Origin of the sequence: Aerococcus urinaeequi (assembly GCF_001543205.1) — a bacterium.
Classification (GTDB): Bacteria; Bacillota; Bacilli; order Lactobacillales; family Aerococcaceae; genus Aerococcus; species Aerococcus urinaeequi.
On the sequence record NZ_CP014162.1, the window covers coordinates 1,903,152 to 1,960,822 of the forward strand.

Annotated in this window: 54 protein-coding genes (2 of these 54 cut by a window edge); 47 read left to right on the forward strand and 7 right to left on the reverse strand. The window is 39.5% G+C overall.

Features of this window, described 5'->3' with window-relative positions; translation table 11 throughout:
* The 8 genes from hisS to AWM74_RS08845 form a co-directional block, all read left to right on the forward strand.
* Positions 1 to 621 carry the final stretch of a histidine--tRNA ligase gene (gene hisS, locus AWM74_RS08810; protein ID WP_034258176.1) on the forward strand. Its footprint begins 672 nt before the window's first position, so the window shows 621 of its 1,293 coding nt (coding positions 673-1,293); its start codon lies off the left edge, out of view; it ends in the stop codon at positions 619 to 621.
* 59 nt (positions 622 to 680) lie between these two features.
* Complete coding sequence (gene aspS, locus AWM74_RS08815) at positions 681 to 2,453, forward strand: aspartate--tRNA ligase (RefSeq protein WP_026466002.1); 1,773 nt, start codon at positions 681 to 683, stop codon at positions 2,451 to 2,453.
* Between the two features lie 150 nt (positions 2,454 to 2,603).
* The gene (gene sppA / locus AWM74_RS08820) at positions 2,604 to 3,629 is read left to right on the forward strand and encodes a signal peptide peptidase SppA (RefSeq protein WP_026466003.1); all 1,026 of its coding nucleotides are present in this window, start codon (positions 2,604 to 2,606) and stop codon (positions 3,627 to 3,629) included.
* 1 nt (position 3,630) lies between these two features.
* Entirely contained in the window at positions 3,631 to 4,284 is a 654-nt protein-coding gene (locus AWM74_RS08825) for an RDD family protein (protein ID WP_034258180.1), read from the forward strand.
* Positions 4,285 to 4,562: 278 nt separating this feature from the next.
* Entirely contained in the window at positions 4,563 to 5,069 is a 507-nt protein-coding gene (gene pyrR / locus AWM74_RS08830; RefSeq protein WP_003142739.1) for a bifunctional pyr operon transcriptional regulator/uracil phosphoribosyltransferase PyrR, read from the forward strand.
* A gap of 147 nt (positions 5,070 to 5,216) precedes the next feature.
* Positions 5,217 to 6,128: an aspartate carbamoyltransferase catalytic subunit gene (locus tag AWM74_RS08835; RefSeq protein WP_026466005.1), complete on the forward strand. Its 912-nt coding sequence runs from the start codon at positions 5,217 to 5,219 to the stop codon at positions 6,126 to 6,128.
* A complete protein-coding gene (locus tag AWM74_RS08840; RefSeq protein ID WP_026466006.1) occupies positions 6,103 to 7,377 on the forward strand; it encodes a dihydroorotase in 1,275 nt (424 codons plus the stop codon). Before AWM74_RS08835 ends, AWM74_RS08840 begins: the two co-directional genes overlap by 26 nt.
* 31 nt (positions 7,378 to 7,408) lie before the next feature.
* Positions 7,409 to 8,332, forward strand: a complete 924-nt coding sequence (locus AWM74_RS08845) for a dihydroorotate dehydrogenase (protein WP_026466007.1) — start codon at positions 7,409 to 7,411, stop codon at positions 8,330 to 8,332.
* 321 nt (positions 8,333 to 8,653) lie between these two features.
* On the opposite strand, the gene AWM74_RS08850 is transcribed toward AWM74_RS08845, so the two are convergent.
* Positions 8,654 to 9,484, reverse strand: a complete 831-nt coding sequence (locus AWM74_RS08850; protein ID WP_026466008.1) for a pyruvate, water dikinase regulatory protein — start codon at positions 9,482 to 9,484, stop codon at positions 8,654 to 8,656.
* 168 nt (positions 9,485 to 9,652) lie between these two features.
* Here AWM74_RS08850 and AWM74_RS08855 point away from each other — a divergent pair, with 168 nt between their 5' ends.
* The 6 genes from AWM74_RS08855 to AWM74_RS08880 all read left to right on the forward strand — a co-directional run bounded on the left by AWM74_RS08855 (position 9,653) and on the right by AWM74_RS08880 (position 14,034).
* The gene (locus AWM74_RS08855; RefSeq protein ID WP_081665651.1) at positions 9,653 to 10,630 is read left to right on the forward strand and encodes a ring-cleaving dioxygenase; all 978 of its coding nucleotides are present in this window, start codon (positions 9,653 to 9,655) and stop codon (positions 10,628 to 10,630) included.
* Positions 10,631 to 10,670: 40 nt separating this feature from the next.
* Positions 10,671 to 11,090, forward strand: coding sequence for a Fur family transcriptional regulator (locus tag AWM74_RS08860; RefSeq protein WP_026466010.1), 420 nt, complete (start codon positions 10,671 to 10,673; stop codon positions 11,088 to 11,090).
* Positions 11,091 to 11,358: 268 nt separating this feature from the next.
* Positions 11,359 to 11,532: a 30S ribosomal protein S21 gene (gene rpsU, locus AWM74_RS08865; protein WP_003142732.1), complete on the forward strand. Its 174-nt coding sequence runs from the start codon at positions 11,359 to 11,361 to the stop codon at positions 11,530 to 11,532.
* A 30-nt stretch (positions 11,533 to 11,562) separates the two neighbouring features.
* On the forward strand, positions 11,563 to 12,006 hold the full coding sequence (locus AWM74_RS08870; protein ID WP_016897393.1) for a GatB/YqeY domain-containing protein: 444 nt from the start codon (positions 11,563 to 11,565) through the stop codon (positions 12,004 to 12,006).
* Positions 12,007 to 12,460: 454 nt separating this feature from the next.
* Complete coding sequence (locus AWM74_RS08875; RefSeq protein ID WP_026466011.1) at positions 12,461 to 13,249, forward strand: SDR family NAD(P)-dependent oxidoreductase; 789 nt, start codon at positions 12,461 to 12,463, stop codon at positions 13,247 to 13,249.
* A gap of 20 nt (positions 13,250 to 13,269) precedes the next feature.
* Positions 13,270 to 14,034, forward strand: coding sequence for a 2-keto-4-pentenoate hydratase (locus AWM74_RS08880; RefSeq protein ID WP_026466012.1), 765 nt, complete (start codon positions 13,270 to 13,272; stop codon positions 14,032 to 14,034).
* Between the two features lie 84 nt (positions 14,035 to 14,118).
* On the opposite strand, the gene AWM74_RS08885 is transcribed toward AWM74_RS08880, so the two are convergent.
* Positions 14,119 to 15,069, reverse strand: a complete 951-nt coding sequence (locus AWM74_RS08885; protein ID WP_026466013.1) for a phosphoglycerate dehydrogenase — start codon at positions 15,067 to 15,069, stop codon at positions 14,119 to 14,121.
* A 175-nt stretch (positions 15,070 to 15,244) separates the two neighbouring features.
* On the opposite strand from AWM74_RS08885, the gene AWM74_RS08890 reads away from it, so the two are divergent.
* From AWM74_RS08890 to AWM74_RS08945, 12 genes are all read left to right on the forward strand, one after another.
* Complete coding sequence (locus AWM74_RS08890; protein WP_016897388.1) at positions 15,245 to 16,213, forward strand: PhoH family protein; 969 nt, start codon at positions 15,245 to 15,247, stop codon at positions 16,211 to 16,213.
* The gene (gene ybeY, locus AWM74_RS08895) at positions 16,194 to 16,724 is read left to right on the forward strand and encodes an rRNA maturation RNase YbeY (RefSeq protein WP_048728125.1); all 531 of its coding nucleotides are present in this window, start codon (positions 16,194 to 16,196) and stop codon (positions 16,722 to 16,724) included. The genes AWM74_RS08890 and ybeY overlap by 20 nt, the downstream gene beginning before the upstream one ends.
* On the forward strand, positions 16,699 to 17,124 hold the full coding sequence (locus AWM74_RS08900; protein ID WP_016897386.1) for a diacylglycerol kinase family protein: 426 nt from the start codon (positions 16,699 to 16,701) through the stop codon (positions 17,122 to 17,124). The genes ybeY and AWM74_RS08900 overlap by 26 nt, the downstream gene beginning before the upstream one ends.
* Before the next feature lie 18 nt (positions 17,125 to 17,142).
* Positions 17,143 to 18,141 carry a GTPase Era gene (gene era, locus AWM74_RS08905; RefSeq protein ID WP_016897385.1) on the forward strand — a complete coding sequence of 333 codons (999 nt, stop codon included), beginning with the start codon at positions 17,143 to 17,145 and terminating at the stop codon, positions 18,139 to 18,141.
* Between the two features lie 60 nt (positions 18,142 to 18,201).
* Positions 18,202 to 19,002, forward strand: coding sequence for a DNA repair protein RecO (recO, locus tag AWM74_RS08910; protein WP_026466015.1), 801 nt, complete (start codon positions 18,202 to 18,204; stop codon positions 19,000 to 19,002).
* Positions 19,003 to 19,263: 261 nt separating this feature from the next.
* On the forward strand, positions 19,264 to 20,190 hold the full coding sequence (gene glyQ / locus AWM74_RS08915; RefSeq protein WP_026466016.1) for a glycine--tRNA ligase subunit alpha: 927 nt from the start codon (positions 19,264 to 19,266) through the stop codon (positions 20,188 to 20,190).
* Positions 20,190 to 22,268 carry a glycine--tRNA ligase subunit beta gene (glyS, locus tag AWM74_RS08920; RefSeq protein WP_026466017.1) on the forward strand — a complete coding sequence of 693 codons (2,079 nt, stop codon included), beginning with the start codon at positions 20,190 to 20,192 and terminating at the stop codon, positions 22,266 to 22,268. Before glyQ ends, glyS begins: the two co-directional genes overlap by 1 nt.
* Positions 22,269 to 22,305: 37 nt before the next feature.
* Positions 22,306 to 23,631: a GTPase ObgE gene (gene obgE, locus AWM74_RS08925; RefSeq protein WP_026466018.1), complete on the forward strand. Its 1,326-nt coding sequence runs from the start codon at positions 22,306 to 22,308 to the stop codon at positions 23,629 to 23,631.
* Between the two features lie 257 nt (positions 23,632 to 23,888).
* Positions 23,889 to 24,809 carry a ribonuclease Z gene (rnz, locus tag AWM74_RS08930; protein ID WP_026466019.1) on the forward strand — a complete coding sequence of 307 codons (921 nt, stop codon included), beginning with the start codon at positions 23,889 to 23,891 and terminating at the stop codon, positions 24,807 to 24,809.
* A gap of 27 nt (positions 24,810 to 24,836) precedes the next feature.
* On the forward strand, positions 24,837 to 25,634 hold the full coding sequence (locus tag AWM74_RS08935) for an SDR family NAD(P)-dependent oxidoreductase (RefSeq protein ID WP_026466020.1): 798 nt from the start codon (positions 24,837 to 24,839) through the stop codon (positions 25,632 to 25,634).
* Between the two features lie 32 nt (positions 25,635 to 25,666).
* Complete coding sequence (gene recJ, locus AWM74_RS08940) at positions 25,667 to 28,012, forward strand: single-stranded-DNA-specific exonuclease RecJ (protein ID WP_051218239.1); 2,346 nt, start codon at positions 25,667 to 25,669, stop codon at positions 28,010 to 28,012.
* Entirely contained in the window at positions 28,012 to 28,524 is a 513-nt protein-coding gene (locus AWM74_RS08945; protein ID WP_003142704.1) for an adenine phosphoribosyltransferase, read from the forward strand. Before recJ ends, AWM74_RS08945 begins: the two co-directional genes overlap by 1 nt.
* 750 nt (positions 28,525 to 29,274) lie before the next feature.
* Here AWM74_RS08945 and lexA read toward each other — a convergent pair.
* On the reverse strand, positions 29,275 to 29,886 hold the full coding sequence (gene lexA / locus AWM74_RS08950) for a transcriptional repressor LexA (protein ID WP_016897164.1): 612 nt from the start codon (positions 29,884 to 29,886) through the stop codon (positions 29,275 to 29,277).
* Positions 29,887 to 30,085: 199 nt separating this feature from the next.
* On the opposite strand from lexA, the gene AWM74_RS08955 reads away from it, so the two are divergent.
* The gene (locus AWM74_RS08955; protein ID WP_026466021.1) at positions 30,086 to 31,009 is read left to right on the forward strand and encodes a diacylglycerol/lipid kinase family protein; all 924 of its coding nucleotides are present in this window, start codon (positions 30,086 to 30,088) and stop codon (positions 31,007 to 31,009) included.
* Positions 31,010 to 31,130: 121 nt separating this feature from the next.
* Here the strand turns inward: AWM74_RS08955 and AWM74_RS08960 are convergent, their stop codons facing one another.
* Entirely contained in the window at positions 31,131 to 32,795 is a 1,665-nt protein-coding gene (locus AWM74_RS08960; protein WP_026466022.1) for an NFACT RNA binding domain-containing protein, read from the reverse strand.
* 430 nt (positions 32,796 to 33,225) lie between these two features.
* Here AWM74_RS08960 and trpX point away from each other — a divergent pair, with 430 nt between their 5' ends.
* From trpX to AWM74_RS08975, 3 genes are read left to right on the forward strand one after another with little or no spacing between them, the layout of a single operon-like run.
* Positions 33,226 to 34,293: a tryptophan ABC transporter substrate-binding protein gene (trpX, locus tag AWM74_RS08965; RefSeq protein WP_026466023.1), complete on the forward strand. Its 1,068-nt coding sequence runs from the start codon at positions 33,226 to 33,228 to the stop codon at positions 34,291 to 34,293.
* Between the two features lie 12 nt (positions 34,294 to 34,305).
* Positions 34,306 to 35,196, forward strand: coding sequence for an ABC transporter permease (locus AWM74_RS08970; protein WP_026466024.1), 891 nt, complete (start codon positions 34,306 to 34,308; stop codon positions 35,194 to 35,196).
* Positions 35,196 to 35,996 (forward strand): ABC transporter ATP-binding protein, encoded by an 801-nt coding sequence (locus tag AWM74_RS08975; RefSeq protein ID WP_026466025.1) that lies wholly within the window; start codon positions 35,196 to 35,198, stop codon positions 35,994 to 35,996. Before AWM74_RS08970 ends, AWM74_RS08975 begins: the two co-directional genes overlap by 1 nt.
* 114 nt (positions 35,997 to 36,110) lie before the next feature.
* Here AWM74_RS08975 and nrdH read toward each other — a convergent pair whose 3' ends face one another.
* Entirely contained in the window at positions 36,111 to 36,332 is a 222-nt protein-coding gene (gene nrdH / locus AWM74_RS08980) for a glutaredoxin-like protein NrdH (protein ID WP_016897158.1), read from the reverse strand.
* Positions 36,333 to 36,666: 334 nt separating this feature from the next.
* Here nrdH and AWM74_RS08985 point away from each other — a divergent pair, with 334 nt between their 5' ends.
* From AWM74_RS08985 to AWM74_RS09025, 9 genes are all read left to right on the forward strand, one after another.
* The gene (locus AWM74_RS08985; protein WP_026466027.1) at positions 36,667 to 38,277 is read left to right on the forward strand and encodes a peptide ABC transporter substrate-binding protein; all 1,611 of its coding nucleotides are present in this window, start codon (positions 36,667 to 36,669) and stop codon (positions 38,275 to 38,277) included.
* 163 nt (positions 38,278 to 38,440) lie between these two features.
* Complete coding sequence (gene gdhA, locus AWM74_RS08990) at positions 38,441 to 39,784, forward strand: NADP-specific glutamate dehydrogenase (RefSeq protein ID WP_016897156.1); 1,344 nt, start codon at positions 38,441 to 38,443, stop codon at positions 39,782 to 39,784.
* Positions 39,785 to 39,906: 122 nt separating this feature from the next.
* Positions 39,907 to 40,797: an NAD(P)H-hydrate dehydratase gene (locus AWM74_RS08995; protein ID WP_051218241.1), complete on the forward strand. Its 891-nt coding sequence runs from the start codon at positions 39,907 to 39,909 to the stop codon at positions 40,795 to 40,797.
* Between the two features lie 25 nt (positions 40,798 to 40,822).
* Positions 40,823 to 41,293: an NUDIX hydrolase gene (locus AWM74_RS09000; RefSeq protein WP_026466029.1), complete on the forward strand. Its 471-nt coding sequence runs from the start codon at positions 40,823 to 40,825 to the stop codon at positions 41,291 to 41,293.
* A 176-nt stretch (positions 41,294 to 41,469) separates the two neighbouring features.
* Positions 41,470 to 42,240: a DeoR/GlpR family DNA-binding transcription regulator gene (locus tag AWM74_RS09005; protein WP_026466030.1), complete on the forward strand. Its 771-nt coding sequence runs from the start codon at positions 41,470 to 41,472 to the stop codon at positions 42,238 to 42,240.
* A complete protein-coding gene (pfkB, locus tag AWM74_RS09010) occupies positions 42,237 to 43,154 on the forward strand; it encodes a 1-phosphofructokinase (RefSeq protein WP_026466031.1) in 918 nt (305 codons plus the stop codon). Before AWM74_RS09005 ends, pfkB begins: the two co-directional genes overlap by 4 nt.
* 30 nt (positions 43,155 to 43,184) lie before the next feature.
* Complete coding sequence (locus tag AWM74_RS09015) at positions 43,185 to 45,098, forward strand: PTS fructose transporter subunit IIABC (protein ID WP_026466032.1); 1,914 nt, start codon at positions 43,185 to 43,187, stop codon at positions 45,096 to 45,098.
* Between the two features lie 288 nt (positions 45,099 to 45,386).
* On the forward strand, positions 45,387 to 47,096 hold the full coding sequence (locus AWM74_RS09020; RefSeq protein WP_026466033.1) for an ABC transporter ATP-binding protein: 1,710 nt from the start codon (positions 45,387 to 45,389) through the stop codon (positions 47,094 to 47,096).
* 3 nt (positions 47,097 to 47,099) lie between these two features.
* The gene (locus tag AWM74_RS09025; RefSeq protein ID WP_026466034.1) at positions 47,100 to 48,839 is read left to right on the forward strand and encodes an ABC transporter ATP-binding protein; all 1,740 of its coding nucleotides are present in this window, start codon (positions 47,100 to 47,102) and stop codon (positions 48,837 to 48,839) included.
* Between the two features lie 71 nt (positions 48,840 to 48,910).
* Here the strand turns inward: AWM74_RS09025 and AWM74_RS09030 are convergent, their stop codons facing one another.
* On the reverse strand, positions 48,911 to 49,672 hold the full coding sequence (locus tag AWM74_RS09030; RefSeq protein WP_026466035.1) for a CBS domain-containing protein: 762 nt from the start codon (positions 49,670 to 49,672) through the stop codon (positions 48,911 to 48,913).
* A 204-nt stretch (positions 49,673 to 49,876) separates the two neighbouring features.
* Here AWM74_RS09030 and AWM74_RS09035 point away from each other — a divergent pair, with 204 nt between their 5' ends.
* The 8 genes from AWM74_RS09035 (at position 49,877) to AWM74_RS09070 (ending at position 57,297) form a co-directional block, all read left to right on the forward strand.
* On the forward strand, positions 49,877 to 50,662 hold the full coding sequence (locus tag AWM74_RS09035) for a transporter substrate-binding domain-containing protein (protein WP_034258186.1): 786 nt from the start codon (positions 49,877 to 49,879) through the stop codon (positions 50,660 to 50,662).
* Positions 50,663 to 50,997: 335 nt separating this feature from the next.
* Positions 50,998 to 51,783 carry a transporter substrate-binding domain-containing protein gene (locus tag AWM74_RS09040; RefSeq protein ID WP_026466037.1) on the forward strand — a complete coding sequence of 262 codons (786 nt, stop codon included), beginning with the start codon at positions 50,998 to 51,000 and terminating at the stop codon, positions 51,781 to 51,783.
* 27 nt (positions 51,784 to 51,810) lie between these two features.
* A complete protein-coding gene (locus AWM74_RS09045) occupies positions 51,811 to 53,172 on the forward strand; it encodes an MmgE/PrpD family protein (protein WP_051218245.1) in 1,362 nt (453 codons plus the stop codon).
* A complete protein-coding gene (gene purB, locus AWM74_RS09050) occupies positions 53,154 to 54,527 on the forward strand; it encodes an adenylosuccinate lyase (protein ID WP_026466038.1) in 1,374 nt (457 codons plus the stop codon). Before AWM74_RS09045 ends, purB begins: the two co-directional genes overlap by 19 nt.
* Positions 54,517 to 55,017: a GNAT family N-acetyltransferase gene (locus tag AWM74_RS09055; protein WP_034258188.1), complete on the forward strand. Its 501-nt coding sequence runs from the start codon at positions 54,517 to 54,519 to the stop codon at positions 55,015 to 55,017. Before purB ends, AWM74_RS09055 begins: the two co-directional genes overlap by 11 nt.
* Before the next feature lie 81 nt (positions 55,018 to 55,098).
* Positions 55,099 to 55,767, forward strand: coding sequence for an amino acid ABC transporter permease (locus AWM74_RS09060; protein ID WP_201784319.1), 669 nt, complete (start codon positions 55,099 to 55,101; stop codon positions 55,765 to 55,767).
* Between the two features lie 15 nt (positions 55,768 to 55,782).
* Positions 55,783 to 56,535, forward strand: coding sequence for an amino acid ABC transporter ATP-binding protein (locus AWM74_RS09065; protein WP_026466041.1), 753 nt, complete (start codon positions 55,783 to 55,785; stop codon positions 56,533 to 56,535).
* 165 nt (positions 56,536 to 56,700) lie between these two features.
* Positions 56,701 to 57,297, forward strand: coding sequence for a nitroreductase family protein (locus AWM74_RS09070; protein WP_026466042.1), 597 nt, complete (start codon positions 56,701 to 56,703; stop codon positions 57,295 to 57,297).
* Positions 57,298 to 57,362: 65 nt separating this feature from the next.
* Here AWM74_RS09070 and AWM74_RS09075 read toward each other — a convergent pair whose 3' ends face one another.
* Positions 57,363 to 57,671, reverse strand: partial view of an AraC family transcriptional regulator gene (locus tag AWM74_RS09075; protein ID WP_026466043.1) — the final stretch only. It continues 519 nt past the right edge of the window; only the last 309 of its 828 coding nucleotides appear in the window; the start codon falls outside the window, past its right edge; its stop codon occupies positions 57,363 to 57,365.

Genomic DNA, 57,671 nt, shown 5'->3' on the forward strand with positions numbered 1-57,671 from the left:
ATCTTGGATTACCTTTCTGAAGAATCAACTAAACGCTTTAATGATGTGCAATCTTTATTGACAGCCTTAGGTATTGATTTTGAAATCGATCCAAATATGGTACGTGGTTTAGACTATTACCAAGATACTATTTTTGAAATCATGTCTGAAGACAAAGTCTTTGGGGCCCAAACTACTATTTGTGGTGGTGGTAACTATGATGGCTTAGTTCAAGAAATTTCAGATGGTAAAGAGTCTGTACCTGGATTTGGTTTTGGGTTAGGTATTGAGCGTTTGATCTTATTGATGAAAGCTCAAGCAGTGGCGGTACCTGAAATGCATGCATTAGATGTCTATGTTGTGAATATCGGTGAAGGAACAGATGAAGCGGCTATGAAGATCATGCAACATATTCGTCACGCAGGTTTCTCAGCAGACCGGAATTTCTCTGGTGCTAAACCTAAAAAACAATTTAAAGATGCTAATAAATTAGGAGCAGATTTAGTTGTTACTATTGGGGAATCCGAATTGGAAAATAACCAAATCACGGTTAAACATATGACCTCTGGTAAAGAAGCTGCCTACCCGCTAGAAAAATTTGCGGATGATTTTGCAAGCATTTACCAAGAATTAAACCAGTAATAGTTATTTTTAAAATAGAGATACGAAACAAAAGAGATTTAAAATAAAAGGAGCTGCATATAATGCAACGTAGTGTGTATTGTGGAAATGTGTCTAACGAATTCGTTGGACAAACTGTAACATTAAAAGGATGGGTACAAAAACGTCGTGACCTAGGTGGGGTAATCTTTGTTGATTTACGCGACCGCGAAGGTATCGTTCAAGCTGTATTCAACGTGGAAAACTTAGGCAACCAATTTGCTGAAGCTGAACGTTTACGTTCTGAATACGTGATTGAGGTAACTGGTGAAGTTGTGTTGCGTGGTGAAGGATTGGCGAACCCGAAAATTAAAACTGGTGACATTGAGGTGATGGTTTCTGATTTAACAATCTTAAACATTTCAAAAACACCACCATTCCCAGTTGAAGATGACATTGATGTAAACGACGAAATTCGTATGAAATACCGTTACGTTGACTTACGTCGTCCAAAAATGGCGAACAATATGAAATTGCGTCATCAAGTAGTATCAACAATCCACCGGTACTTAGATGATCAAGAATTTATCGAAGTAGAAACACCTTACTTAACAAAATCTACGCCAGAGGGTGCGCGTGATTACTTAGTACCATCTCGTGTACATCCAGGTGAATTCTATGCATTACCGCAATCACCACAATTATTCAAACAATTGTTGATGTCTGCAGGTATGGACCGTTACTACCAAGTTGTTCGTTGTTTCCGTGATGAAGATTTACGTGGAGACCGTCAACCAGAATTTACGCAAATCGACTTAGAAACAACTTTCTTAACACAAGAAGAAATTCGTGATTTAGTAGAAGGTATGTTGAAAACAGTTGTGAAACGTACTAAAAACATTGATATCACTGAAAACTTCCCAATCATTACTTATGACGATGCAATGGCACGGTACGGTAACGACAAGCCAGATACTCGTTTTGGTTTAGAATTAGTGGAAATTTCTGATATCGTTGACCAATACGAATTCAAAGTATTCAACCAAGCAATTGAAAAAGGTGGCATCGTTAAAGCTATCAATATCAAAGGTGCTGGTGACAACTACTCGCGTAAAGACTTGGACAACTTAACACCATTTGCATCTACATACGGGGCTAAAGGTGTGGCTTGGATCAAAGTCACTGACGAAGGTTTATCTGGTCCAATTGGTAAATTCTTTAAAGACAATCCTGCACCATTAATGGACCGTTTACAGGCTGAAACTGGTGACGTCTTAGTGTTCGTTGCAGATAAAGAATCAGTTGTAAACCAATCATTATCTGAAATCCGTTTGAAATTCGGTCGCGAATTAGACTTAATGGACAAAAACCAATTCAACTTCCTGTGGGTAACAAACTGGCCATTGCTTGAGTATGATGAAGATACAAAACGCTTCAACGCAATGCACCACCCATTCACTATGCCTAACGAGGAAGACGTGGATAAATTAGCTGAAAACCCAGAAGATGTATACGCACAAGCTTACGATATCGTTTTAAATGGTTATGAAATCGGTGGTGGATCATTACGTATCTACCAAAAAGAAATGCAAATGCAAATGTTCAAAGCTTTAGGCTTTACAGAAGAATCTGCAACTTCTCAATTTGGTTTCCTATTAAATGCTTTAGACTACGGTTTCCCACCACACGGCGGATTAGCTTTAGGTCTAGACCGTTTAGTAATGTTATTAGCTGGTGAAGAAAACATCCGTGAAGTGATTGCCTTCCCTAAAAATGGTCGTGCATTTGACCCACTAACAGAAGCACCAAGCCAAGTATCAGAACAACAATTAGAAGAATTATCATTATCAGTCACTACAATTGATTTTGATTAAGTATAAAAAAATGGCCTCAAGGCCATTTTTTTAATAATCATCGTAAACTTGAAGTGTCATATCTAACAATTTTGAAGAGTAAATATATGTCGTATGGTAGAATATACTTAGATATATATTTACTTTTTTATTTGGAGGAGGATTAAGTTAATGAGTAAAAAATCATGGATATTAGCAATTGTTGCTGTTATTATCCTCGCACTGGGTGCATTTGGTAGCCAATTGACCAGCCAAACCAATGTCAATAATCTGCTTTCTGAGGGATCAAATGTGTTTTCAAGCGCGCAAAATATTATTGAAGTAGGGGACACAAACCGTCAGGTGGCGGTGTTAGAAGTCGATGGAACGATTGCAGACAACTCTGGGTCAGGTTCTTTTTCTGAAGGGATGGATTACCAAGGTATCCTAGATTCTATTGAAGAAATTAAAGAAAATGATGATGTCCAAGCACTATTATTAACCGTCAATTCACCAGGTGGTGGGGTATATGAGAGTACAGAATTATATAATGCCTTACTTGACTTAAAAGAAAGTCGTGAAATCCCAATTTATGTTTCAATGGGGCAAATGGCTGCTTCTGGTGGTTATATGATTTCAATGGTCGGTGATCAAATTTATACAGATAGTGAAACCACTACTGGTTCAATTGGTGTCATCATGCAAGTGCCGAACTTCTCAGGCTTTATGGAAGAGCATGGTTTAGCTATGGATACCTACAAATCAGGGGCATTGAAAGATATGGGTTCATCATTTAGAGGTGCTTCTGATGAAGAAAAAGACGTCTTAAATTCTTTCATTCAAGAGAAATACAACCGTTTTGTTGAAATTGTAGCGAATGGCCGCGGGATGTCAACTGATGACGTGAAAAAATTAGCTGATGGCCGCATTTATTCAGGAAGTCAAGCCGTTGAAAATGGCTTAGCTGACCAAATTGGTTACGAAGAAGATGCTTTAGCAGCCTTAAGAGCTGATAACAACCTGGAAACAGCTACCGTTGTAGACTACTCACCTACATCTGCTACTTCATGGCTGACTGATTTTATGTCATTATTAGCTGAGAAAAACTTATTTACTAGTCAATCAGAAACCAATACAGCGGATGAAATGACACAAATTTTAGAGGTTTTAGAAGATACCTCAACACCTCAATTCTATTACATGTACGGAGGTGAATAAGATGTTTAAACGCCGTAAAAAAGCTAAGGATAATCAAGATAGTGTTGAATTGCCGAAGCTAAATGAACGTCTTTATGAAGGGTCAGTAGAAATAGATTTTAAAGAAAAACGTCGTGAACGCAAAATTAAATCTTTGCAGGCTTCACCGCAAGAAATCTTTTCAAATTATCGCCGTAACCTAGAAGCAGATATTGCTTCAGGCTATGCTCGTAATCTGTATGGCGGTTTCTGGATTCGTTTGGTTGCCTTCTTAATTGATTTACTGATGGTATACGCCTTACGTTTACTAGTCACGGGTGTCTTAAATGCAGTAACACAAGGCGCTTATAGCACCTTACCTGCTGCAGTAACTTTCCTAGTCGATCAATTCGTCTTAATTGCCTACTTTACCTTGTCCACATACTTTACCAATGGCCAAACGATTGGTAAAGGGTTACTAGGCCTTCAAGTTGTAACCAACAAGCAATATAAATTATCCTTTATGACATGTTTACTTCGTGAAGGTTTAGGGAAAGTGATTTTAACGACAATTCCGTTTTTAGGTTTGATGGTTGTTTTCTCAAACAAGCGTCAAAATTTCATGGATTACTTTACAGATACAAATGTCATTTCATTAGGACAATTTGCTATGTTGTTTGAAGAAAATGCGATTTAATAATTTACAAAAGGTGTAGCTGAAACGCTACACCTTTTGTGGTACTTTGGCTTATGAAAACTGTGCCGCTTCTTGCACCCATTGAATAACTCTTGATTTTTTTTTTAGGTGCGTTATAATAATGAGAAATAAATGAAAACCTTTAACTTGCGTCCAGAGAGACGAAGAAGGCATGACACGTCTAGTTTTAACCGAATGGGGAAAGACTACTTCTTTTTGCGCACGCAAGTAGGGAAGTAGTCTTTTTTCTTACTTAAGCAAATAATGGAGGTCATACCATGGTAAAAGTGATTATGAATGAAAAAGAAATTGGCCGCGCTTTAACACGTTTATCTCATGAAATTATCGAACGTTATAAGGGTATTGATAATTTGGTACTTGTTGGGATTGAAACGAGAGGTGTTCCTTTAGCTGAACGTCTAGCTGCTAAAATTGAAGAAATTGAAGGAGTTGTTCCTGTCGAAAAGATCAATATCGATGGTTACCGTGATGACGCAGAAGAAGCTATTCAAGTGGCAAAAAAAGGGACAGATTTAACGGGTAAAAAGGTCATCTTGGTAGATGATGTTTTATATACTGGCCGGACAACACGCGCTGCTTTAGATGCTTGTGTTGACCTAGGTCGTCCAGCTGAGATTGCCTTAGCAGTTTTAGTTGATCGTGGACATAGAGAATTCCCAATCCGTGCAGATTTTGTCGGAAAAAATATCCCAACTGCTCGTGAAGAAGATGTGGTTGTGGCTTTAAATGAAGTAGATGATAAAGACGAGGTTTTAATTAAATAGACGTAGTGTATTACTTTAAGTGGGTCCGAGAGGCTACAAGTGATTTTTCTATGTGAACTGGTTTATGTAGAACCAGTGTATTCACCTAGCGAAGTGCTTGTAGACATGGATCTACAAGCACTTTTTTCGATGAAAGTAGGTATATGAATGCGACATTTCTTATCCGTAGAACAATTTACCAATGAAGAATTTATGATGTTAGTGAGGAGAGCGTCTGACTTTAAACATGGACGAGACAGTTTTAAGAGCGACCGAACGATCGTGAATATGTTCTTTGAAAATTCAACGCGAACCAAAATGAGTTTTGAGATGGCTGAACACAAAATTGGCATGCATCGGATGAACTTTGACCTGACAACGTCATCCGTTAATAAAGGGGAGTCTCTATACGACTCAGTCCTGACCATGCAAGCAATCGGTGCCGACGTTGTGGTTATCCGCCATCCTGACGCTAACTATCCTGACCAACTGGTTAACCTTGATGTGCAGGTGGTAAACGCGGGTTCAGGAGCAGGTCAGCATCCCTCCCAATCTTTACTTGATATTATGACCATTTACGAAGAATTCGGTGACTTTAGAGACTTAGATATCGCCATTATTGGTGATATCATGTATTCAAGGGTAGCCGTTTCCAATATGATGATGCTAAATCAATTAGGGGCGAATGTCATTTTTGCTGGGCCAAACCAATACTTTGATAAGCGCTATGAAAAATATGGTGAGTGGATGTCAGTTGACGACGCTGTGAAAACGGCCGATGTCGTGATGATGCTGAGAGTTCAATTGGAACGCCATCCAAACGGGGACAAGCCTTTTGAAAAGGCAGACTACCATGAAAAATTCGGTTTAACGCGAGAACGATTCCAAACCATGAAAGACCACGCCATTATCATGCACCCAGCACCAGTTAACCGGGACGTTGAGATTGCGGATGAATTGATCGAGTGCGAGAAGAGTCGGATTGTGTCACAAATGTCCAACGGGGTTTATGCACGTATTGCAATTTTGGAATGGGTATTGAAAGGAAGATATGATGAGCTTAATAATCACAAATGGTAAACAGGTTACAAAAGATAATCAACTAGTAGATATTCATTTAAAAATTGACGGCAAAAAGATTGTCGCAGTTAGCGAGCAATTAGATTTCGACGTTGCGGATAATGACCAAGTTATTGATGTGGCTGGGAAGTTAGTCACACCAGGATTGACAGATGTCCATGTCCACTTCCGCCAACCCGGTTTTGAAGATAAAGAAACCATTTTAACTGGTAGTCAAGCAGCAGCTCGGGGTGGTTTTACTCGCGTTGCGGCCATGCCTAACTTGAATCCAGCACCTGATACACCAGAAAAATTAACAGCTATCCAAGAATTGATTGATCAAGATGCAGTTATTGAAGTCTTACAATATGCACCAATTACAGGTAACCTTAAATCAGATGACTTAGTCGACATGGAAAATATGCCAGAAGCCTTTGCCTTTACCAATGACGGGTTTGGGGTTCAAACTGCAGGCACTATGTATCTGGCTATGAAAGAAGCAGCCCGCCTAGGTAAACCAATCGTTGCCCATACGGAAGACGAAAGTCTATTATTTGGCGGTGTAATGCATGAGGGTGTTAAAAATAAGGAACTTGGTTTACCTGGTATCTTAAATGCAACAGAATCTAGTCAAATTGCACGTGATATTCATTTAGCGGAAGAAACAGGTGTCCATTACCACGTTTGTCACGTATCCACTAAGGCATCTGTCGCAGCTATTCGTGACGGTAAAGCGCGTGGTGTGCATGTGACAGCAGAAGTTGCACCACATCATTTAATTCTAAATGAACTAGATATCCCAGCTGACGATGCTACTTACAAGATGAACCCACCTTTACGTGGTGAAGAAGATCAAGCGGCTTTATTAGAAGGTTTGTTAGATGGTACTTTAGACATGGTCGCAACTGACCATGCACCGCACACTTTGGCTGAGAAGGCTAACGGTTTTATGGGTTCACCATTTGGAATTGTTGGTATTGAAACTGCGTTTGCTGTGATGTACACCCATTTTGTAAAGACAGGTATCATGTCTCTAGCCTTTTTACTTGAAAAAATGGTTACAGCACCAACAGATGTATTCGACTTAGCACCTGCTACACTATCAGTTGGTAGTTCAGCAGATATTGCAGTTTTTGATCTATCGCAAGCCTATACAATTGATCCAGCAGACTATTTATCAAAATCACAAGTGACACCATTTAACGGGGAAGAAGTATTTGGTATGTGTGCTTTGACTATTTATCAAGGAAATATCGTTTATCAACAATAATGTGTACCAAGAGTCATTTAAGGAGGCTATTATGTCACGTTTAAGTGTTAAATTACCAGGTTTAGAATTAAAGAATCCAGTAATGCCAGCGTCTGGCTGTTTTGGTTATGGAGAAGGTTTTGCAGACAAATATGACTTAAGCATTTTAGGTGCTTTAGTAGATAAATCAACAACTGTAGAAGTTAGAAAAGGGAATCCAGATCCACGTTACTACCACTCCGGAGAACGTATTTTAAATTCAGTTGGTCTTAAAAATCCAGGCGTTGAAGGGGTTTTAGCAGAAAAATTACCTTATCTAGCACAATTTGATGTACCCATTATTCAAAGTGTTGCCGGGTCAACAGTTGAAGACTATGTTGAGGCAACGAAAGCTTTATCTAAAGCTCAGAATGTAAAGGCTATCGAATTAAATATCTCTTGTCCAAATGTTAAACTAGGTGGTCTACAATTTGGTACCGATCCAGAAGTAGCAGCAGATTTAACTAGACAGGTAAAAGCCGTAACGTCTTTACCTGTTTATGTAAAATTAACGCCTAATGTAACAGATATTACGGTTATTGCAAAGGCGGTAGAGGCTGCAGGTGCCGATGCTATTGTAATGATCAATACAATTACAGGTCAAACATTCGACCTACAAACAAGACAACCCGTTTTAGGTGGGATAACTGGTGGCTTGTCTGGTTCTTCCTTGAAATATGTTGCCTTAAGAATGGTACGTCAGGTTGCACAAGTAGTAGATATTCCTATCATTGGAGTAGGTGGTATCGAAAGCATTGATGATGTATTAGAAATGATCATTGCTGGTGCAACAGCTGTTCAAATAGGTTCTGCCAACTACGCCAACCCAATGGTTTGTAAGGAAATCATCGAAGGCTTGCCAGCACGTATGGATGAACTGAATATTGAATCTATTGAAAAATTAGTCCAAGAAATGAAAATGATGATCAAACAATAAATACATTGAAAAACAGCGCTCATGACAATCATGGCGCTGTTTTTTTTATTTTATAGTGTTATTTTAAGCTGAGCGGTTTCGCTCTCACCCTGGGTAGTCGGGTTTGAGCTTCAAGACAGGACTGCATTTCAGTTTAAGTTGTAGCTGACTTTGGCCATCTACTGCCTTAAACTTCCAATGTTCCTGTCTGAACGTCGGCTCTCTCACCCTGGGTAGTCGGGTTTGAGCCTCAAGACAGGACTGCATTTCAGTTTAAGTTGTAGCTGACTTCGCCATCTACTGCCTTAAACTTCCAATGTTCCTGTCTGAACGTCGGCTCTCTCACCCTGAGGTTTTGGTTGAGTTGAAGAACATGATGATCAACGTGGCTGTTTCTTCAATTGACCGGTCAGCCACGTTGATGACTGGACAATTCAACTCTTCGTATAGTTTGTTGGCGTAGGCCAATTCTTTTTCAATTCGGGCATCATTTGTATATAGACTGGCATCTTCAATCCCATATGAGCGCATCCGTTCACGACGGAACTTATTTAAAACATTGACGTCATTGGTCAAGCCAATGATTTTTGACCGATCAATTTTATAAATAATATCTGGGATTCTAGATTCTGGGACCAACGGCAGGTTGGCCACTTTATAACCCATATTCGCAAGATACATACTTAATGGGGTTTTAGACGTTCTAGAAATCCCTAATAAGACGATATCCGCATCGATAAAGCGTTTGGGTTGTTGACCGTCATCGTTATTGACCGCAAACTCTAAGGCCTCAATTCGTTTATAGTATTCATCGTCAAGTTGGTGGCGAATACCCGGTTTTCCGGACGGTTTCACATTTGTTTGGCTCACAATCTGATCCATTAATTTGTCAAGGACATTCAAGTAGAAAATCCCCGCCATTTCACAATAATCTTCCGCAATTTTATTAAGGTCTTTATTGATGAAAGAAGCAACGATGGATGCTTTTTCAATTTTTGCCTGTTTTAAAATAGGTAGTAGCATGTCATCGTGTTGTATGAAAGGGTAATTAGTGATATCAAATTCAACGGATGGAAATTGAACGGACACGCTTTGGAAAATATCATTCACTAGCGATCCAACTGCATCAGAAATCAGGAAATACTTTGGCTTTTGTGGTGTGACTTGGCTCATCTTTTTGCCTCCAATAATCTATATATTAAGCTTATTCTACCATATATAATATGACAGAAAAATCGAAGATAAAACAATTTGAATTCGAAACAAAAGTATGATATATTATTAATACGAATTCGAAATATAAAAACTTAAAAGATATTTCATTAAAAGGGAGCAATAATTATGTCAACAGATTTATTAGGTATTCACCACGTAACGGCTATTACTTCAAGCGCGGAAAAGAACTATCAATTTTATGCAGGTGTTTTGGGCATGCGTTTGGTTAAGAAAACAGTTAATCAAGATGATATTCATACTTACCATACCTTCTTCTCAGATGATGAAGGGAACGCGGGTACAGATTTAACATTCTTTGACTTTCCGGACGTGCCAAGTGGTTACTATGGTACAAACTCAATTTCTCGTATCGGTTTACGTGTGCCAAATGATGCATCCTTAGCTTACTACGAAGAACGGTTGAAATCATTTGATGTGAAGACTGAAGAAATTAAAGAAGTTTACGGAAAGAAAGTTTTACGTTTTGAAGATTTTGACGGTCAACGCCTACAAATCTTCTCAGATGAAAAAAACGAGGGTGTTGCACCTGGTAAACCTTGGAAAAATGGTCCAGTCCCAGAAGACAAAGCGATTTACGGATTAGGACCAATCGAAATTTCAGTATCTTACTATGAAGACTTTGGAAAAATTCTCGAACAAATCTATGGCATGAAACAATTGTCAGACGATGGTCAAGAAGCCCTATATGAAGTAGGCGAGGGTGGTAACGGTGGTCAAGTTATCTTACGTAAAGACTTAGTGACACCACCTGGATTACAAGGATACGGTGAAGTTCACCATGTATCATTTCGTGTCGCTGACCACGATGCCATCCAACATTGGGTCAACAAGTATCAACAAATCGGTCTACCAAGTTCAGGTTTAGTCGATCGTTTCTTCTTTGAAGCCCTATACGCACGTATCGGTGACATCTTGATTGAAATCTCAACTGATGGACCAGGTTTTATGGGTGATGAACCATATGAAACGTTAGGTGAATCATTATCATTACCGCCATTCTTGGAAGAAAACCGTGCGCATATTGAGTCGCAAATCCGTCAATTTGATACAACACAGCCCAATGATTATGGCTTCAAATCGTAATCAATCCGTGTTAGAATAAGTAGGAACTGGAGTGATAACTATGAATTTTGTAGATGAGTCCATGCAAGTCCTACACGAAGCTGGTTTTAAATATACCAAGAAACGTGCTGACATGTTAAACGTCTTTGATGAAGAAGGGGCCTATTTCCTGAGCGCCAAAGAAGTGCAGCAACGATTAGAAAACTTATATCCAGGTATCTCATTCGATACCATTTACCGGAACCTAAAATTATTCGAAGACCACCACTTCCTTGAAACCTCTGAAGTCAACGGGGAGATGGTCTTTAGAAAGCATTGTGATCCACATTTAGGACACCACCATCATTTTATCTGTACAAATTGTGGCAAGTCGATTCCAATCAATTCTTGCCACATGACATTCTTTGCTGATCAATTACCAGGTTGTGAAATTGTCAGCCATACCATTGAATTACAAGGGCTTTGTAGTGAATGCCAGTAAGATAAATATTTCGGAAAAGGAGCTAGAGACCATTTCTAGCTCTTTTTTCGTAGGTAAAATCGCAGCTAATTGGGCTAGCATTTTCCTGGTAAAGACTTGGGACATTTTCCCTTAGAAATACTTAAGACATAATCACTTGTGAATAACACAATTCTCAACAAATTTACCTTAGGATAATTGACTTTATAAATATAATGGCGTATAATTCACTAGAACGTTTTTTCAAGTATGAAAGAACGATTTGTAGTAACGAGGGGAGGGAAATGTCATGTCAAAAACTGTAGTTCGTAAAAACGAATCACTTGACGACGCTCTTCGTCGCTTCAAACGTTCAGTTTCAAAATCTGGCACAATACAAGAAGCACGTAAACGTGAATTCTACGAAAAACCTTCAGTAAAACGTAAGAAAAAATCTGAAGCGGCTCGTAAACGTAAATTCTAATCGTTTACCTTGCGATAAAGGAGGCGGATCATGGCGTTATTAGACCAACTAAATACCGATATGAAGGTAGCCATGAAAGCTAAAGATAAATTTAAGTTATCTGTTATCCGTATGTTAAAAGCAGCAGTTCAAAATGCTGAAATTAACAAGGGAAGTGCATTGTCTGAAGATGAAGAAATTGAACTTTTGGCTCGCGAGTTGAAGCAACGAAAAGAGTCGGAAGCAGAGTTCCGTCAAGCAGACCATGTAGAATTAGCAGATAACGCAGTTGCTGAAATTGCGATTATCGAAGAATACTTGCCTGCACAATTATCAGAAGCTGAATTAGACGAGGGTGTCAAACAAGTTATTGACGAAGTTGGCGCTACATCTATGAAGGATTTTGGTAAAGTCATGCAAACTGCTGTGGCCAAATTTAAAGGTCAAGCGGATGGTAATGCAATCCAAACAGTAGCAAAAAAATATTTAGGTTAATGAATCTAGATCTAAGAGGGAAGTCTTCGGACTTCCTTTTTTGTTGGGCAAAAAATCGGTTCTCACACTTTAAATGAGAAAATAATTAAAAATAAATTAAAAACAACTTGCAATCACATCTTGTTTTTGATAAATTGTAGTTAGCAATTTGAAAGGAGTGACAACAATGCGCCAATTTAGAATATCTTCCAAATATATCATGCATGCTGGCGTATTTGTTGCGTCTCCATTTAATTCAAAACAAGATTTATTATTATTAGCTAAGTAGGATTCTTCTCTAGGAGAGTCCTTTTCCACGTGAAACGGGCTCTAGCTAATGAAACGGCGGCCTGTTGACGGTCGTCGTTTTTTTATTAGCTGAGGGCAAAGTCGTGAAGAATAGTAAAAGTCTGGAAGTTAAGTGGAGCCTTTTTTCAAATCAAATAAGATCTTAAAAGATAAAGGAGCGATTTTGATGGATTTAGGATTAAAAGGTAAAGTAGCAGTCATTACAGGGGCAAGTAGAGGTATTGGATTTGAAACAGCGAAAACACTTGCTGAGGAGGGTGCACAAGTTGTGATTACAGCCCGCCACGAAGACCGATTAATTGAGGCACAAACAGCTATTAAAGAAGCGACAGGGGTTGAAGTGGATTACGCAGTAGCTGATGTCACAGATTTACCCGCTGTCCAAAAGGCGATCGCGGATACGGCATCCAAATACGGGACTATCGATATCTTAGTCAATAATGCGGGTGGCCACAGAGCGGGCTCATTTGAAGAAGTAGATAATGACACATGGCGATTCGACCTGGAAATTAAAATTATTGGTGTGGCCAATTTTACCCGTGAAGTATTGCCTTATATGCGTAAACAAGCTTCAGGTTCAATTATTAGCGTGGTTTCAAATTCTGGTAAGACGCCAGGTCCAAAGTCTGTACCGACTTCACCAGCTCGTTCAGCTGGTTTAGCTGTCATCAAAGAATTGAGTAAGGAGTACGGTGAATACAATATTCGTGCAAATGCGGTATGTATTGGTTATATCCGCAGTGAACAGGTTGAAAAGATGTGGCAAAATGACCCAGAAAATCCAACTTGGGAAGAGTTTTCAAAACAAAAAGCCAAAGATACGCATACGCCAATGGGCCGTGTTGGTGAAACAACAGAAGCTGCTAAAGTGATTAGCTTCCTTGCTTCAGATGCCGCCTCATATGTGAGTGGTGCAGCTGTCAATATTGATGGTGGCGCATCAGACGCTATGTAATTCTAAGGAGAAAAAAGCTTATGATGGATCAAGAAATTATTCACGCTAGTAAGACACTATATCAGGCAGATAATGAAAAAGTGCCGGTACAATACGGGAAATTTGGAATTGTCAATGAAGAAGACGGCTACCGAGTGCAACAAGCTGTTTTAGATTTAAGAAAAGAGGCTGGTGAAAAAGTTGCAGGTTATAAAATTTCCTTGTCAGCAAAAATTCAGCAGTCATTTTTTAAGACCACAACGCCTTTATACGGCGTCATGACGGACAAAGGCGTTTGGGGTTCGGATATGGACCTGAGCAAATTTATGGGTCCTTTGTTAGAATTTGAAATCATATTCAAGGCTGAAGAAAGGATTTCGTCTGACGATTCAGTGGAAACCATTATGTCTAAATGCAAGGTGGCGACAGGATATGAAATCCCTGATTGCCGGTATGACGATTGGTACGGGAACATTTCAAAATTTGAATTGATTGCCGATGGGGCAGCCAATGCAGGTGTAGTAGCTGGTGAATACGTCAAACGGACTTATCAAGAAATTGATGACGTGATGGGGACAGTAACAGTAGATGGTCAACCATACACCCAAGGTTCTTCAAAAGAGGTGATGGGTCACCCAGCTTATTCAGTCCAATGGTTGGCACAGAAATTGGCTGAAACAGGCAAAGCTATTGAGCCGGGCATGTTTGTGGCTTCAGGTGCCGTTAATATGCCGAAAGTTATTAAACCAGGCGTTTATGTTGGCCAATTTGAAGGTCTACCTCCAGTTACGCTAAACGCTAAATAAAGGCAAAATAAAATCAAAAAAGCATTTGCTATTCCGAGATTTAGGAAAGCAAATGCTTTTATTGTCTATTTGACTTATTGTGATTTAATAGCCTTTTTCTTTTGAAACGACATTGACTGATAAATCGCCATCTTTTGTGTAAGCTGCTAAGTTAGCTTGGAATATCTTGTAAGTTTCAATTGCAAAGTGTTCTACTTGACCAGTCATATGTGGCGTCACATCAATCTTGTCATGGGCCCAGAAAGGATGGTCTGCTGGCAAAGGTTCTTCTCTAAAGACATCAAGGGATGCATAGGCAATGACACCTTGATCAATAGCTTCAATTAAGTCCTGGTCTACAATGGCTGATCCACGTCCCACATTAATAAATAAGGGTTGTTTTTCTTGACGACCGAAATATGTAGCATCAAAGACGTTTTGTGTGGCGTCTGTTTCTGGTAGGACGTTGACGATGATATTGGCATCAGTCACTTGTTCAAAGCCGTCCGCTGTTTTCACTGTTTGATCAAAGTAGTGTACATCGCGGCCTGAAGTATTCACACCAACAGTTTTTAAACCGAATGCTTGGCCGATACGGGCGATTTCTTTCCCTACATTACCAGCACCAAACACGACCATTTTCTTTTCAGGCAAAGACATGTGTTGGGCATATTCCCAATGTTGTTTTTCTTCACGCGCCTTATAAATATGTAAACTCCGGTAGTAGTTCAAGATGTAACCAAAAACGGTCTCTGCGATTGGTGTCGCATGAATCCCACTCATGTTTGTGATTTGAATCTTTTCATCAGCGACGACTTCTTTAGGTAATTGATTGATGCCAGCGAATTGGACTTGGATCCAGCGAAGGCTATCATAACCATTTGCTGCATATTTTTCAGCTAAATCAGCATCCCAGCCATATTGAATTTCAATATTGGGGAAGTCTGTGTCGGTCAACTCGTCCGCCATTTTCACCTGATAATTACTTGCTAAGTCTTTGATATCATCGATTTGCCAATCCTTTACAAGGTTTGCGATGGCTAATATTTTTTGCATAGTGTGTGCCTCCCTAAAGCGTTTTCTCTATTGTATCATTGATTGGTTGACTTGCGAAAACAAACACTTTTTTTCGGTAAAAGGGCTAAGCATTCGAAAATTAACGACCTGTTATTCGTATTTATGCCAGATTTTTGCTATAATTTATTTAATACGAAAAGGGGGAAGTTTTCATTTGACAGAATCTGCAATCAGTAAAAGTGTAGCCTTGATGAATCCAGCATTAGCCGTACAACTATTTGGTACTGAGGACCGTAATCTTTCTTTGATTGAACAAGCTTTTGAGGTGCAAATATTTGCCAGAGATGAGCAAATTGAAGTAACCGGACAAGAAGCGGATGTTGCCCAAGCGATTGATTTACTGACAGAATTACAAGTTATTCTACAATCAGGTATCACAATTGGTGACCGTGATGTGGTTACTGCGATTAAAATGGCAAAGAATGGGACTATCAACCACTTTGTAAGTTTATATGAAGAGGAAATTGGCCGGACCTTTGAAGGGAAAGCTATTCGAACAAAAACTGTAGGTCAACGTCAATATTTACACGCTGTCAATAAACATGCCATTACTTTTGGGATTGGACCAGCTGGTACCGGGAAAACTTTCTTAGCAGTGATGATGGCCGTTCAGGCTTTAAAACAAGGACGGGTAAAACGGATTGTCCTAACGCGTCCAGCAGTTGAAGCAGGGGAAAGCTTAGGTTTCCTACCTGGTGACTTGAAAGAGAAGGTTGATCCGTACTTACGACCAATATATGATGCCCTATATACTATTTATGGCCGGGAGCATACTGAACGCTTACTGGAACGTGGCGTGATTGAAGTGGCACCACTTGCTTATATGCGTGGTCGGACTTTGGAAGATGCTTTCGTCATTCTTGATGAAGCACAAAATACAACGGTTGCCCAAATGAAGATGTTCTTAACACGTCTTGGTTTCGGGTCTAAGATGATTGTCAATGGAGACAAGACACAAATTGATTTACCTAGAGGTGCTAAATCCGGGTTAATCGATGCGGAAAGACACTTGCAGGGGATTAAAGATATCGACTTTGTGCACTTTACAGCGACTGATGTTGTTCGTCACCCAGTGGTTTCAGCAATCATCAATGCCTATGCCAATGAAGATAAGGGTAATTAACGATAGACAAGGCAAAAAGAAAAAAGGTGAAAAAGTGTTAGATTTAATTTTTGAAGATAAGACGAATGGGCTTTCTAGTAAAGATAAAGAGATGTTGCATGAATTATTGGATTTTGCAGCAGATTATTTGAAACTTACTGGAGAAATTGACTTATCTTTGACCATCGTGAACGATGCAGAAATTCATGAAATCAATAAAACTTATCGCAACATTGACCGTCCAACTGACGTGATTTCTTTTGCGATTGAAGATTTAGGTGAAGATGAATTAGCAGTTATGGGCTTGCCAGAGGATATGCCACGTGAATTGGGCGATCTTTTTATCTCGATTGATAAAACACGCGAACAAGCAGCTGATTATGGCCATTCTTTTGAACGTGAACTAGGCTTTTTAGCTGTCCATGGATTCTTGCATTTGAATGGTTACGACCATTTGAATGAAGCAGATGAAAAGGAAATGTTTGGCCTACAGAAAGAGATTTTAGATGCTTATGGACTTAAAAGAGCGTAAACAAGTACCAAAACCACCAAAAGTGGATAAGAACCATAATTTTTTTGAATCAATGGGGTATGCCTTAAGTGGGATAAAATTTGCCTTTATTCATGAACGAAACATTCGTTACCAAATTTTGGGGTTGATTTTAGTCATGTCGGCCGCTTGGTTTTTTGCTTTGTCCATTGAAAAGTGGTTAATTTTAATTTTAACCTGTGCTATTGTGATCTGTATGGAAATTACCAATACCATTGCTGAGTGGATTATTGATTTAGTGACCGACAACCAATACCATCCCATTGCAAAAAATGTGAAGGATGTAGCGGCTGGTGGTGTACTGATTTCATCTACAATGGCTGTAATTGTTGGCTTGCTAATTTTTGTACCTGAGATTTTACTTTTTTTCAAATTAACATAAAAATAAGGGAGACTATTTTTGAATATAGAAGATTTTAATATAAATGATTTTGACAACATTGAGGATTTAGAAAAATTACTAGAGGATGACGGAGACCAAGCTGAAGATGACTTTGATGGTTATAAGTCAGGATTTGTAGCCATCGTTGGCCGTCCTAATGTTGGGAAATCAACCTTTTTAAACCGCGTTGTGGGGCAAAAAGTAGCCATTATGTCTGATAAGGCGCAAACGACGCGTAACAAAATCCAAGCGGTTTATACAACAGATGAGGCGCAAATTGTTTTCATTGATACACCAGGTATTCATAAACCTCATAATGAGTTGGGCGAATTTATGAATAAATCTGCCTACCAATCACTTGAAGAAGTAGATGCCATCTTAATGTTGGTGAATGCGGAAGAACCTATTGGTCCGGGTGACAAATTTGTCTTTGAAAAGATTAAAAACTACAAGACTCGTAAGTTCTTGGGTGTCAATAAAATTGATAAGGTATCCCCTGAAGCCTTAGCGGACTTTATGCAAACTATTCCAAGCCCAGAATCTTTTGACGGGATTATCCCACTATCTGCTTTAAACGGCAATAATGTGGAGACCTTGATCGATACCCTAGTTGGTTTATTGCCGACTGGACCACAATACTATCCATCTGAATTTATCACAGACCATCCAGAATACTTTGTGGTTTCTGAATTAATCCGTGAACAAATTTTATTAAATACGTATGAAGAAATCCCACATTCAGTTGCTGTTCAAGTAGACTCCATGCAAAAAGATGAACTGGACCGCGTGCATGTGTATGCAACCATTATCGTCGACCAAAAGAGTCAAAAGGGGATTATCATTGGTAAGGGCGGTAAGATGATCAAGAAAATTGGTGTTGAAGCCCGCAAGGAAATCGAAAATTTACTTGGGTCTAAAATCTATTTAGAACTTTGGGTGAAAATCATCAAAAACTGGCGTAACAACAAGGCTAACCTAGGTGACCTTGGCTACAACCATAAAAACTATAAGGGTTAATAAATGCATCGCTAACAAAATGGCATCATATTGACATGCAAAACGAAAGGGGACAAGACCATGCGAAAAGACCATTACGCGCGTTTCGATGGGATTGTCCTTTTTACGCGGAAATACAAGGAAAAAGACCTGCTAATTAAAATATTCACCAAGGAATTTGGTAAGCGGATGTTCTTCATTAAGAATATTCAACGACAGAATAACGGTTTAAGGGAAATTGCCTTTCCCTATATGCGAGCCTCTTTTGTGGGAACCATCAACGATAAAGGTTTTTCCTTTCTTAATGATACGGACGATGTTCTATTTCCAAAGGCAACGATCTCAAATATACAGGCTAATGCCTATGCAGCCTACATGACAGGGTTGACCGATGCCGCCTTTGAAGACTTCATTGAAGAAGACAAGGTGTTTAACCTGCTCTGGCAAGGTCTAGGCAAAATAGAAGCCGGCGTCGATCCGTCAGTCGTGGCCAATATATTTGAAATTCAGTTGCTGCCGAAATTCGGGGTGGGCCCTAACTTTAGGTCATGTGCTATTTGTGGCCGTGATCAAGGCCGTTTTGACTATTCCATGCAATATGCTGGCGTTTTATGCGAACAACATTTTCACATGGATGATAGGCGTCTCCATTGGTCACCACGGGCAAGTCATTTTATTCGACTGTTTAGTCAAATACCATATGACAAACTAGGTCAAGTGGACTTACAGGCGACAACAAAAACTGAAATTCGGCAAGCCTTGGATGATCTTTACGAAGAGTATGTAGGGATCCACTTAAAAAGTAAGCATTTTATCAGCCAAATGGAAACTTTCGTCAATCCGCTTGACGACAAAAGAGAAAAAAAGTATGATAATAGCTGAATAAAAGAAGTGCAGTGAAAATACTAAGTAAGAAGATGTAGATTCCAAAGCGAAGCCGGATAGTGGGAGCGGCTGGATTGAAACCTTGTGAAGGCATATTGGAGCACTTAACAATAAAGTGCTGATGGATTTTATCCGTTAGAAGTAGGGTGGAACCGCGAGATAATCGTCCCTATGTGTTTGTTTTTTCAAATACATAGGGGCTTTTTTGTGTCTTCTGATGTATTTGACCACTATCATAATAGATTAAAAAATGAGGAAGTGAACATCTTGGCAACGAATCAAAAAACATTTCAAGATATAATTTTAACTTTACAAAACTACTGGGCTGAACAAGGTTGTTTAGTTTTAAACGCTTATGATACAGAAAAAGGTGCGGGTACCATGTCACCTTATACTTTCTTGCGTGCAATTGGTCCTGAACCATGGAACGCTTGTTACGTAGAACCATCTCGTCGTCCAGCAGATGGTCGTTACGGTGAGAACCCTAACCGTTTATACCAACATCACCAATTCCAAGTGGTGATGAAACCAAACCCAGATAACATTCAAGAATTATACATTGAAAGCTTGAAACAATTAGGAATTGACCCATTAAAACATGATATTCGTTTTGTAGAAGACAACTGGGAAAACCCATCACTTGGCTGTGCTGGTTTAGGTTGGGAAGTTTGGTTAGATGGGATGGAAGTCACTCAATTTACTTATTTCCAACAAGTTGGTGGTTTAGAATGTAAACCTGTTACATCGGAATTAACATATGGTTTAGAACGTTTAGCTTCTTACATCCAAGAAGTAGATTCAGTTTACGATATTGAATGGGTTGAAGGCGTTAAATACGGTGAAATTTTTGGTCAAGCAGAATACGAGCATTCAGTTTACTCATTTGAAGAATCGGATGTAGATATGTTATTCTCTGCCTTCAATAAGTATGAAGCTGAAGCCTTGAAACAAATCGACAACGAATTAGTCCACCCAGCTTATGACTACATTTTGAAATGTTCACATGCATTTAACTTACTAGATGCTCGTGGTGTGATTTCTGTTACTGACCGTGCAGCTTACCTTGCTCGTATCCGTAACATGGCCCGCCGTGTAGCTAAAATGTTTGTGAAGAAACGTGCTGACTTGGGTTACCCATTGTTAGACCGTGAAACAGCAGAAGCGTTATTGAAGGAGGAAAAATAATGAGCCAACATACATTTTTATTTGAAATTGGTTTGGAAGAAGTACCTGCTCAATACGTACGTAATGCCGTGAACCAATTAAAATCACTAGTAGAAAACTTTTTATCAGACAACCGTTTAACTTTTGACAATGTCGAAACATTTGCGACACCTCGCCGTTTGACTGTACGTGTTAATGGTTTAGCCGACAAGCAAACAGACTTTTCTGAAGTAGCTAAGGGACCTGCTAAACGTATTGCCCAAGATGAAGAGGGTAATTGGACCAAAGCTGCCCAAGGTTTCGCTCGCGGTAAAGGTGCCTCTGTTGAGGATATTTACTTTGAAGAAGTTAAAGGTGAAGAGTATGTTTTCATTAATATTTCGGAACCAGGTAGCCAAGCGGCCGACATTTTACAAGATGTGGTTTCAGTTATCGACCAAATGTCATTCCCTGTTTCAATGCACTGGGCGTCTTATGACGTTAAATACATTCGTCCAATCCACTGGATGGTTGCCTTATTAGATGACCAAGTCTTACCGTTAACATTCTTGAATCTAACAGCTTCAAATATCTCTCGCGGACACCGTTACCTAGGTTCTCAAGAGGTTGTGATTGTGGACGCTAATGCTTATGAAGCAGCCTTGGCAGATGAATTTGTTATTGTAAACCAAGACGAACGAAAAGCATTAATCGAACAACAAATCGAACAATTAGCGAATGAAAACAAATATCAAATCGATATCGATGCTGACTTACTTGAAGAAGTTACCCAAATTGTTGAATACCCAACTGCCTTTATCGGCAACTTCGACGACAAATACTTAGCGTTACCGGATGAAGTATTGATCACTTCAATGAAGAACCACCAACGTTACTTCTATGTTAAAGACCAAGTAGGCAAATTGTTGCCATTATTCTTAGCTGTTCGTAACGGTAACGCTGATCACTTAGATAATGTCCGTAAGGGTAATCAAAAAGTCCTGACTGCACGTTTGGAGGATGGTTTCTTCTTCGTCAATGAAGATAAAACCAAAACGATTCAAGACTTCCAAGACCGTTTAGCTAAGGTAACTTTCCATGCTGAAATTGGTTCCTTACAGGAAAAAATGGCCCGTACTGGTCAAATCGCCAAATATCTAGCCGAAAAATGGTCCGGTCAGTTAGCTGACGTCCAAACCGGAGACATCACTCGTACTGGTGAAATCTACAAGTTCGATTTAATGACCGGTATTGTGGATGAGTTCTCAGAATTACAAGGGATTATGGGTGAAAAATATGCCTTAGCCTTTGGTGAAGTACCTGCAGTTGCTACTGCTATTCGCGAACACTACATGCCAATTTCTGCTGAAGGTGAATTGCCTGCTAGCCAATTGGGTAAATTGTTTGCTGTGTCAGATAAACTAGATTCAGTGATTTCATTCTTTAATATTGACCGAATTCCTTCTGGTTCAAACGATCCGTTTGCTTTACGTCGACAAACATCAGGAATTGTGCGTATTCTAATCGAAAATGAGTTAACTTTTGACTGGAAAACTGATATCATTAGTATCTTGCAGACTGTTTATGGTATTGAAGACCAAGAGCGCCTAGTTGAATTACAAACAGCTTTAAGCCAATTTGTGAATGACCGCTTGAAAGCTATCTTAAATGACCAAGAAGTTCGTTACGATATTGCGGATGCTGTTTTGCAAAGTCGTTCAGCGGATATCTTAAGAAAACTAGCGGCAAGTAAAGTCTTACAAGCAGCTAGTGAAAAAGCGTCATTTAAAGAAACGCTTGAAGCATGGAACCGTATTTTGAACTTGGGTGCGAAAGCCCGTGAATTAAATGTCCAAGATGTTACAATAGAAGAAAGTCGTTTTGAATCTGATTCAGAAGCTGCATTATTCAATGCCGCCAAAGGCTTAGAGATGACAAATGACATGCAGGACAACTATAATCAACTTGAGGCTTTAACACCAGTTATTACTGAATTCTTTGATAACAACATGGTATTTGCTGAAGATCAAACAGTACAAAACAACCGGTTAGCCATCTTAAGCATGATTGCGCAAGCCATTTTAACGCTTGCTGATACAAACCGTATTAACACGAAATAAAAGCAAAAATAAAAGAAATTGAAAGGAGGGGTAACATATGTCAACATTTTTTGATTATGCCAAGATCTGGGTAAAAGCAGGTAAGGGTGGCGACGGTATGGTTGCCTTTTTACGAGAAAAATATCGTCCAGATGGAGGTCCAGCTGGAGGAGATGGCGGTCGCGGAGGCGACATCATCTTCAAAGTTGACGAAGGGTTAAGAACCTTGATGGATTTCCGTTACAACCGACACTTTAAGGCGAAACCAGGTGAAAATGGGATGCCAAAAGGTATGTACGGTCGTGGTGCAGAGGATATGTATGTCGCTGTACCCCCTGGAACTGTTGTCAAAAACTTTGACACTGGTCAAATTATTGGTGATTTAGTGGAGAACGGTGAAGAGCTCATCGTTGCACATGGTGGTCGTGGTGGCCGTGGAAACATGAAATTTGCGACTCACAACAACCCGGCACCAGAAATCGCTGAAAATGGTGAACCAGGTGACGAAATTACCCTACAACTAGAATTGAAATTGATCGCGGATGCTGGATTAGTTGGTTTCCCATCAGTTGGTAAATCAACCTTACTATCTGTTGTTACAGCGGCAACACCTAAAATTGGTGATTACCACTTTACAACAATTACACCGAACTTGGGTGTGGTAAATACCCGTTCACATGAATCTTTTGTATTAGCCGATTTACCAGGGTTAATCGAAGGGGCTGCTGACGGTATTGGTTTAGGGTTCCAATTCTTACGCCACGTTGAGCGTACTAAGGTGATTTTACATGTAATTGATATGGGTGGTTCTGAAAACCGCGACCCATTTGATGACTATGTAGCCATCAACAAAGAATTAGATAATTATGATGATAATTTGATGTCTAGACCAACGATTATCGTAGCCAATAAAATGGATATTCCTGAAGCTGAATTATATATTGAAGAATTCAAGGAAAAACTTGCAAGTTATTTTGCAGAAAACTATCCAGACTTGGAATTGCCAGAAATCTTCCCAATTTCAGCTTATACTAGAGAAGGCTTAGATCCTTTAATGGACCATACGGCTGAATTGATCCGTTTAGAAGAAGAGCGCATTGCTGAAGAAGGTAAACAAGCGTCTACTGAAACAGTGATTTATGAAATTCCTGAAGACGAAGAGCCGCCATTCTATGTAGGCCGTGAATCTGATGGTACCTTCTACCTGTACGGTGACAAGATTGAGAAAACATTCAAGATGGCGAACTTGGAATATGATGAGTCGGCATTACGATTTGCTCGTCAGTTGAAGAATATGGGCGTTGATAAAGCCTTGGCTGCACGTGGTGCGAAACAAGGGGATATTATCCGTATTTTAGATTACGAGTTTGAATTCCAAGAATAGTAGGTGCGACAAAAGTCGTTTAGAATTGACGGGCCGGATCAAAAGCCGAACAATTACTTTAAAAGTAATTGGCGTATTTTGGGAAGCATCGTATAATTCTGACTTTGGGCGCCTGATATCATGAGGATTGTTGGTGGGGGGTGACTCTTTAGTCTCAAACCCATCAAAAGACGAGCGCACATTGAACAGGGAGACTTGGATTTAATGTGCGCTCTTGATTTTTTTACGAATATATAAAATAGAAATGAGCGAAAAAAGTGGAGATAACTTTTTTGGGAACAGGTGCTGGCGTTCCGAGTAGAAGCCGTAATGTGACAAGCATCATGTTAAAACTATTAGACGAAAGTAATGAAATGTGGATGTTTGATTGTGGGGAAGCAACGCAACATCAAATTATGAAAACCACATTGAAACCGCGTAAAGTTACTAAAATATTTATCACGCATTTACACGGAGATCACATTTTTGGCTTGCCAGGATTTTTATCTTCAAGAAGCCATCAAGGCGGGGAAGCTCCGGTGACCATTTATGGACCTAAAGGGATTAAAGCTTATATTGATAACTTTCTTAAAGTTACCCGTACGACCTTAGGATATGATCTAATCATTCAGGAGTTAGCCGATGAAGGTATGGTCTTTCAAAATGACCAATACCAGGTCATCTATAAGACTTTAGACCACGCCGTTCAGTCTTATGGCTTTAGAATCATTGAGGCAGACCAAGTAGGGGAGTTGTTGATAGATAAGGCTAGGGAAGCGGGCGTACCAAATGGGCCTTTACTAGGTCAATTAAAACAAGGTAAGACCATTACTTTAGAAGACGGTACCCAGTTAGATGGTCGTGACTTTATTGGACCTGACAAAAAGGGCCATATAGTAACCGTCCTAGGTGATACCCGTTATAACCAAAATGCGGTAGCTCTTGCTAAAGATGCGGACCTTTTAGTGCATGAGGCGACCTTTGCTGCCGGCGAGGAACGCATGGCGCGTAATTACTACCATTCAACCGCTAAACAAGCTGGTCAGGTGGCTAAGGAAGCCAATGTCAAGAAATTATTACTAACCCATATCTCAGCTAGATATGTAGGAAAAGCCTCACAACAACTAGAGGCAGATGCCAAAAAAGTGTTTGCCAATAGCCAAATTGTAAAAGATTTTGATTCAATCAGTCTCGGATAAGTAGCCACATTTATAGGAGTGATGAAAATGTCTCAAACATACACAGTCATTACGGGTGCATCTTCTGGAATCGGTCAAGCTTTTGCTTATAAAATGGCCAGCGAAGGTAGAAATATCATCATCAACGGTCGGAATAAAAAGCGGTTGGACGAAACAAAGAAACAGGCCAAAGAATTAGGTGCTGGACAAGTTTTAGCTTATACAGCCGACTTAGTGACTGGTGACGAAGCCGAGAAATTCGCCCAATATTGCTTTGACAAAGGACAAATCGAAAATTTTGTCCATTGTTTAGGCTTCGGTGATTTTTCAACAATTAGTGACCAAGCTTATACGCAAATCGCAAAACTGACCCATACAAATTTATTATTAACCATGTTTCTTTCAAAACGCTTTGCTGCTGGGATGTTACACCAAGATACGAAAGCCAATAACATCACCTTAATTGCGTCAGTTGCTGGCTTAATTCAAACGCCTAAATCAGCTGTCTACGCAGCCAGTAAAGCGGGCGTTCATGCCTTTGCCAACGGCTTAAGACAAGATTTGTGGTCAACCAAGATTAAAGTGACTTGTATCTTGCCTGGTCCAGTTGACACTGCCTTCTTTGATATCGCGGATAAAGATGGGTCATACTTTAAAAATGTCCAATCTTTTGCCACCACACCAGAGATTGTTGCTGACAAAATGGCAACCGCGATTGAACGTGGCCAGTTTGAGGTAGTCGTGCCATTTTACTACGACATTATGAACCGTCTAATGAGATTGGCGCCAAGCCTAGCCTATCGCTTGATTCATATGACCTATGAAAAAGGCCAATTTAGAGACTAATTTTCTACGAAACTTAGAAATGAGGACAAATTTTGTTGCAATCAGTTTATGAATGGATAGAACCTGAATACTTAAGCAATGCAGATGATACAGCTGCAGCCTTTATCCAGCAGCTAGCTGAAGAACTATCCTTACCAAAGATGGTCGTACAGGTCATTTATGATAAGGGCTACCAAACACCTGAAGCGATTCAAGCTTTTATCGCTAAAGAGCCCGTATTTCATGATCCATTCTTATTAAAAGATATGGAAAAGGCCGTTTCAAGACTACAACAAGCGGTTGAAGACTATGAAGAGATTTTAATCTACGGGGATTATGACGCAGATGGGATCACTTCAACGACTATTTTGTATGAAACCCTAGAAATGCTTGGGGCCAATGTATCCTTCTACTTACCTAACCGGTTTGAAGATGGGTACGGACCAAACAAGGATGTCTATGCTTATTACATCAAGAAAGGGACCCAACTAATCCTTACTTGTGATAATGGGGTAGCAGGACACGAAGCCGTAGCTTACGCCAAAGACCAAGGTGTTGACGTGATTATCACGGACCACCATGAAATTGGAGACAGCTTGCCGGAAGCCTATGCCATCGTCCATCCACGCCACCCAGAAGGCCAATATCCTTTTGGTGATTTAGCAGGTGCTGGTGTCGCCTTGAAATTAGCCACAGCCTTACTTGGTGAAACGCCAAGTGATTTACTGGATGTTGCCGCTATTGGCACTGTTGCTGACTTGGTGTCATTAACTGACGAAAACCGAGTTATTGTGGCATCTGGTTTAGACCAAATGAAGCATACCGAGCGGTTAGGCTTACAGATGTTCTTTGAAAAAGAAAGCATTCAGCCAGACCAAATCGATGAGCAAACGATTGGTTTTATACTGGGACCAAGATTAAATGCTTTAGGTCGTTTAGGCGATCCAAACCCTGGTGTGCGGTTCTTAACCTCTTTTGATGACCAAGAAGTTGGTGAATTGGTTGAGTTACTAGACTCAGAAAATAACGCCCGTAAAGCCATCGTTGATGAGATGGTGAAGGAAGCGGAAGCTTTAGTTGACGGTGAAAGTCAATTACCGCAAATGATTATCTTGAGCCAAGAAGGTTGGCATGAAGGAGTCCTTGGAATTGTAGCCAGCCGTTTGGTTGAAAAATACCACCGACCAACCATTCTACTAAGTAAGAATACTGAAAATGGCAGCTATAAAGGCTCTGGCCGTTCGATAGAAGGGATTGACCTTTTCCAAGTATTACAAGCCGGTAAAGACTATGCGGACAAATTTGGTGGTCATGAAATGGCCGCTGGGATGACTGTAGCTATCGACCAGTTTGAAGCTTGGAAGACGGCTTTACTTGACCGAGTGGCTGAATTTGAAGCCGTACTTACTGAGCAAACACCTCTAAAACTTGATGGGATTATTGGGATTACAGACATTACCCTTGAAAACATCAAAGCCCTTGACCCAATTAAACCCTTTGGTACCGATAATCGACAGCCCTTGTTTTTAATAAAGGACGTCCAATTATCACAAATCCAATTGATTGGGAAGGACAAGAATACTTTAAAACTGACAGTAGCAGATGCAGATGTCAAAACAAGTATGATTGCTTTTAAATCTGGCGCCTTAGCCAAACAATTAGTAGCGAACGAACCAATCGATGTGGTGGTGACCTTGTCCATCAACGCATGGAACGGGAACCAATCACCGCAAGCTCAAATCAAGGATATTCGCCAGTCTAGTAAAAGTATTTTTGACTTGCGAAATATGCGTGAGCGTGATCAAATTATGTCAATTGAAAATGCCACTTATGTCTTTGAAAATGCGCCGTTTTTCAAAGCTTATAAAGACGAAATCCCTTTCACAAGTGAAGCCATCATGACCAGTGAGATTGATCAAATACTTGAAAAAGGATCAGCATTTGCTAGAAAGAATAGCTTAGTTATTTTTGATATTCCAAAGGACTTATCAGCAGTTAAAAACCTGATAAACCAGGCGGCCATTGATAATATTTATATCTATGCTTATTCTGCGGTCAATGCCTACATGGTTGGAAAGCCAACCCGGCAAGAATTCGGCCAATTATATAAATACTTACAAGGCCACGGAACAGTTCCACTGGCGGGTAAGGAACAGGCATTGGCAGATTTCTTCAAAATTTCTAAAGTGAAACTTGATTTAATGGTGAAAGTCTTAGAAGAAGCGGAATTGGTTAAATGGCATAACACAGATTTAGTGACCTTACCGGTAAATGAAAAGGTAGACTTATTGGCTACTCAAACCATGGCCGATTGGGAAACCCAAATCAATAATGAACGACTCTTACGGTATAATGATGTTACGATGATTAAAGATTATTTCTATTCAGGAGGAAAATAATGGATTTTAAACAATATATTGCAGACGTACAGGACTTCCCAGAGAAAGATATTTTATTTAGAGATATCACGCCTTTGATGGGGAATGGCCCAGCCTTCCACGAAGCAATTAATGAAATCGTGGAATTTGCACGTGAGAAAGATGTAGATGTGGTTGTTGGACCAGAAGCCCGCGGATTTATCGTTGGTTGTCCAGTTGCTTATGCATTAAATATTGGCTTCGTTCCCGCACGTAAAAAAGGTAAATTGCCTCGTGAAATCGAGTCAATCGATTACGGTTTGGAGTACGGTCAATCAACCCTACAAATCCATAAAGATGCGATTAAACCTGGCGATAAAGTCTTAATTGCAGATGACTTATTGGCAACTGGTGGTACCATCGAAGCTTGTGTATCATTAATTGAAAAATTAGGAGGCGAAGTTGTCGGTGCAGCCTTCTTAGTAGAATTAGATGAATTCAAAGCCAGAGAAAAAATTGCTGGTACTGACGTATTCTCATTAATGCACTACTAATATGAAGTAGTAAAATAACAGAAAACATGACCAAATCCCCATAGGGCGAGACTTGGTCATGTTTTTTTGCATAAATAATAGCATTTTGGTCGAACAATCATCATAAGGCGGTAATATTCAATTCAGATACAGCTCATAAGACGGTAGCCCCGGCCAACGTGACCTGATCTTCACTAACAGAACATCTTACGGTCCCGTCCAAGCTTCTTTAGGACTTACGCTTAGTAAAGCTACTATTGCTTCGCTTACAGAAACAGGTTGCAATTTATAAAACGGGGAGGCCATGACCGATTGGTCACCATCACAAGTTACTGTTAATTGACCACTAAGTGTATCAAAAGAAACTTGAATCGATATAGTTCATGATGACGAAAGCTGTCGCAGGTCCACGAAAATCAATTTACCGTCGAGGGTAAACTAACGTAAATGGTAGTTGCCAGCTTCTTTAACCGCGATGGCTGTTTCTGACAGGATATTTTCCTTTGTGATGTTAATTATCAAGTTTTCTGGTAACTAATTGTCTAAAATACAGAAGCAGGATTAGCTTCAAGTAATTGTTCTGCAAATGCATCGACGATATATTGCTTCATATACTTTACGCCTGCAATCTGGAATATCTCTTGCGATTAATTTAGTGGATATTTCAAAAATGTAAATAGGTGATTGTCGTATAGGCATCGACATGGTTAATTTGAGTGCAAAAAAACCATGATGATCATCGGATAATGGATGCCACCATGGTATAAGGAATTAATAAGTATGTTCTCTAAATAAACTGATTACGCGTCCTAAAATTTGTACGTCTGGTAAAATAATAGGCTCTAAGCTATGGTTTTCTGGTTGTAGGCGAATATACCCATCCTCTTTAAAGAATCGTTTACAAGTAGCTTCACCTTCGTCTGTCATGGCGATTACAATATCACCATTTTGGGCAGATAATTCTTGACGAACGATAACGAAGTCTCCGTCTAAGATACCCGCTTCAATCATTGAATCACCACGGATTTTCAGCATAAATAGGGATTCTGATTGGTTCTTCAAAGTAGGTGGAATAGGGAAATAATCTTCAATATCTTCAACGGCAGTAATTGGTTGACCGGCAGTTACCGTACCAATCATTGGGATACCTTGACTAGATACACCTAGTAATTCCAAGCCTTTTTCTGTGATTTCCATAGCACGCGGTTTAGTCGCGTTCCGAAGTAGATAACCTTGCTTTTCTAATTGAGAAAGGTGGCCATGGACTGTAGAAGTTGAAGATAGGTTCACGGCTTCACAGATTTCCCTTACTGTTGGGGGGAACCCTTGACTTTGAATGTTTGAATAGATACATTTTAGAATTTGCAGATGACGTTCTTTCATTAGCTGTACTCCTTTTTTGTGGGTTATGAGTTCTAACTATTCACGTTTTATTTATAATCAGTATAGCACATACGTTCGGTCAATACAAACGTACATTCGATGAATGTGAAAATACTGACCAATATTCGTCTGATAGCCTAGTGTTTGGTATAATAGAGGGCATAATCATACACGTAATAAGATAAAAGAGGTGTCAAACATGGGAAATAAGGGTTTCTTATTTATTTTTAACCAAGCTGCTGGGAAAAAGAAGAAGGCCGATATAAATGCATTGGTATTAGACCGGGCTTCAAAAGCAGGATTGAATAAAGACGATATCTTTTTAGTGTATTCGACATCAAAGGCGTCTAGCCAATTTTTGATTGACCGTTTTTCAGAAAAATATCGAGATGGGGTAGTTGTTGCCTGTGGTGGCGATGGAACTGTCCATTCAATCGGGAATTTGATGATAGATACTGCGCTTACTTTTGCTATCTTGCCCTTAGGTACTGGGAATGACTTATATACTGGCTTATATGGCAACCGTTCGGTTAAAGACCAGATTGACCATATTTTTAAGGGTAAAACGAGCGAAACGGATGCCATTTATATTCCTGAATTAGACTTGTATACTATGAATATTTTGAGTGTTGGCGCCGATGCGAATGTTGTTTTTCAAGCCAATGACTTTAAAGAAAAGCATAAATTCTTGCAAAAATACGCCTACATGGCTTCGATTCCAAAGGCCTTACAAGCCGGTACGGCATTCGATATTCGCCTAACAGCCAGAAAAGAAGGGGCAGAGTTGATGCTGATGGATGGGCCATATATTCTGGCCGCATTATGCAATGGGGTTATGTATGGTGGAGGTTTTAAGATCAACCCTGATGGTCAAGTGAATGACGGCCTTCTAGAATTGGTTTATGTACAAACTATGCCTATGAATAAAATTTGGACTGTCCTATACAAGTTTTTCGCTGGAAACCATGAAGATTTGGAAGAGCTACGTAATGTATTATGTGATGAAGTGGTTTATGCCAGTAAGGATGGCAGCCCGATGGTTCTGAACTGTGATGGGGAAATTTATCAATTACCAACATTTACCTGTCAGGTGAAGAAACACGCTTATAAACGGATTATTTAGAAAATATATGTAGTAAAAAGACCGACTGGTTTGATGACTACCCTTGCTAGCGAGCTAGGGGGTGAGCAATCTGCCAATCGGTCTTTTTGCATATTCAGTGATGAGTTTTTAATATCTACACTTAAACGATTTTTGTTGGTGTGACAAAGATGGTTTTTTGTTCAAAGTAATTCACGAATCCAGGTTTACTTCCGTTTGGTTTTTTTACGTGTTTTACTTGTGTGTAATCAACGGGCACATTATTGGATTGGCTATATTTTGAAAAGGCTGCGGCTAATTCAGCTGCTTGGATGATTTCAGCTTCACTAGGTTCATCGGTTTCTAAAATAACATGTGAACCAGGAATATCCTTGGTATGGAACCAAAAGTGGTTTTTATTGGCCTGGCGCATGGTTAATTGGTCGTTTTGTTTGTTGTTTCGACCAACTAAAATCCGGTTACCTTCCACTGTTTTATATTCACGCGGTTTAGCTGAGGCATTATTTGACCGTTTTTTCTTATCTTGTTTTTGTTTTTTAAGATAACCCTGGTCAATTAATTCATCCCGTATATCCGCCAACTCATTTGGTTCGGCGAAGTTCAATTGGGTTTGGATGGATTCTAAATACTGGATCTCAGCTTCAGCAACGACTTTTTGTTTTTCGATATGATTTATGGCATTCCGTAGTTTATTGTACTTATGGTAGTATTTCTGCGCATTTTGTGACGGTGTCAAGGCAGGGTCTAAGCTAATGGTAATGGGTTGATCATTGTCGTAGTAGTTGGCTAAAGTTACTTCAGTTTGGCCTTTTTCAATTTGATAAAGGAAGGTTGTCAATAATTCACCTTTTAACTGGAAAGTATCGGCCTTAGATGATTTCTCCATATCCTGGTTTAAATTGGCCAACCGTTTATGTTGGTGAGTCAGATTTTTCTCAACGACTTGAATAATGGCGTTACCCACCTGACGGACATAATCATGCTTACTTTTCTTTGCATAATAAGCCGTTAATAGGGCGCTCAAATCGTCATAATGACTTTCTTCCCCTGAAATTGTTGTGTAAGGGAAGACTAAGAAATGTTGCTTATCATCTTGGACCACTAAGGTTGGATTTGGATTTTCAAAGTCCGCACAGAAGTCTTGAATCACTTGATAAGGTTTACGACTATCTTTTTCAATTAAGCTTGCCAATTCAATTGCTGAATCACGACCTAACCCCATGAGTTGACTCTGTAGGAACTTGGCCGTCATTAAGGACTTGTCCTTTTCAAAGTTTTCGCCAACCTTAAAGGGGTTAACCTGGTTTTGGATTGGGGGCAGTTGGTAAGTCGCCCCAGGTAAGATCGTTCTAAAAGTATTTTGGTACATGGGCACATGTTTGATGGCATCGATAATCTTTTTATCCTTATCTAATAAGAAAATATTTGAATGACGACCCATAATTTCAACAATCAATTGTTGCTGGCTAGCGTCGCCTAATTCATCTCGTCTAGTTAAATTGAAGATGATAATCCGGTCATTGTCGTACTGTTCAATGCTATCAATAATGTTCCCTTCAACGTACTTACGCAATACCATAGTAAAGTTTGGTGGGGTTTCTGGGTTATTATAAGCTTGTTCTGTAACTTGGATACGCCCAAAACTTGGATGGGCTGAAATCAATAATTTGTGGTTTTTGCGATTTGCGCGGATTGTTAAGACCAACTCCATCTCGTATGGCTGTTGGATTTTATGAATGCGTCCGCCTGCAAATGTTGTGTTTAGTTCTTTAATTAATGCATGGGTAAACATACCGTCAAAAGACATGTAAGCACCACCTTCCTAACATTTCATTATAAGGGTTATTGGCAATTTTGGCAAAAAAGGCGATTTTTCACCGACAAAATTTTTTCTAGGCAGAACTTGTCATTTTTCAGATATTATACTTGTCATTTTTCTCATGATTTGTTAATATTTGTTTAATGAGATATCAAAGACGAAGGGAGCTACTCAAATGTTAACTGCTGTGCAAACAATGAAATACTGGCAAAGCCACATTAATTAGTTGTATCTGCACGAGTGCGCATAGATACAACTTCAGTTTTCTGGACTGTATTTATGTGGAGATAAAATTTGAGCCTTTCAAAATAACCCCACATAGACATGATAGTGATGATTTATCAATCAACTATGTGGGATCTAGCGTCCTACAGTTTAGAGTGGGGCGTTTTTTATTGTCAAAATTAGGAGGAAACACATGAAAAAAATTTCAAGTATGGGTGCGGTATTAGTGATTGCCCTTTTTGCATTATATCTAGCAATGCCAACCCTTATTGCAAAACGAGAAGGGCTAGAAGCTACAGGTCAAGAGGTGGATGAAACGCAATTAGTGGAAACAGATGAAGACATCACTATCGGTTTATTACAATTTATCCAACATCCTTCATTAGACCAAATTAAAGATGGTTTCTATGATGGCATGGCTGAGCGTGGCTATGTAGATGGTGAAAACATCACAATTGACTACCAAAATGGCCAAGGAAACCAATCTGATTTAGCCATGATTGCGAATGCTTTTCTTGCTGAAAATGCAGATATTTTAGTCGGCATCGCAACGCCAGCTGCTCAAGCTTTAGCCAATGCTGCTAACGGCGATCGTCCGGTGATCTTATCTGCGGTATCAGACCCAGCTAACAACGGTTTTATCGCTTCTGATGAAAAACCAGGGGCTAATGTAACAGGGGTTACAGATATGGCACCAGTTGCAGAACAATTTGATTTAATGCAAGAAATTTTACCAGATATGGAAAATGTCGGCATTATTTACAATTCTTCAGAATCGAATGTAACCAAAACGGTTAATGAAGCCAAGGCTGAAGCTGAATCAAGAGGATTGAACGTAGTAGAATCTACCATTACTTCAACAAATGACCTAGCATCAGTTGCAGAACAATTGGCTGGTCAAGTGGATGTTATCTGGGTACCAAATGACAATACAATTGCTAGTGCTATGGATACCTTAATTCAAGTAACAGATGCAAATGGCATTCCAGTTATTCCAGTAGTAGACGCTATGGTTGCTGACGGTGGGTTAGCGACAGTTGGTATCAACCAATATCAATTCGGTTTAGATACAGCGACGGTAGTAGCAGATGTCATTGAAGGCGCAGATACGGCAACTTATCCAATTATCTATAATGATAAGACAGATACTTACATCAATACAGCTAAAGCTGAAGAATTAGGCATTAAACTACCTCAAGAATTGATTGATGCGGCAATTGATGTTAACAGTGACGAATATGCTAAATTAGTTGGCGAATAAGGAGGAGACCATATGGACATGATAATTAGTGCTTTTTCTCAAGGGACAATCTGGGCTGTAATGGGTCTCGGAATCTATATTACTTTTAGAATTTTAAATGCACCGGATATGACGACTGAAGGGTCGTTTGTATTGGGTGGTGCCATTGGTGCCCAAATGCTTTACTTTAATATTGATCCTTTTATGACATTGTTGATTTCATTTTTAGCAGGTATGGCTGCAGGTGCTATTACAGGGTTTTTAGTAACCCGCTTGAAAATTAATCCGTTATTAGCAGGGATTATTACCATGACAGGGATTTACTCAATCAACTTGAAAATCATGGGTAAGGCCAACATGTCATTATCAACGGTGACGACTTTAAAAAACGCGATTGCTGGTTTATCCTTGCCACGTAATGTAGACACCATTGTGATTGGTTTAATCGTTGTGGCAGCTATTATTTTCCTGTTAACTTATTTCTTTAAAACAGAAATGGGGCAAGCTTTGATTGCAACAGGTGATAACATGCAAATGGCTAAATCACTAGGGATTGAAACGTCAGAAATGACTATGCTTGGTTACATGCTAGCCAATGGATTGATTGCTGTGTCAGGTTATATTGTCTCTACTGATAACGGCTATGCTGATATTCAAATGGGTGTTGGTACTGTTGTTATCGGTTTAGCTTCTATTATTATCGGGGAAGTCCTCTTCCGCAATGTGAAATTAGGGGTTCGCTTTATCACAATCCTAGTGGGTTCAATTATTTACCGTTTACTATTAACGATTGTCTTAATGATGAACTTTGAAGCGAATGACTTCCGTCTATTCTCAGCAATTATCGTTGCTTTATGTCTGGCTGTTCCAACCATTCAAAATAAAGTGGCTGACTACCGTGAATACAGAAAGGTGGCTAAATAATGACGACCTTATTAGAAATTAACCAAGCGAGAAAAGTATTTAACAAACGAACACCGGATGCCTTTGCAGCCCTAGATGACTTATCATTAACAGTAGAGAAGGGCGACTTCATTACCATTGTTGGGGGTAACGGGGCAGGGAAATCAACCCTATTGAACGCCATTGCCGGCACCTTCCTGTTAGACTCCGGTGCCATCACTTTAAACGATAAAGTTATTAGTCGTCTTGCTGAAGAGGACCGGGCTAAATTTGTTTCCCGCGTATTCCAAAACCCGTCAATGGGGACAGCACCACGTATGACCGTTGAAGAAAACTTATCATTAGCTTTGAAACGCGGTCAAAAACGAGGTCTAGGTTTAGCTATTAAAGAGGACAACCGCAAACAATTCCAAGAGGCATTAAGCCAATTGCATTTAGGCTTAGAAAATCGATTGGATGCTGAAATCGGCTTATTATCCGGAGGGCAAAGACAAGCGATTGCCTTATTAATGGCAACTATCACTAAACCAGATATTTTACTATTAGATGAACATACAGCAGCTTTAGACGCAAAGACATCTAAACGTATTCTAGAAATTTCATCTGACCAAGTAAAAGACCACAACCTAACAGCCTTAATGATTACTCATAATCTACAAGATGCCTTACTATATGGTAACCGGATGATCCTTTTACACCACGGTAAAATCATTAAAGATTTTAGTAAAGAAGAAAAAGACCAGTTAACAGCAGGTGATTTATACCAAATCATGGCTGACTTGGCTGAATCAGACTATCAAGAACAAGAAAGTTCTATTTAACCAAATAAAAGCGTCACAGTCCAAATCCTAAATCATGATGATGAGGAAAAGGGCGTGACGCTTTTTTTATAAAAACGACTGAAGCTTATCCTTCAGTCGTTTCATTTAATTTGATTAAACTAATTTTGCTAAACGGTCTGGTTGGAAACCGTAGAAAGCTTCTTCGTTTTCAGCAACGATTACAGGTACAGCTTGGAAGCCCATGCCTTTAACTTCAGCTAATGCTTCTTCTGATTCTGTAATATCGATTGTTTGAAATTCGATTTCTTTTTCAGTTAAATATTTTTTTGTGAAATTGCATTGCATGCAATTTGGTTTTGTATATACAGTTACCATTATTATCCCCCTAAATATGCCACATGTAGTTGTGATTTATCTTATGAACACAATATATAGGGTTTATGGTCCTGAGTCAAGTTGTTTAGCCCAAAATCTTTTTGCAAAAAATGTAACTCGTTCTAAAAGCTTGATGTATGGGAATTTCCAAATCTAGCAAAATTTAATGAGTATTTAGAAGTGCAAATTTGGTACTTCATTCATTATTAATGATCGAAATAACCAAGTTTTAATTCTACCAAAAATAAAAGCCCTTGTCACTTGTAACTTGAAAACAAGGGGGACAATTGTATAATGAATCAAATGCTATCAAGAAATGTGGGAGGAAATATATATGAAGAAAATAGCGTTGGGACTAGTGGCAGCAGCAATGCTTGCGGCTTGCGGTGATTCGGGCGAAAGTACAGAAAAGATATTGAATATCCAATCCACGGATGAAATTCAATCAGCTGATACGGCCTTTGCAGCATCGAATATTGCGACCATCACAGCCAATATGAACTTTTATAACGGTTTGTACACGTATGATTTGGACAACCAATTAATTACGGCTGATGCAGACGATATGCCGACAGTTTCCGAAGACGGAACTGTCTACACCATCCAGTTGAAGGAGGCAGCGACTTGGTCAAACGGCGACCCTGTAACCGCAGGTGATTACGTCTATGCATGGCAACGAATGGTTGAACCTGACTTGGGTGCACCCTATGCCTATATGTTTGACGGTACAATCAACAATGCCACAGAAATCATGGCTAGCGAATTAGATACCAGTGAATTAGGTGTTCGGGCAGTGGATGATAAAACTTTGGAAATCACCTTAGAAAATCCAACAGCTTACTTTAAAGATCTTTTGACCGTACCTGCTTACTACCCTCAAAATCGAGAGGCAGTTGAAGCAGCAGGTGACCAATACGGGTCTACCAGTGACTCTGCTGTCTATAACGGACCATTTGTTTTGACTGAATGGGATGCAGCGACTGGAAACACTTGGACTTTTGCAAAAAATGACCACTACTGGGATGCTGACAATGTGAATTTAGATACGGTTAATTTCCAATACCTACCTGAAACAGCAACCGCACTAAATTTATACGATTCTGGCCAATTAGATGTCATCGAATTAACTGGTAACTTTGCGGTCCAAAATCAAAACAATGAAGACTACAAAACTTATCCAATCCCGCGGACGAATTATATCGAAGTTAACCACGAAACACCGGGATTAGATAACTTGAATATCCGCCGTGCCCTCTACAAAGCCATCGACCGGGAAGCTTTTGTAAATAATATTCTACAAAACGGTTCAATTGCTACCAACGGCTTTGTATCACGTGAAGTGGCTTGGAACCCTGAAACTGAAGCTGATTTTAGAGATGATGCGACGATTGAAACAGATTACGATTTAGAAGTTGCCCAAGAAAATTGGGAAAATGGTTTGGCGGAGGCTAACCTAGAAGGATTATCTTTAGAGATGGTTGCGGCCGATGACGAGGAAAGTCAAATTTTTGCGGAGTATATTCAATCGCAATTAACAGAAAACCTACCGGGTATTGAAGTTACCATAAAGACTATGCCGTCATCTGCTCGATTTGCAGCCTTATCTGATGGAGACTATGACTTAGGCGTCACTTTCTGGCAAGCTGATTTCGGGGACCCAATAAACTATTTAGAACGTTTTGATTCTACTATTACCCGGGGGAACTACCAATACGAACAATTAGATGAATTGGTGGCCCAAAGCCGCGCGCAAGCCCTTGACCCAAGTGGTAGATGGGAAACGCTGATTGCGCTTGAAAAAGCTGGTTTAGATGACTATGCTGTTCAAATTCCAGTGTATCAGTCCTATCAAGCAATTTTACAAAATCCACAAGTATCTAATATCAACCGACCAGGTCAATCTTATATCAACTATAGATGGGCCGATATTCAGACAGCGGAGTAGGGTAATGACAGATAATCTAACGTAATAGCCAGTACTTTCAAAATTCTGTGTAAAAATGTTTATCATTTTGTCACAAAAAACTTTTCTTATTTGGTGATTTTGTATATAATAATAGCAGTTCTCATTATATTGTAATAATTAAGAACAGAAAGTAGGAATTAACATGAATGCACAAGAATATATTAAGGTCACTCAAGAAAAATGGCACAAACAATATGAGGCTGAACCGGAATTTATCCAAGTTTTAGATGAATTCTTAGATTCTGTTGCGCCAGTAATTGAAGAGCATCCTGAATATGTAGAAAAAAATATTTTACAAATTCTAGCGATTCCAGAAAGAATCATTTCATTCCGTGTTCCTTGGACTGATGATAAAGGAAACGCACAAGTAAATACTGGTTATCGAGTTCAATTTAACTCAGCTCTTGGACCTTATAAAGGTGGGCTTCGTTTCCATCCTACAGTTAACCAAAGTATCCTAAAATTCCTAGGTTTTGAACAAATCTTTAAAAACTCACTTACCGGCCAACCAATTGGTGGTGGTAAAGGTGGATCTGACTTTGATCCAAAAGGTAAGTCAGACAATGAAATTATGCGATTCTGTCAAAGCTTTATGACGGAATTACAAAAATATATTGGCCCAGATCAAGATGTACCTGCAGGTGATATCGGTGTTGGTGGACGAGAAATTGGCTTCTTATTCGGTCAATACAAAAAATTACGTGGCTTCGAGAATGGTGTTTTAACCGGTAAACCATTATTATACGGTGGTTCACTAGCACGTACGGAAGCTACTGGATATGGTGCTGTATACTTCTTAAATGAAATGTTAAAAGCTAAGAATGAAACGATTGAAGGTAAGCGAGCAATTATCTCCGGTGCTGGTAATGTAGCCATTTATGCTGCTCAAAAATTGCAAGAATTAGGTGGTATCGCAATTTCAGTATCAGACTCAACTGGATATATCATTGATGAAACTGGTATTGATGTAGCTCTTTTACGCGACGTAAAAGAAGTGCGTCGTGAACGTTTAACTGCTTATGCAGAAGCAAAATCTACGGCAAGTTACTTTGAGGGATCTGTTTGGGATCATGAAATTGCAGCTGATTTAGCTATCCCAGCAGCAACACAAAATGAAGTGAAAAAACCTCAAGCTGATCAATTAGTAAAAAATGGCGTGAAATTCGTTTCTGAAGGTGCTAACATGCCTTTAGATGCACCAGCAACAGAAACGTTATTAGCAAATGATGTTTACGTTGGACCAGCGAAAGCTGCCAATGCCGGTGGTGTAGCGGTTTCATCACTAGAAATGGCACAAAATAGCCAACGTCAAAGTTGGACATTTGAAGAAGTTGACGGCATGTTACAAGATATCATGAAAAATATCTTCAGCGAATCGAAAGAAGCTGCAAGCACATATGGTAAAGAAGATAACTTAATTGCCGGTGCAAATATTGCTGGTTTCAAAAAAGTTGCAGACACAATGATTTCTCAAGGTTTAGTATAATTCAAATACATTACACACGATGTGTAAGCGAGAGGTTGGCTAATATGGTCAACCTCTTTGCGTGTAAAGGGTTAGGCATATTCTTTTACTAGTGCTAGAATGAAAGAAAAGGGGTGAAGTTTGTGACATTATCAAAGGTTGATTTGAATTTAACGGGTGTTAAAAGACTCATACCAGTTCGTGACGAGGACGCCTATAAAAACCTGTTTGGTCATGTCCTGATTATTGCGGGGAACCATGCCATGGGTGGAGCTGCCCAATTGGCGACCATGGCTACAATCAATTCGGGGGCAGGTTTAACCACGATTGCAACTGATTCAGCTAACTTGCGCGCTATCCATACTGTTTTGCCGGAAGCCATGATTATCGATTGGACGGATGTGTTTGCTATCAAGAAGATGATTGAGAAAGTGGATATATTGTTGGTTGGACCTGGATTCGGGATGGATAACCTGGACTTATGGAAGCTAATCAAAACCACAATTGCATCCTCCAAACGCTCGTTGAAGATCATCTTGGACGCAGATGCTTTAAATTTACTGGCGGCAGATTTGGCAGAAGATGAGGATAAGAAAATCCAAGAATTACTTTCCCCTGATAATCAACATGAAATCATTTTGACACCCCATCAAGGAGAATGGCATAGACTAACTGCAGGAAAAGTCCAGGCCGACGACCAAGAGAGCATTCAAAATTGGGTAGACCAAGCGGGTGCTATCCTAGTATTAAAAGGGTCATCAACGGAAATTTATGTGCCAAATGAGTCGGTAAGTTACCGAAATCCTGGTGGTAATCCTGGCATGGCAATTGGCGGTATGGGGGACACGCTAGCGGGGATGATTGCTGGTTTAGCAGGTCAATTAAACAAAACTGCAGATGCAGTTAAGCTGGCGGTTTTCTTACATTCCTACATTGGTGACCAGCTGTATGAAGATCATTACGTCGTCCTACCTAGTCAAATTAGCAAACAAATTCCTTATGCAATGAAAGAAATCTCAAAGAAAGAAATTTAAAAGTACAGTTAGAAAGTGTGATGAAATGGCAAGTAGGAAATCGCGATATAAAAACCCTTCAGCGGGCATATTAATTTTAACCCGGGAATTGGACGGAAAAAAGCAAGTCCTGTTACAACACAGAGGGCAAACGGAAATGTTAGCGAATGTGTGGGATTGTATATCTGGACATGTTGAAGCGCAGGAAACGGTACGCCAAGCCATGGTTCGAGAAGTCTATGAAGAATTGGGCATTCAAATTCAGGCAGACGATTTAGAATTTGTGGGTTTAACCCACCTACGTGTAGATGATGAAACTACTTACTATAATATTTATCTGACGTGCAATCGATTTGTGGGTACCCCGCAAATTATGGAAACCGATAAACATGATGATTTAAAATGGGTGAACTTGTCCGATTTACCGGCTATGGCGGATGAAATCGTCCAAAATCGTTACCATGCCATCCAACATTTGGGGCAGCCACCATTCTATTCAGAAGAAGGATTTGCGTAAAAGGCGGTAATAAAAAAGTATTTTTTATGGTAGAGGACATGAATTTTGCTGTTCTCTTTTTTATTTTGAAAGAAAATGATTGATTCTGAATGTTTTTGCGTGTATAATGGTTGTGGTATCGAGTAAGCGTTTGCATCTCCTTTACAAAATATTTACATGAAAGGAGTTCGAAAAAGGTGTTATTAGAAGAACGAAAAACCATTATCTTAGATTACTTAAACCAGCACCATATGGTCGATTTGCAGACCTTAGTCACCATGACTAATGCCAGCGAGTCAACCTTGCGTCGTGATTTAGATAGTCTGGAAGATGAAGGACTCTTAATTCGCGTTCATGGTGGTGCCAAGTTGAAGAAGGGTGCTAATCCTGTAATTGGAGAAGAACCCCGATTTAGTGACAAGGTACTCGATAATGCAAATGAGAAGCGAATGATTGCCCAATATGCAGTTAGTCTGATAGAAAAAGGCGAAACTATTTATCTAGATGCCGGTACAACTTCTTTACTAATGCTTGATTTCATCACACCAGACATGCAATTAAATATCATCACGAATGGTGTCAATCAAGCGATTGTTGCAGCTGGTAAAGGCTTGAATATCCAATTATTAGGGGGCACCTTACGGGGTAATACCCAAGCAATTGTTGGTCAAAGCGCTCATAAGCAATTAAAGAAATACCATTTTCACCATGTGTTTTTAGGAATGAATGGGATCGATTTAAATGATGGACTGACGACAACTGACGAAGCGGAAGCCTTTTTGAAAGAGCAAGCAGCCTATCAAAGTATAGACGTTCATGTCATGATTGACCAAAGTAAGTTTGAGAAAACTTATCCAATCACGGTAACCTTAAATTGTGAATTTCAAGTCGTTACAAATATTTTTAAAGACCGACATGCAAAAGAAGATTTTACTCAAGTATATAAAATAAAGGAGGTAAACAATTGATTTATACACTAACGTTAAATCCCTCAATCGATTACTTAATGTACATTGATGAGATCCAAGCAGGGAAGACGAATAGATCAACGCGTGAACAGATGTTACCAGGTGGGAAAGGGATTAATGTATCCCGAATCCTAAACCAATTTGAAGTACCCAATATTGCCTTAGGTTTTGTAGGTGGTTTCTCAGGGGACTTTATACGCGAATGGTTGGAAAAAGAAGGGTCATCTACTCAATTTATCGAAATTTCTAGTCCAACACGTATCAATGTGAAGACTAAAGGAACAAATGAAACAGAAATTAACGGTGCCGGCCCTGTCATTGATGAAGAGGCAATTAACCAATTGCGCCAACAAATTCAAATGATGACTTCAGAAGACTTGATAGTCCTTTCAGGTAGTAAAGCACAAGGGTTACCGGAAGATTTCTACTTAAGCTTAATTAGCTTATTGAAAGAACGTGGTATTCCATTCATCTTCGATACAGCAAGTCAAGAATTAATCAAAGCCTTACCAATGGCACCACTTTTAGTCAAACCAAACCAGGATGAGTTAGGTGACTTATTCGGTGTTGAAATCAATTCACTAGATGACGTTGTATTATATGGTAAGAAGTTACAAGAATTAGGTGCAGAAAACGTCGTTGTATCACTAGGTGGTGACGGTGCCTTATTTATTGACAAAGAGCGTATTGTTAAGGCTGATGCACCTCAAGGTAAAGTCATCAATACAGTTGGGTCTGGTGACTCAATGATTGCCGGATTTGTTGCTGGATTACAACAAGGTTTACCAGCTTCTCAAGCCTTTGTGCTAGCGGTACAAAGTGGGAGTGCCACAGCATTTAAAGAAGACTTGGCAGAGAAGGAAGACATTGATGCTTTAAACGGAGCAGTGGGTCTATCATTTTTACATAAATAAGGTATACAATCGTAAATGAAGGAGATAGATATGAAAATTACGGATATTCTACGTGAAGAGTTAATGATTCTTGATGTAAAGGCAGATAATAAAGCCGCTATTTTAGACGAGATGGCGCAAAAATTAGTGGATACTGGGGCAGTGAGCGACTTTGATAGTTTCCGTTCAGACATCCAAAAACGTGAAGATACTATGAGTACTGGTTTAGGTAATGGTATCGCTATGCCTCACGCGAAAAATGAAGCAGTTACCAAAACTTCAGTTGTATTTGCTAAAAAACAAGGCGGTTTAGACTTCGAATCTTTAGACGGTCAACCAGCTGAATTATTCTTTATGATTGCTGCTGAAGGTGGCTCTGCGGACACGCATTTACAAGTACTTGCTGAACTTTCTAAGTTACTAATGAACGAAGACTTCATTGCTGCTTTAAAAGGTGCCCAAGATACTGCAGCTGTTACAGGTATTTTAAACTTAGCACAAGCACAATTAGACGCAGAAAACAAAGAAGAAGAATCTTCTACTGATGTTTCTGCAGCTGACGTTGACGAAAAGCAACCATATATCATTGCGGTAACTGCTTGTCCAACTGGTATTGCCCACACTTATATGGCTGAAGATGCTTTGAAGAAAAAAGCAAAAGAACTAGGCGTACAAATTAAAGTTGAAACACGTGGATCTGAAGGCGTTAAACATGGTTTAACTAAAGAAGACATCGACAAAGCTGACGGAATCATTGTTGCGGTAAGTAAAAATGTCCCAATGGGTCGTTTCAACGGTAAAAAAGTGGTTGAACGTCCAGTTGCTGACGGTATCAACAAAACTGAAGAATTGATTAATTTAGCTTTATCTGGCGACGCACCAGTTTACACAACTAACCGTCAAGACGAAGATGATGCTTCAAGTGAAGACGGTGCAGGTTCAGGTCGTTTCAACTTCAAATCATTATATAAAGATTTAATGAACGGTATCTCAGCAATGTTACCATTCGTTATCGCTGGTGGTATTATTATTGCCATTTCATTCTTAATTGAACGATTTGCAGGTAGCGAATCTGCCTTATTCTTAGGTTTCAATGGTATCGGTTCTGCAGCCTTTGCTTTCCTAATTCCAGTATTTGCTGGTAATATCGCTAAATCTATCGGTGGTCAACCAGCCTTAGTAGCCGGATTCTCTGCAGGTGCTTTAGCAAATACTGCTGGTGCCGGATTCCTAGGTGGTTTAGTTGGTGGTTTCCTTGCTGGTTATGTGACAATCTTAGTCATTGAAATGCTTAAAGGGTTACCAAAATCACTTGCAGGTACTAGAACAATCCTATTCTACCCAGTACTTACGTTATTAATTACTGGTGTTATCATGTACTTTGTATTAGGGCCAATTTTTGCTGGTATCAATACCGGTATGTTGAACTTACTTGAAAGTTTAGGTACTGCTAACTTAGTATTACTAGGTGCCTTACTTGGTGGTATGATGGCAATCGATATGGGTGGTCCATTCAATAAAGCAGCTTATGCCTTCTCTATCGGTATCTTTACAGATACAGGTGATGGTAAATTCATGGCGGCAGTTATGGCCGGTGGTATGGTGCCACCATTAGCAATCGCTTTGGCGTCAGTTTTATTTAAAAATAAATTTACTAAGACAGAAAAACAATCAGGTTTAACAAACTTCATTATGGGTCTAACATTCATTACAGAAGGTGCTATCCCATTTGCTGCTGCTGATCCATTACGCGTGATTACTTCTAGTGTACTAGGTGCTGCTGTTGCTGGTGGTTTAACACAATTCTGGACAACTAATGTACCTGCACCACATGGTGGTATTATCACTATGGTGGCGTTAGGTAACCAACCATTACTACTAATCTTAGCGGTAATTATCGGTTCAATTATCTCAGCCTTAGTTTTAGGTCTGTGGAAAAAACCAGTAGCTGAAGAAGACAGATAATCATTTAAATAGATACAAGAAATGCACGAAATTGCCGAGAGGTTAGTTTCGTGCTTTTTTTTGGTTAATAATATCATGTATTGCAAAATTGGAAAGCGAATCTGCTATATGAGAAATAGCACATATTTTATAAAGCGGCTCTAGTGATTGTCTTATTTTTGTATTTTTTGAAAAATAAATCAGTAAAGAATTGTTTAAGATAATTGATAAAGACTTAATTACGCCAACTAATCAAAAATTAATGGTATGATATTTTAGAATGAAAATAATCGTGCTAGGAGAGAGTGTATGCGGGTTAAAGATATATTACTTAAAAATAAAGGCCAAGCCTTTTTGGCATTTGTGGCTAAAGTAGCCGAAGCCATTTTAGAGTTATTAGTGCCTATCGTGATGGCTACATTGATTAACATGGGGATTAATCAAGACAATCCATCAGTCATCATAAGACAAGGTATCTTGTTAGCAGTATTGCCTTTACTAGGTTATTTAACGGCCTTGGTTTGTCAATATTTGGCTTCTAAAGTTGCCCAGGATATTGGGACTGAAGTGCGGCTAGAAATGTTTAAAACATTAAACCGTATGGATAGAAAGCAATTGGATACTATTACAGCTTCGTCAGTAGTTCTAAGAATTGAAAATGACACTCAGAACTTACAATTGGCCATTGCCTTAATGATTCGTCTAGGTTCTCGTGTGCCAATTTTATTAATCGGTTCAATTGTGATGGCCTTTTATGTGAGTCCAACATTGGCGCCTATATTTGTCATCGGTGGATTAATCATTGGTGCTATTTTGATATACATTAATATTTTTACTAATAAACAAAATGGCCAAATCCAACGTCGTATGGATCAATTATCGCGCATCGTGCGTGAAAACTTTTCGGGCATCCGGGACATTCGTGCCTTCGCCAACGAAAAACATGAAGTCGACCGATTCGAAAAACAAAACCTGACTTTAAGAGGCGAGCAATTAACCATGGGCGCCTTCCAAGCGCTGGCTAACCCGTCAAGTCTTTTCTTAGTCAACTTAGCCATTGCTTTTATCTTGTTCTTCGGTGGAAGACTGGTAAATAATGGCCAGTTTATGCAAGGGGATGTCGTTGCCTTAGTTCAATATATGAATAATATTCTCTTGGCTTTAAATGTACTCGTGAATATCTTACTTGTATTTAGTCGAGGGATTGCTGGGATTAACCGAATTGATGAGGTTTTAGCCATTAAACCAGAAATCTTAAGTGGCCAGGAAAAACTTTCTGGGCATGAACCCTTAGCCATTCAATTTGATGATGTAACTTTTGGATACGGAGAGCGGAATACCATTGAAAATATCACAGCTGATATCAAACCTGGTTCTTTCTTTGGAATTATCGGGGGGACGGCATCCGGTAAATCAACCTTAGTTAACCTGTTGTTACGTAATGACGATGTCAACCAGGGCCAAATTATCATTAACGATAGCTTGATTCAAAACTTAGACCTGAATGCCTACCGTCAAAAAATTGGTCTAGTCCCTCAATCAGCCTCTTTATTTACAGGGACCCTTAGAGATAATCTATTGATGGGCAAAAAGAACATCAGTGACCAAGACTTGTGGCAAGCTTTAGAAATTGCACAAGCGAAGGACTTTGTCGCTCAAAATGACCAGGGCTTAGACATGCCCGTTCGACAAGGTGGTAAAAACTTTTCAGGTGGACAAAAGCAAAGGCTAACGATTGCCCGTGCCTTAGTTGGCCAACCGCAAGTTTTAATACTAGATGATTCATCAAGTGCCTTAGACTTCGCCACTGAATCGAAATTACGCCAAGCATTAAGCAAATTAAATACTACTATTATCATGATTTCACAGCGAGTATCTTCAGTACAACAGGCTGATCAAATTTTAGTTATGAATAATGGACGCAGTGCTGGTGTTGGTAGTCACGATGACTTATTAGTAAACAGTGACATATATCAAGCGATTGTTGCTTCGCAAATGCAGGAAGAAAAGGAGGATTAGCAGATGGATAAAACAACATTCTCATGGCTGATGGATTACATTAAACGTTACCGTTGGACTACAATCGGCTTATTCCTATTTTCAACAATTACCGTCCTTTTTCAAGTTTTAATACCCATTCAAATCGGACAGGCAGTGAATGAAATCGTTGGTTTGGACCGAGTGGATTTTGAAGCCCTGTGGCAAGCCATTATCTTGCTGGGTGTGTTCGCTCTAATTGCAGCTCTAGCTCAGTATTTACAAAATCAGATGTCTAACCGATTAACCTACCATATTATTGCGGACTTACATAGAGACGCTTTTAATAAGATTCAAAAACTGCCTTTATCATACGTGGATAAACATTCTTTAGGGGACCTTGTTTCTCGTGTCATTAATGATGTCGATTTAGTCGGTAACGGTTTATTACAAAGTTTCAATAACTTATTTTCCGGCCTGATTTTAATTGTCGGGGTTATCGTGATGATGTTATCCCTAGATGTTAAAATCGGACTGATTGTCATTATTTTGACCCCAATTTCTGTGGTTGTTTCTTATATCATTGCCAGTAGAACCTACCACCGCTTTACTGAACAGGTCAATTTACGTGGCGAACTCGGTGGATACGTGGATGAAATGGCTCAAGGGCAAATGATTGTCCGTGCCTTTACCTTTGAGGACGACGCCATTGAACAGTTTACAAGTATTAACCAGAAAGTGCATGAGTCAGGTATGTGGTCACAATTTTATGGGGCTTTAATTAACCCAACGTCGCGTATTTTAAACTCTATTGTTTATGCTGTTGTGGGCGTGGTCGGTGCCTTTACCGTATTATCTGGCCAATTGAGTGTGGGGATTTTCTCTTCATTCTTAACTTACGCCAACCAATACAACAAGCCATTTAATGATATTTCTTCTATTATTAATGAAATGCAAACATCTTTAGCTGCGGCTACTCGCGTACATGAACTGATGGGTGCTAAAGAAGAGACCCCTTCACGTGACCAAGCAGAGCTTGTAACGGTTGAAGGTGCAGTTGATTTTAAAGACTTAACCTTCCATTATGATAGCCAACGACCTTTAATTGAAGACTTAAACGTCCATGTCAAGGCTGGGGATACGGTAGCCATTGTAGGTCCTACTGGGGCTGGGAAAACGACCCTTATCAACCTTCTGATGCGATTTTATGACCCAGTAGCCGGCGGGATTCATATTGACGGTGTCAACACCTTAGATATGCAACGTAGCTATCTACGACAAAACTTTGGGATGGTTTTACAGGATTCTTGGATTTTTGAAGGAACCATTTTCGACAATATTGCATACGGTAAGTCGAGCTCAACCATGGAAGAAGTGGTTGCTGTGGCTAAAAAAGCCCAGATCCATGACATGATTATGCAGATGGACCAAGATTATCAGTTTAAATTAAGTGAGAATGGGGCCAACATTTCTAAAGGGCAACAACAATTAATTTGTATTGCGCGAATTATGCTCACTGACCCCGATATGTTGATATTGGATGAGGCCACATCTTCAATTGATACGATGACGGAGAAGGCGATTCAAGAAACCTTTGATGCAATGATGGTCAACCATACAACCTTTATCGTAGCCCACCGATTATCAACGATTGAAAATGCCGACCAAATCTTATATATGGAAAACGGCCATGTCTTAGAACAAGGCAGCCATCAAAGTTTATTAGAAAAAGAAGGTAAGTACTTCAATCTATACCAATCGCAATTTGATCACCAAGCTGAATAAGTCCTTGTTGAAGAAGGCGCACATCAAAAAGCTAGCGGCAATTTTCGCTAGCTTTTTTGTCTACCTTCGTTTTATAGATAGTTTAGAATCGTCGTAATATCCCGTTGAGTGACAATTCCAATAATGTCTTCAGGTTTACGGACATCGTCTTTTTCCGAAATCAATAAGACTTCATTTCGGTTGTTGCGCATCAAGTCGACCATAAAATCATCTAATTCAAAAATTGGGGTATCTGGTGAAATGATTTGTTTACGGGTAATTTTCTTATGTTGGCTATGATTGATGATTTGCTTTACTTGATATTTGGAGAAGTCCATATAGAACCAAGAATTTTTAGTAATTTCATCCGCAATAAATTTAGTGATCAATTCTGCAGAAATAACGGATACCAAACGATCCTTATTAAAGACGGGTAATTGGGATACTTGATGGTGGTGTAAATCAGTCAAGGCTTTTTCTAGACTATCATCCATATTAATGGCAAAAACTGGTTTAATAAATTTTCTGGTTGACGGAATTTCTGTCAGTAATTTGTTGATTTCAAAGAGTTGTTGATTGGTTTCTTCAGAAGGATAAGCCAGGTTTACTTCAACCTCTGTCTTGTGGTGGGTCAACAAGTTGCGTAACTGGCGAATCTGGTCTAAAAATTGATGGTTACGTTTGATTACTTGGTTCGTTTTGGCTAATTCTTCTACACACTGGAAGAAAGTAGCATCATCATTGACTAATAATCCCTTCATGGTTTGGTGTAGGGCGTTAAAGTGGCTAATAAAAGCGACTGTTACTGAATAGGGTTTATCCCTGGTAAATTCTTCAGAATAATGACTGGTCATCTTGGCAACCTCCTTCTATCTACTGCTTTGATTATAACAAAAAGATGATGGAATAATGAAATGCAATACCCTTGAGCAAATAAATTAAAAATCTTGATATGATTTTTAGATAATCCGTTATCGCTTATAGGTATAAGCTTTTGAAAATATTGAGTGCTAGAATTACGCTAAGCTTGAAAAATATTTTATTAGGAGGTACTTTTGATGAAGAAATTCTTAAAATGGGTCGTATTTTCAACTGTGGCGTTGCTATTAACGGCATGTGGTAATACAAGTTCAGCGGAAACATCCGAAGATAAAGTCATACGAGTTGGGGCAACGGGGCAATCTTTCCCAAACTCCTACCAAGAAAACGGGGAGTTAACAGGTTTTGATGTTGAGGTATTCGAAACAGTGGTAACTAATTTAGGCTACACTATTGAATGGACTACTGGAGGTTTCGACGGATTGGTTACACAATTAAATACTGGCAAACTTGATACAATTGCTAATAACTTTGCGCAAACAGAAGAACGGGCAGAGGTTTATCAATTCTCAACGCCATACGCATACGCACATACAACCTTAGGTGTGCTAGCCGATTCTGACATTCAAACGATTGAAGACTTGGAAGGTAAAACAATTGGTTTGGTTGCAGGGTCACATAAGGTAGATATCATGAAAAAATATATAGGAGATAACGGTTTAGATATTGAAATCCGTACTTATGAAAATCGTGAAGGACCTGAGTTAGATGTTGAGAAAGGTCAGATCGATGCCTATGCTCAGGATTATACGATAATTCAAGCGAGCATCCAATTGAAGGACAAACCATTCCGTACGCTAGACCAGACCTTCTCAAACGACAATGTGGTCTTCCCATTTGCCAAAACTGAAGAAGGGACAGCTTTTAAAGAAGCCTTTGACGCAGAACTTGAAAACTTGCGTGAAGATGGCACTTTAGCTGAAATATCTAACAAATACTACGGCGAAGACGTAACACAAGGATAGGTGAATAAGCATCATCGAGAGGTATCTTAGATTATCAGGATACCTCTTTTTCTATTTGTATAGAGAAATGATCATTTATTAGTAAATGTCTTGATTAAATGATATATCAATATCCGACATTATCCAGTTAAATATAGCTAAAAAGATATAAATAAATATTTTTCAATGATTCTGAGCAAAAAACTAGAGATTTTATTGAAAAATGCTTACAATTTTAAATTGTATTGATATGATTTTTAGATGACTCGTTATCGATTATTGGTATAAGTGTTCATACATATTCAGTGCTAGAATAATTCTATGTTCAAAAACTATTTATTAGGAGGCAGTTCAAGATGAAGAAATTATTTAAATGGGTCGCATTTGCAGCTATCGCTTTGGTGCTAGCAGCTTGCGGTAATGGTAGCTCGGAGGAAGCATCCGGCGATAAAGTATTGCGTGTTGGGGCTACAGGTCAATCTTTCCCAAACTCTTACCAAGAAGACGGTGAGTTAACCGGGTTTGACGTTGAGGTATTGGAAACAATCGCAGCAAATTTAGGTTACACAGTTGAATGGACAACTGGTGGATTCGACGGTTTGGTAACACAATTGAATACGGGTAAATTAGATACTATTGCCAATAACTTTGCGCAAACTGAAGAACGTGCAAAAGTTTATCAATTCTCTACACCATATGCATACGCACATACAGCATTAGGTGTATTGGCTGATTCAGATATCCAATCAATTGAAGACTTAGAAGGTCAAACTATTGGTGGGGTTGCGGGTTCAAATAAAGTAGATATTATAACCAAATATATTGAAGAAAATGGTTTAGATATCGAAATCCGTACTTACGAAAACCGTGAAGGACCTGAATTAGATCTTGAAAAAGGTCAAGTCCAAGCCTATGTACAAGATTACGCGATTATCCAATCAAGTATCACATTAAAAGATAAACCATTCCGTACTTTAGAAGAAACATATTCAGATGACAGCGTGGTATTCCCCTTCGCACAAACTGATCAAGGTACTGAATTGAAAGAAGCTTTTGACGCAGAACTTGAAAAATTACGTGAAGATGGTACTTTAGCTGAATTATCAGAGAAATACTACGGCGAAGACATTACCCAAGAATAGTTTAATAAAACTCAAGGAGGGGCAGATATGAATGAAAACCTAGGGATCAAATGGATTAAACAATTGATCGAAGCAGACCCGACAACAAATGAAGATGCTGTCCGGGAAGCGAAAAAGGGCATTCAAGATTATCTTGCTGCCTCCTTTTTTGCGAATAGGGAAGCAATACCAAAGCAATTAAATAATGGCCAGCCTTTCACTTACTGCACGTCGAACAGCCCAATAGATAAAAAGCAAAGGATTACCTTTGCTTCTAGGCATCATGCCCTTGTTAACGGCTTTCGGGCCCATTACTTAGACATTGACGACACCCAACCGTCCATGCGGGGTCATGCTAGTGCAGTCATCCTTTCAGCCTTATTTGCGGTTGTCCATCCAAATGACGATGGTCAGGACGTCATCTCTGCCTACATTGCCGGCGTTGAAATTGGTGGACGGCTTGGGAACTTATTCAATCCAGACCTTTATCAAAAAGGCTGGCATGCAACTGAATTCATCGGCGGTTTTGCAGCAACAGCAGCCTTAATCAAATACTTGAACTTAAACGAAAGTGAAGCTACTAATGCTTTTTCACTCGTTGCCAGCCAGGCTTCAGGATTTCGCTTCCAGTTTGGAACAGACGCCAAACCGCTACAAGCAGGTATCGCAGCTAGAAATGCCATTGAAGCGGTAGATTGGACCTTAAAGGGTGTCCAAGGGTCAGAAGACTTTTTATTCGGTGACAGAGGTCTATTTGAAATTTTTGAAATTGACCAAGCGACTGGTCAGGAAGTCCTAACTGCATCATGGGATGGGGACTTACAGATATGCAAACCGGGCCTATGGTTTAAAGCCTACCCATTTTGTTCGGCAGCCTTTAGAGCGGCGGACGCAGCAGTGACTATTTTCCGAACAACAGGATACGAATTCTTAGATATTGAACAGGTGACGATTTCCTTTAACCCAGGCCGGGACGCAGCTTTAGTTTACACTACACCAACCACTGGACTTGAAGGCAAGTTTTCAGCAGAATATATTACTTATCTGGGCTTGAAAAAGGGCTACTATGAACCAGCTGACTTTACGACTGACCCAATCGATGAGGGTATTCAAGCCGAATTAGCTAAGTACAGGCGGATTATCACCCCCGAAACGGACAAGGGCTTATCTTCGACAGTGAAAATCACCTTTAAAGATGGTTTATCTGTCCAAGAAGAGGTATGGTATCCAACTGGGTCACCGGAAAATCCCCTATCTAACAAGATGCAATTTAATAAGCTTTCGGACAGCCTGCAAAATAAACTATTAGCTGAAAATATTCAGCGGGATATTCAAACACTGGATCAAACAAAAATCAACACATTTTTAAAACATATTAACGGAGGCAATTCATGGGATCACATGCACTAGATTTAATCACAATCGGCAATAATTTTGGGACGGCAGAAATGCGCGCCTTATGGGACGATAAAGCCCGTATCCAAAAACAATTAGACACAGAAGCAGCCCTGTCTCAAGCAGAGGGTCAGTTGGGCATTATCCCAGTTGACGCTGCCGCTAAAATCAAAGAGGCAGCGAATGTCGACCTATATGATATTGAAGATATCGCTGCTGAATCGGCACGTTTACGTCATTCTTTAATGGGGACGATAAACGCCTTAGAACGCCAATCTGGTGAGGCGGGAGAATTTGTCCATTTTGGTGCTACCACCCAAGATATTGTGGATACAGGGATGATGTTACAATTGCGGGATGCCTATGACATTATCGAGCGCGATGTGGCGATTGTTTTAGACTTGTTAGCTAAACTAGCTAAAACCCATCAGGATACGGTTATGATTGGTCGAACACATGGTATGCATGCCTTACCAACAACTTTTGGCTTTAAGGTTGCTGTTTGGGTGGATGAATTCATCCGTCATGCAGAACGTTTAAAGGAATCTAGAGATCGAATTTTTGTTGGTAATATGAACGGGGCGGTTGGAACATATGCCTCATTTGGGCCTAAAGGTAGCCAGCTCGAAGCAGCGACTATGGACATTTTAGGTCTAAATACGCCTAATATCGGCTGGCAATCAGCTCGTGACCGTTTTTCAGAATTTGGTAATATTGCGGCATTAATTAGCGGAACTGCTGGTAAGATCGGGAATGAATTTTATAATTTAATGCGGACGGATATTGGAGAAATTGAGGAACCCTTTAGTAAGGGTGAGATTGGTTCTTCAACCATGCCACACAAACGAAACCCAGCTTTATTTGAAGGCCTAGCATCATTGACGCCGCCAGTTTTGAAATCGGTCGCCCTTTTGCATGAATCAATGGGTACTGAACATGAACGAGACGCTATGCATTGGCGCCAAGAGTGGGTGGCTTTACCTGAAATTGCTATCTACCTATCTGGTCAGTTAAATACCTTGAAAAATGTATTAGACGGTTTAACTGTACGGGAAGACCGGATGCAAGCCAACTTAAACCGGCAAGCTGGCTTAATTATGTCTGAAAAAGTCATGTTTGAATTATCTGACTCACTTGGTAAGCAAACTGCCCACGCTAAGGTTTATAGTTTAGCTATGCAATCATTTGAAGAGGGGCTTGACTTTGGGGACGTTTTAAAAGATGACGCTGAAATTTCTGCCAACCATCAACCTGAAGAAATTGACCAGTGGTTAGACCCGAGTGCTTATACAGGATTGGCCCACGAGAAAGTAGACCAAGTCCTAGCAGCTTACCAAGCCTTTAAGGCAGGTCTTGCTGATGGTAAATAAGGATTTAACGTTTAGACGATTACATATGACGGACCAACCAGCTTATCAAGACTTGATTCACTCGGCTTACGGGTCGATTGACCAAAGTGTGATATCTTTTGAAGCGGCTAGTGAAAGCCAAGCGGATAATATCCACTGGTTGAAGAGTGTGCCAACATTTGGCCTCTTCAATGAAGACGGTGATTTGGTGTCAGGGGTGTCTTTACGATACCCTTGGGGGCCAGAACCGGGTCCTAAACCTTATCCTCATATCGGACGCTTGGCAACTCATGCGGATTTTAAGGGTCACGGCTATGCTAGGATCACATTTGATTATATAGAGGATTATTTACGTGATGAATTGAAATGCCCAGTGGTTACGCTAGGGACTGCTGATCAGTTGCCCTGGTTAGTTGCCATGTATGAGCGGTGGGGTTTTGTTGAATTCGCCCGAAAACGATTGGGCAATAAAAAGCACATCACTGTTTATTTACAAAAAAACCTTATATAATTCTCCATATTTGGAAACCAGGATAGTGCCTGATATAGGCAACAAGAATGCAAAGGATTTACAAAAAGGAAGTGAATGAATATGGATTTTCCATACATGCTAGAAATCTTACCAGAAGTTGCTAGCTACATACCTACAACGCTTGTTCTAGCGTTTGTCTCTATGTTTTTCGCTGTGGTGATTGGGTTAATCGTAGCCTTTGGTCGCCGTAGCAAAAATAAAATTATCTCAAATTTATCAGCCGCATATATTTCTGTATTCCGCGGGGTACCAACCGTTGTGCAATTATTTATTATCTACTTTGGGCTCCCACAATTATTCCCGTCTATGTCTAACTTGTCTGCAATGAGTGCAGCGATTATCGGTTTATCTTTTAAAGAAGCCTCTTATTTAGCGGAAATCTTCCGTGCAGCTCTAGACTCTGTAGATAGCGGACAAATTGAAGCTGGTTTATCAGTAGGGATGAAACCTTGGAAAATTTACCAAACTGTAGTCATCCCACAAGCAGTTGTGAATGCTGTACCGGGTACTTTAAATGTCTTTATTTCTCTAGTTAAAGAATCGTCAATCGTCTTTACTTTAGGGGTAACCGAAGTCTTTGCTTCAGCGAAATTGATTGCTTCATCATCAATGCTGTATTTTGAAACCTATGTTGTAGTTGGTTTCATTTACTGGGTAATCATCGTGATCATTTCATGGTTACAAGGCAAACTAGAACGCAAGATAGCTGTTCCTTACAAACGCAGCTAGGAAAGGAGTACCAATATGATTACAGTTGAAAAATTAGTGAAAAAATTTGGCGATAACACCGTATTGAAGGGAATTGACTTTCAAGTGAATGAAGGGGAAGTTGTCGCAATTATCGGGCCGTCAGGTTCAGGAAAATCGACCTTTTTGCGGAGTTTAAACTTACTGGAATCACCAGAATCAGGAACCATTGTAATTAACGGGGTTAAAGTCATAGCACCGGATATCAAGAAGCAAGATGCCTTTGCCTTAAGACAGCAAACTGCCATGGTATTCCAACACTATAATTTGTTCAGAAATAAGACAGCTTTAGAGAACGTTACTTTATCGTTAATTTCAAATAATGTCATGAAAAAAGACGAAGCTGCTGAGTTTGGTGAAAAATTATTGAAACAAGTGGGCTTGTCAAAACAAAAAGACCAATACCCAGTGACTTTATCAGGTGGGCAACAACAACGCGTAAGTATCGCCCGGGCACTTGCTGTACAACCTAAAGCAATTCTACTAGATGAGCCAACGTCTGCCTTAGACCCAGAATTAGTGAATGAGGTGCTTGAAACCATCGAACACCTGGCAAAAGGGCACACAACACTAGTTATCGTGACGCACGAAATGAATTTTGCCCGCAAAGTGGCGGACCGGGTTGTCTTTATGAACGATGGTGTAGTTGTAGAATCAGGTCGTCCAGAAGAAATATTTACAAATCCCAAAGAAGAGAGAACTAAACAATTCTTGAAAGAGTATATTGGGGTTAATGAATACGTGATTTAGAGTGCTTAATATACATACAAAATAAACTTTTTATAACTTAAAAGTATAAGATTGTATATTATTGAACTTACTAATTGACTTTTAAAAAGTAAGCGTGTAGACTGGAAATAGTTCTAAATGGAACTTGTTATTGATAAAAATGGATTTAAGAGGAGTAAAATTAACATGTCAGATTTTAAAGACTTATTAACTAAACGTCGTTCTCATTACGCTATCGGTGCTAACACTGATGTGACTGCTTCAGATGTAACTGCTGCTTTAAACGAAGTGATTCCAACTGTACCAAGTGCATTTAACTCACAAGGTGTACGTGTTGTTGTCGTTTCTGGTGAAAAAAACCAACAACTTTGGGACTTGATTAAAGGTGTACAAACAGAAGTATTAGACGAAGGTACATTAAACTACATGACACCAATCATGGATGGTGCGCGTGAAGCAGTTGGTACAATCTTATTCTTCGAAGACCGTGACGCTGTTGAAGCAGGTATCCCTGGTAACCCAGAACGTCGTTCAGTTTACAAAAATCACGAATCAGCAAATGCGCAATTAACAGCTTGGTTAGCATTAACTGAATTAGGTTTAGGTGCAAACTTACAACATTTCAACATTGGCTACGAGCAAGGATTTGACGCAGCAATTCGTGAATTGTTAGATTTACCTGAAGCTTGGGAACTAGTTGCTGAAATGCCATTCGGTTCAATTGAAGCACCTGCTGCAGAAAAAGAAGTTATTGCTGCTGAAGAACAAGTTATCTTAAAATAATCACGTCATATTAGACGTTAACAAAAAGGATCATTTACCTCATGGTAAGTGATCCTTTTTTGTGTTCATTCATTGGTTTTACGGAATTGAAGGGGACTAACCTGATAAGTTTTCTTAAATGCCTTACTAAATGCTAAAGGATCAGTAAAACCCACGGAACTAGCAATTTGAGAAATGGTCAAGGAGGAATTGATTAACAAATCACAACTTTTCTTCATTTTGACCATTAATATATAATCTTTTATTGACTGTCCTGTTTCTTCCTTAAATATCTTATAAAGATAACTGCGGTTCAAATTTAATTTTTCAGCTATTGTGGTAACTTGTAGGGGGGTATCATATTGACTATGAATAATCTTCAAAGCTTGCTTCAT

Coding starts and splice junctions, on each gene's coding strand:
- sppA (WP_026466003.1), top strand. CDS start 2,604: ATGAGTAAAAAATCATGGATATTAGCAATTGTTGCTGTTATTATCCTC.
- obgE (WP_026466018.1), top strand. CDS start 22,306: ATGTCAACATTTTTTGATTATGCCAAGATCTGGGTAAAAGCAGGTAAG.
- AWM74_RS08975 (WP_026466025.1), top strand. CDS start 35,196: ATGACGACCTTATTAGAAATTAACCAAGCGAGAAAAGTATTTAACAAA.
- AWM74_RS08870 (WP_016897393.1), top strand. CDS start 11,563: ATGGCGTTATTAGACCAACTAAATACCGATATGAAGGTAGCCATGAAA.
- trpX (WP_026466023.1), top strand. CDS start 33,226: ATGAAAAAAATTTCAAGTATGGGTGCGGTATTAGTGATTGCCCTTTTT.
- AWM74_RS08850 (WP_026466008.1), bottom strand. CDS start 9,484: ATGAGCCAAGTCACACCACAAAAGCCAAAGTATTTCCTGATTTCTGAT.
- AWM74_RS09070 (WP_026466042.1), top strand. CDS start 56,701: ATGTCAGATTTTAAAGACTTATTAACTAAACGTCGTTCTCATTACGCT.
- AWM74_RS09040 (WP_026466037.1), top strand. CDS start 50,998: ATGAAGAAATTATTTAAATGGGTCGCATTTGCAGCTATCGCTTTGGTG.
- AWM74_RS08845 (WP_026466007.1), top strand. CDS start 7,409: ATGTCACGTTTAAGTGTTAAATTACCAGGTTTAGAATTAAAGAATCCA.
- AWM74_RS09015 (WP_026466032.1), top strand. CDS start 43,185: ATGAAAATTACGGATATTCTACGTGAAGAGTTAATGATTCTTGATGTA.
- AWM74_RS09035 (WP_034258186.1), top strand. CDS start 49,877: ATGAAGAAATTCTTAAAATGGGTCGTATTTTCAACTGTGGCGTTGCTA.
- AWM74_RS08840 (WP_026466006.1), top strand. CDS start 6,103: ATGAGCTTAATAATCACAAATGGTAAACAGGTTACAAAAGATAATCAA.
- nrdH (WP_016897158.1), bottom strand. CDS start 36,332: ATGGTAACTGTATATACAAAACCAAATTGCATGCAATGCAATTTCACA.
- AWM74_RS09045 (WP_051218245.1), top strand. CDS start 51,811: ATGAATGAAAACCTAGGGATCAAATGGATTAAACAATTGATCGAAGCA.
- AWM74_RS08935 (WP_026466020.1), top strand. CDS start 24,837: ATGTCTCAAACATACACAGTCATTACGGGTGCATCTTCTGGAATCGGT.
- AWM74_RS08885 (WP_026466013.1), bottom strand. CDS start 15,069: ATGCAAAAAATATTAGCCATCGCAAACCTTGTAAAGGATTGGCAAATC.
- AWM74_RS08825 (WP_034258180.1), top strand. CDS start 3,631: ATGTTTAAACGCCGTAAAAAAGCTAAGGATAATCAAGATAGTGTTGAA.
- glyS (WP_026466017.1), top strand. CDS start 20,190: ATGAGCCAACATACATTTTTATTTGAAATTGGTTTGGAAGAAGTACCT.
- lexA (WP_016897164.1), bottom strand. CDS start 29,886: ATGAAAGAACGTCATCTGCAAATTCTAAAATGTATCTATTCAAACATT.
- AWM74_RS09020 (WP_026466033.1), top strand. CDS start 45,387: ATGCGGGTTAAAGATATATTACTTAAAAATAAAGGCCAAGCCTTTTTG.
- ybeY (WP_048728125.1), top strand. CDS start 16,194: ATGAAGATAAGGGTAATTAACGATAGACAAGGCAAAAAGAAAAAAGGT.
- AWM74_RS08855 (WP_081665651.1), top strand. CDS start 9,653: ATGTCAACAGATTTATTAGGTATTCACCACGTAACGGCTATTACTTCA.
- AWM74_RS08985 (WP_026466027.1), top strand. CDS start 36,667: ATGAAGAAAATAGCGTTGGGACTAGTGGCAGCAGCAATGCTTGCGGCT.
- gdhA (WP_016897156.1), top strand. CDS start 38,441: ATGAATGCACAAGAATATATTAAGGTCACTCAAGAAAAATGGCACAAA.
- purB (WP_026466038.1), top strand. CDS start 53,154: ATGGGATCACATGCACTAGATTTAATCACAATCGGCAATAATTTTGGG.
- AWM74_RS09055 (WP_034258188.1), top strand. CDS start 54,517: ATGGTAAATAAGGATTTAACGTTTAGACGATTACATATGACGGACCAA.
- rpsU (WP_003142732.1), top strand. CDS start 11,359: ATGTCAAAAACTGTAGTTCGTAAAAACGAATCACTTGACGACGCTCTT.
- AWM74_RS09000 (WP_026466029.1), top strand. CDS start 40,823: ATGGCAAGTAGGAAATCGCGATATAAAAACCCTTCAGCGGGCATATTA.
- AWM74_RS08860 (WP_026466010.1), top strand. CDS start 10,671: ATGAATTTTGTAGATGAGTCCATGCAAGTCCTACACGAAGCTGGTTTT.
- AWM74_RS08880 (WP_026466012.1), top strand. CDS start 13,270: ATGATGGATCAAGAAATTATTCACGCTAGTAAGACACTATATCAGGCA.
- AWM74_RS08955 (WP_026466021.1), top strand. CDS start 30,086: ATGGGAAATAAGGGTTTCTTATTTATTTTTAACCAAGCTGCTGGGAAA.
- AWM74_RS08900 (WP_016897386.1), top strand. CDS start 16,699: ATGCTTATGGACTTAAAAGAGCGTAAACAAGTACCAAAACCACCAAAA.
- recO (WP_026466015.1), top strand. CDS start 18,202: ATGCGAAAAGACCATTACGCGCGTTTCGATGGGATTGTCCTTTTTACG.
- AWM74_RS09065 (WP_026466041.1), top strand. CDS start 55,783: ATGATTACAGTTGAAAAATTAGTGAAAAAATTTGGCGATAACACCGTA.
- AWM74_RS09025 (WP_026466034.1), top strand. CDS start 47,100: ATGGATAAAACAACATTCTCATGGCTGATGGATTACATTAAACGTTAC.
- AWM74_RS08875 (WP_026466011.1), top strand. CDS start 12,461: ATGGATTTAGGATTAAAAGGTAAAGTAGCAGTCATTACAGGGGCAAGT.
- AWM74_RS08835 (WP_026466005.1), top strand. CDS start 5,217: ATGCGACATTTCTTATCCGTAGAACAATTTACCAATGAAGAATTTATG.
- AWM74_RS09030 (WP_026466035.1), bottom strand. CDS start 49,672: ATGACCAGTCATTATTCTGAAGAATTTACCAGGGATAAACCCTATTCA.
- AWM74_RS08945 (WP_003142704.1), top strand. CDS start 28,012: ATGGATTTTAAACAATATATTGCAGACGTACAGGACTTCCCAGAGAAA.
- AWM74_RS08960 (WP_026466022.1), bottom strand. CDS start 32,795: ATGTCTTTTGACGGTATGTTTACCCATGCATTAATTAAAGAACTAAAC.
- pyrR (WP_003142739.1), top strand. CDS start 4,563: ATGGTAAAAGTGATTATGAATGAAAAAGAAATTGGCCGCGCTTTAACA.
- AWM74_RS08970 (WP_026466024.1), top strand. CDS start 34,306: ATGGACATGATAATTAGTGCTTTTTCTCAAGGGACAATCTGGGCTGTA.
- AWM74_RS09060 (WP_201784319.1), top strand. CDS start 55,099: ATGGATTTTCCATACATGCTAGAAATCTTACCAGAAGTTGCTAGCTAC.